The organism is Ruegeria sp. O4 (assembly GCF_056535125.1).
In genome coordinates this window covers 1-57,671 of record NZ_JBQERO010000017.1, presented here as the reverse complement: position 1 = coordinate 57,671, position 57,671 = coordinate 1, and the positions used below count along the sequence as shown (strand labels likewise).

Here is a 57,671-nt window from a genome sequence, read left to right as displayed (position 1 = left end):
TTCCGCAAAGGCACACGAGGTTTTGGGCAAGGAATTGCCCGAAGCAACGCTGGTGGATGCGACGGCACTGGTTAACTGGCAGCGCCTGATCAAGTCGGAAGAAGAGGTTGTTTTTATTCGCAAGGCGGCCCGGATTTCAGAAAAAGTTATCCAAACGGCCATTGATCGCGCCGCAGTGGGCGTGCGCAAGAACAACCTTGTCGCAGATATCTTTCACGCCGGGATTACCGGGGTTGAGGATGATTGGGGGGATTACCCGGCCATTGTCCCTTTGACACCCTCAGGGCTGGATGCCACTGCCGCGCACCTGACATGGAATGGCGCGCCGATGAAAGAAGGTGAGGCAACATTTTTCGAACTATCAGGCTGCTATCGGCGGTACCACGCTCCGCTTTGCCGCACGGTATTTCTTGGCACTCCGCCGCCAGAAATGCGGGACGCGGAACGCGCGCAGATCGAAGGGATAGCGGCGGGTTTAGAGGCTGCACGGGCTGGCAATCGGACAAGCGACATTGCAACCGCTTTTCTTAAGGTTCTTGCCCGTCACGGACTCGAACGGGAGGGGCGCATGGGATACCCTATCGGCCTGAGCTATCCGCCAGATTGGGGCGAACGGACAGCGTCGATCCGCGCCGAAGACGAGACCATTCTGCAACCGGGCATGGTTTTCCATTTCATGCCTGCGCTATGGATGGACAGCTGGGGGCTTGAGACCACGGAAACCATTCTTATCACTGAAAACGGCCCCGCCGAAGCCCTGTGCAATATCGAGCGAAAGCTCTTTGTGAAAGACTAAGCCTTGAGCACCCTCGAAGACGCCAAGACCCTGCTGGGCGAACTGATCAGCTTCCCCACGGTTTCGTCAGACAGCAACCTGGACATGATCAAACACCTCGCGGACCGGTTGAGCGATTGCGGTGCAGAGGTTGAAATATGGCATGATGAAACCGGCACCAAAGCCAATCTTTTTGCCACATTGGGCCCAAAGCGCGACGGTGGTATCGTTCTGTCAGGCCATTCCGATGTAGTGCCTGTCGCCGATCAGGACTGGTCCTCGGACCCGTTCGTGATGGAGGAGCGGGACGGCAAGTGGTTTGGGCGCGGAACCTGCGATATGAAAGGGTTTATCGCGGCGGCAGTCGTCATGGCCCCGTATTACGCAAAGCTGGACCTTCAGCGCCCGGTGCATTTTGCCTTTACCTATGATGAAGAAATCGGCTGTTTTGGCGCGCAGGCTTTGGCCAAGACCCTGCGGGAGAAAGCGATCAAACCCGCTGTGGTCATCATCGGCGAGCCCACCTCGATGCGCATCATCGAAGGCCATAAGGGTTGCTATGAATATACAGCGCATTTTACCGGGTTCGAAGGCCATGGCTCGGCCCCCGAGCGCGGCGTTAACGCAGTCGAATACGCGGTGCAATACGTGTCGAAACTGCTGGCGCTGAAGGCTGATTTGCAAGGGCGAGCACCGGCAAACAGCCCGTTCGACCCGCCATGGACAACAATCAATACCGGTACGTTGGTGGGCGGGGTGGCCCATAATGTGATCCCCGGTAAGGCGCGGGTCGATTGGGAGATGCGACCAGTGCAAAAGGCGGATGCGGATTACGTCAAAGACGAACTGCACCGGTTTTGCGCGCAAACCCTGATCCCGGCAATGCAGACTGTTCATCCCGGTGCCGGTATCAAGACCGAAGTAATCGGTGAGGTCGACGGGCTGGAGCCAATGGACGAGAACGAGGCGCGTGACCTTGTGATGGAACTGACAGGGGCAAATGGCGCCGACGTTGTACCTTTCGGCACCGAGGCCGGGATATTCCAGCAGTTGGGGATGAGCGTCGTTGTCTGCGGCCCCGGATCAATCGATCAGGCGCATAAACCTGATGAATACGTCTCGGTCGACCAGATGGCCCAATGCCTTGATATGCTTGGGCGATTATCTTCGAAGCTGGAATAGATGATGACCTCGGCCCGCGCGGTATCGATATTCTGGTTGGGTGCACCGGTTCTGTTCGTGCTGTTCTGGGCGGGTGGCTACAGCTTTGCCAAGCTGGGGCTGCCCTATGTGGAACCGATGACCATGCTTGCGATCCGTTATGGTCTGGCTGTTCTGTGTCTTCTGCCGCTGCTGGCGGTGTTCCGCCCTGCCCTGCCGCGTGATCCGGCGCACTGGGCCGCGATGGCGGCAAGTGGGTTTCTTATTCAGTGTGTTTACTTCGGTCTGGCCTACCAGGCGATGAAACAGGGGTTGGGTGCCGGCACCACTGCCATCGTGATGGCCTTGCAACCCGCACTTGTCGCCGCCTTCTCTCCGTTGGTCGGAGAAGCGCGTGGACGGCCCGTGATGTGGGTCGGCCTGGCGCTGGGTTTTGCGGGGGTTGCAATCAGCGTCTTTGACAAGACCAGCGCAGTGCCTCTTTCCGCCGGGCTGCTTGCGGTTAGTGCATTGGTCGGCCTGACCGCCGCCACTTTGCTGGAAAAACGTCACGGGCGGCGCAGCGACCCAGTGTTGGGTGGTGCTGTTCAATATGTGATCGGATTTGCCGTGCTGCTTCCCATCGCAATGGCGACCGAAACAATGGAAGTCACCTGGCATCCAAACCTGATCCTTTCCCTTGCGTATCTGGTCATCGCCAATTCCCTGATCTCGATCAGCCTCTATGTCGCACTTGTTCAGCGCGGCGACGCGACCCGCGTGTCCACATTGCTTTACCTTGTCACACCTTTGGCAATAGCACTGGCCTGGATGATCCTGGGCGAGCCGGTCACCTGGCGCATCGCCTTTGGTTTCGCTCTCTGCCTCGCAGGCGTATATATCGTGCGGAAATCCAAAGATTGACGCCTATGGCAGTTTTCGATCGGACAACCGGAAATTCAAAGCCTGCGACCAGTTCTATAATGGAAACCACCTGAACCGAGATCACATCCGTCAGGAAAGCGCATTCAGATAGCTTTTGATCGTCGTCCGGCATCCGTGCTGCCAAATCCGTGGCAACCAGCGTATGAAGGCTTCTGCGAACTGGGCTTCACGACCAGTACTTCCGTACAGGTTTGCTGCCTCAAGCCACTTTTCGGGCTGTTCCCTGGCGGCAAGGGCCGCACTCTGCAAATCGCTCCAGATGGGATCATTGGGCGCAATCTCTGATCCATCCTCACGCAGACCGGCGCACATCCGGCACCAGAAAGCTTCAACCAGCGCCAACCCAGTAACAGATGTACCCGAGGCCAGTGCATCGCGAAGCGACGGGAGCAAGAATCCGGGGTGTCGTGCAGACCCATCAAAGGCCACGCGCCGCGTGGTGTCGTGAATAGCCGTGTTCGAAAACCTGCGATTGACCAGATCCAGATACTGTTCCGGTGTCATCCCGGGAACTGCAATGGCATGAGGAAGAATTTCTTCGGTCTGTACTTTCAGGAAGAATGCCGAAATTTCCCGGTCGTTCATGCAGTCCGCGATTGTGGGGATGTTCAGAACCTCACCCACATTCGCCAGAATCTGGTGCCCGCCGTTCAGAATACGTAGTTTCAGGGTTTCATATGCGTGTACGTCTTTGGTGATCGTAACGCCGACATTCTCCAACATCGGCCGCCCGGCACAGAAATCGTCTTCAATCACCCATTGGCGGAAATTCTCGTGTGACACCGGAACGCAGTCTTCAATTCCCAGGGCGCGGGTCTGGGTTCGGACATGATCAGTGGTTGCGGGAACAATGCAATCCACCATCGAATTCGGGAACGCCCCGTTCTGATCGATCCAATCCGCAAGATCAGGGTCCGTAAGGCGTGCCAGTTCAACAACGCAATTGCGCAGGATGGTTCCGTTTCCCTGAAGGTTGTCACAGCTTAATGCCGTAAAGGGCAGATGCCCGGCGGCACGGCGATTGCCAAGTGCTGCCACTATGGCACCAAAGACCGTGCGAGGCTGTTGCGGGTTTTGCACGTCGTGTCGAATATCACCGTGGTCCACGTCGAAAACACCCGACTTGGCATCCAGAAAATAGCCGCCTTCAGTAACGGTAAGGGACACGATCCGAATGGCGGGATCGGACATCTTCCTGATCAGAGGTGCATTTCGGGGTTCAATGGGCAGATAGTCGATCAACGGGCCGATGATTTCGGCCGAAACACCGGACGGGTCAAGCTCGATCAAAGTTGTCAGACAGTCCTGCCCAATCAGCTTTTCGCGCATGTCCGCGTCATAGGCCCGAACACCGGCCCCGATGATCGCCCAGTCGAGGGCCAACCCTTTTTGCATCAGCCTGTGAATGTACCACGCCTGATGCGCACGGTGAAAATTCCCAAGTCCGATATGAACAATCCCAGGTGCCAAATCTTCTCGCCGGTATCCGGGTTTCTTGATATCTGCCGGAAGCGCCCCAAGGTGGTTAAGGCGCAGCTCTACCGGTGTTATGTCCGCCAAAGGGGTCATCAGCTCATCCAGTTTCCGCCATCGACATTGTAAGTCTGGGCCACGATGTATTCCGCTTCATCAGACGCCAGAAACACAGCCATCCCGGTCAAATCCTCGGCACGTCCCATACGGCCGAACGGTGCCGCTGATGCAACTTCGCGCTTCTTCTGTCCCGGTTGTTTATTTTCATACTTCGCAAAGAAGGCATCGACGCCATCCCAATGTTCTCCATCCACAACACCAGGTGCGATCGCATTCACATTTATCCCGTGAGCGATCAGATTGAGCCCCGCTGACTGCGTCAAAGAGATTACGGCGGCCTTGCTGGCGCAGTAAACGGCGACCAGAGATTCGCCACGCCGACCAGCCTGTGAGGCCAGATTGATGATCCGGCCTTTGACATTGGCGTCGATCATGTGTCGCGCGACGGCCTGCAGTGTAAACAGGGTGCCCGAGACATTGATATCGAAGACGCGCTGGTAATCGGCGCGGTCGATTTCGGTGATTGGCGCTGCTGAAAAGACGGCGGCATTGTTGATCAGAATGTCAATCTGGCCGAACTGATCCACTGTGCGCGCAACAGCATTGTCGATGCTGTCCTGATCAGCGACATTCATTTCGACCGCCATTGCTGCGCCACCTATTTCCGAGGCTGCGGCTTGCGCCCGCGTGATATCAATGTCGGCAATGGCCACACGCGCACCTTCGGCGACGTAAGCTTTTGCAAAGGCCAGCCCGATTCCGCGCGCAGCCCCGGTGATGAGCGCGGTTTTTCCGTCCAGTCGCTTCATTCGATCCGCAGCCCTTGGGCGTCAAAACGATGAAGCACGTCGGCACGTGGCGTCAGGTAGATACGGTCGCCATGCCGAAATCCAACCTCTCCGTCCGCGCGCACCGTGATTGTTTCCGCCAGACCGGTTTCATGTATGTGGAAAAACGTATCTGATCCAAGATGCTCGGACACGCCCACGACACCGCTCCAGGTTCCTGCACTCTCGGACACAGCAATATGTTCGGGGCGAATACCGATTGTATGTGCGCCTTGTTTTGCAGCCTCTTCGCCTTCGATAAAGTTCATCTTGGGCGAACCGATGAACCCGGCGACAAAAAGGTTTCGCGGCGTTCGATATAGGTCCAGCGGGCTTCCGACCTGCTCGATCACACCAGCCTGAAGCACGACGATCTTGTCGGCCATCGTCATCGCTTCGACCTGATCATGGGTCACATAGATCATGGTTGTCGCCAACCGCTCGTGCAACTCGCTGATCTCCAAACGCATGCCAACGCGCAGCGCGGCGTCCAGGTTGGACAGCGGTTCATCGAACAGAAACGCTGCGGGTTCGCGGACAATGGCACGCCCGATGGCCACACGCTGGCGCTGGCCACCAGACAGTTGGCCGGGGCGGCGATCCAGATAGTCGGTCAGGTTCAGAACCTGCGCGGCCCCTTCCACACGTTTGTCGATTTCGGCCTGATCCAGTTTCGCCATGCGCAAGGGAAAGGCGATGTTCTTGCGAACGGACATGTGCGGATATAAGGCATAAGACTGGAAAACCATCGCCAGACCGCGTTTTGCAGGTGGTACGTTTGTTGCATCGGCCCCATCAATGTCGATGGAGCCAGAGGTGATGTCCTCCAACCCTGCAATCAGGCGCAGCAAAGTGGACTTTCCGCAACCCGATGGCCCGACGAACACCGTGAACTCTCCGTCTTCGATGGTCAGATCCAATGGCGGGATAACCTGCACGTCGCCAAAGCTTTTGGTCACGGACTTGAGTTGAATACGTCCCATGAGAAGTTTTCCTTATTTCACAGCGCCAAAAGTCAGGCCGCGGACAAGTTGTTTCTGGCTAAACCAGCCAAGGATCAGGATCGGTGCAATGGCCATTGTCGAAGCCGCGCTGAGCTTGGCAAAGAACAGGCCCTCGGGGCTGGAATAGCTGGCGATAAATGCGGTCAGCGGGGCCGCGTCAACGGCTGTCAGGTTGAGGGTCCAGAATGCCTCGTTCCAGGCAAGAATGAAGTTCAGCAAAACAGTCGAAGCGATGCCCGGTACAGCCATGGGTGTCAGGATGTGCAGGATTTCCTCTTTCAGCGTTGCCCCGTCCATCCGCGCGGCTTCAAGGATTTCACCGGGAATTTCGCGAAAGTAGGTGTAGAGCATCCAGACGATGATCGGCAAGTTGATCAGCATCAACACGACAACCAGTCCACCTCGTGTATCAAGCAGCCCCAGACGGATGAACAGCAGGTAGATCGGGTAAAGGACACCGACTGCGGGCAACATCTTGGTAGAGAGCATCCAAAGCAGAATGTCCTTTGTACGTTTTGAAGGAACAAACGCCATTGCCCATGCTGCCGGTACGGCAATGATCACACCCAACAGGGTTGACCCGCCTGCGATGATGACTGAGTTCCAAAGGAAACGCATGTAGTTCGAGCGTTCCTGCACGACAGCATAGTTCTCGAGCGTCCAGTCGAAGTTCAGGAACAGTGGCGGGCTTGCGATGGCCTGTGCTTCGGTTTTGAAGCTGGTCAGGATGGTCCAGAGGATCGGGAAAAAGATCAGCAGACCGACGGCCCAGGCCAGGGCAGTGTTCAGCGACTTGCGTTGGATTGTAACGGTGCGGGCCATGGTTTTACCTCTTCACGCGTCCAGGTTCTTGCCGACGATGCGCATCAGGAAGACCGCAACGATATTGGCGAGAATGATCGCATAGACACCTCCGGCTGATCCGAGACCGACATTCTGGCTTTCCAAAACGCGCTGGAAGATCAGGTAGGTGAGTGTACGGGTGCCGAACGCGCCACCGGTGGTGACGAAAATCTCGGCAAAGATCGAAAGCAGAAAGATTGTCTGGATCAGGATTACGATTGTGATTGCACGGCTCAGGTGCGGCAGAATGATGTGGTAGAACCGCTTGAGCGGCGGTGCGCCATCCATTTCAGCGGCTTCCAGTTGCTCACTATCCAGCGACTGGATTGCGGTCAAAAGGATCAGTGTCGCAAATGGCAACCATTGCCACGACACGATCATGATAATCGAAGTCATTGAAGCTTCGGACAACCACGAGACCGGTTCAGCCCCGAAAAAGCGCCACAGATGGGCCAGCAACCCGTTGACCGGGTCCATAAACATGTTTTTCCAGACCAGAGCTGACACAGTCGGCATAACAAAGAATGGTGCAATAACGAGGATGCGCACCACCCCCTGGCCCCACATCGGTTGATCCAGAAGCATGGCGAGCAGGATGCCCAGTAGGACCGTAATCGCTAACACGCCGATAACAATGACAAGCGTTGCCTGTACCGCAGGCCAAAACGAACTGGACGAAACAAACCGGATATAGTTGTCGAAACCCACCCATCCGAGATCTCCGCCCCGCAAGGGAAGGTATTTCTTGAAGGAAAAATACAGGGTCATCGTCAGCGGCACGAGCATCCAGCCAAGCAGCAGCACCACTGCGGGTGCCATCATCAGGCGTGCAACTGATCTGGAATGTTGAGTTGCCATTGTGCAAGACCTCTCTGTTCAGGCGTAAGGCAGCCTGCGAGAAAAACACGAATTGTGGAAGTGGGAGCAGGGGACAGAAGGTCTGCCCCCCGCTGGGAAGGTTGCCTCAGTACCCTGCGGCTTCCATCTCTTCTGCTGTGAAGGCCTGCGCTTTGGCAAGCGCCTCATCCACCGTTTGCTGTCCGGCATAGACGGCCGAGAACTCCTGGCTGACTTGCGTGGCGATACCTGCAAATTCCGGAATTGCCGCAAACTGAACGCCAACATAAGGCACCGGCTTCACTGTCGGGTTGCTTGGATCGGCAGACAGGATCGAGTTCAACGTCATCTGAGCGAATGGAACTTCCTGATAGTTAGGGTTTTCGTACAGCGATTTGCGCGCACCCGGCGGCACGTTCGCCCAACCTTCGGCTGCGGCAACCAGTTCAATATAGTCCTTGGACGTGGCCCACTCGATGAATTGTTTGGCTGCATCCTGTTTTTGTGTGCCCGCTGGAATGGCCAGCGCCCAGGCCCAGAGCCAGTTGGACCGCTTGCCCAAACCGGTGTCTGGCGCAAGAGCAAAGCCAACGTGATCCGCCACTGTCGAGTCGTTGGGGTTGGTCACGAAAGAGGCTGCAACTGTCGCATCGATCCACATGCCGCACTTGCCCTGCTGGAACAGCGACAGGTTTTCATTGAAGCCGTTGGTGGCATATCCGGCCGGTCCGGATTCCGACATCATTCCAACGTAGAAATTCAGCGTTTCAGCCCATTCGGGCTGGTCGAATTGCGGCTTCCAGTCTTCGTCAAACCAACGTGCACCAAACGAGTTGGACATGGCCGTAATGAACGCACCACCTTCACCCCAACCTGCCTTGCCACGCAGGCAGATGCCGTTGATGTCGTTGTCACGATCGGTCATGGCAGCCGCAGCTTCACGGATGAATTGCCATGTAGGTGCTTCGGGCATTTCCAGACCGGCCTTTTCCATCAGGTCGGTGCGGTACATGATCATCGAGCTTTCGCCATAAAACGGCGCAGCGTAAAGCGTGCCATCATGGCTCAACCCGCCTGCCATCGCAGGCAGCAGATCACCAACATCATATTCATCGGACAAACCGTCCAGCGGTACCAGCCAGCCGTTCGCGCCCCAGATCGGAGTTTCGTACATGCCGATAGTCATGATATCGAACTGACCGCCCTTGGTCGTGATGTCGGTGGTCACGCGCTGACGCAGTACGTTTTCTTCAAGCGTCACCCACTCGACATCGATGCCGGTCGCTTTAGAGAAATCGTCTGTGTAGCCCTGCATCCGGATCATGTCGCCATTGTTGACGGTCGCGATCGTGATGGTTTCCGCTTGGGCTGCTGCCGTAGCGACGAAAGTCAACGCAGTCGCCGCACGAAGTGCGTTCTTCAAATACATCCCTGTCCTCCCTGAGCTTGGATGCTGTACAGAGACCCTAGTTTATAAATTGTCGCGGCGTCAATAATAACTTTACGCGCGTTAAGTTTTAGTTCACGCGGATTCTCTCAAGACAAGCCGTGCCGGAAACAGAGTTTCCGTCCGATCGTCAAATTTTCCTCCGCTTTCAATGAGTTCAAACAAGGTATCCACACTGCGCCCAGCCACGTTGTCATAATCATGCGCAGCTGTTGTCAGCGATGGGCAGGTAAATTTTGCAAAGGGGTGGTCGTCATTTGATGCGACACGGAGTGAGCAATCTTCCTTTCGCCCAACCCGAATCCCCTGCTCATAACAGGCTGCCAGAAATCCGATCGCAAGACGGTCATTGCTGCACAAAACTGAATTCGTCCTGAGAGCACCTTTCTCCAACACTCTCAAAGCACCCTGATGCCCGATCTCTTCAAACGCCCAGCCTTCACCATCGATTTTTATGACATGGGGCTCGAACCCCAGACGTTCCATAACCTCAATATATGCCTTGCGTCGCTTGTTGGCGTTTGGGTTTGCTGGCGTGCGCATTTCAAAGAAAGACGGAGGTTCACCCGTCCGGGTCATGTATTCCACGGTTTGGGAAACAAAACTGAAATTGTCCGACCCTATAAAGGCTGCACCCAAACCTTCGAGGTTGCTGTCAAACAGAACTGTTGGCACCTCGGCGCAAAATTTCTCGATGTGAGCTCGGTCCGACCCGCGCCCCAAAGGAGCAAACAGTACTCCGGCCGGCTTGAGCGACCGCAGGCTGTCGAGTATTTCGTTCTCGAGTTCCTGCTCACCATGCGAGCTGAAAAGAGATGGACGATACCCGGCCGCAATACAGCTCTGCTCGAGGTATCTGGCCATCTCGGCAAAAAATGGATCGGCAAGATAGGGAACAACGATACCGATATTCTTGGTCAGCTTTCGGTTCTGGTTCACCGCATAGATATTTGGACGGTAATCGAACTTTTCCAATGCTTCTTCGATACGCGCCCGCGTAGAGGAACGAACGCTTTCCGGGTCGTGGAAATATTTGGAAACCGTTGGCCGAGAAATCCCGCTCAGGGCCGCGAACTCCTCCATATTTCTTATTTTTACCATACCTACCCGCTTGCGGAACTCTTTTGCTTTGACCTTACATTTTCTTTACGCGCGACAATAAATCAATAGGCAGCCGTATCCGCGCGAATGGCCAGATGCGTGACACCAACGCCGACAGGCGAAAACCTCCTGATCACGTCGCGAAGTTCTGGACTTGAGCCCAATATACCGACCCCCAGCGCGGCCATCCTGGCGCTCACTTCTGTTCAGACGCATTTTGCTCGTGCGCAGTGCCTGCTGCGACGTCCTTGTAGTCGTCCTGAACGCCGTAAGAAGCGAAACCGGATAGCGTTTCGGAAATCTGTTCATCGGTCAGGATCACCGGACCGAGGGTCAGGGAAAGGTAATATTGACGGGCAATGGTTTCCAGCTCGACTGCGCGCCATATGGCCTTGTCCAGGTCCTCTCCCATGGCAATGGACCCATGATTTCCAAGCAGACAGGCGGTTCGATCTTGCAGCGCTTCGATCGCCAGCTCCGACAGCTCGGGCGTTCCAAAGCGCGCATAGGGTGCGCAGCGAACATTGGGACCGCCGAAGGCCGCGACCATGTAATGCGCTGCCGGGATTTCTTTGTGTGCAATCGCCAGCGCCGTGCAATAGATCGGATGTGCATGGACCACCGCGCCCATATCGGGGCGGGTCTTGAGGATGTCGAAGTGAAACCGCCATTCGGTCGAAGGTTTGAGCGGGCCATACCAGGTCCCAAACTCTCCATCAAATGGCATTGAGACGATCATCTCCGGGGTCAGCTTGTCATATGGCGTCGCCGAAGGTGTGATCAGCATCCGGTTCTCGTATCGGGCCGAGATATTGCCGGATGTGCCCTGGCTAAGACCACTGGAATTCAGAAAAAGGCATTTCTCGATAATCGCCTCACGGATTCTGCGTTCCTTGTCATCCATCTTGTGCTCCTGTCCTAGCGCCACCCGGCGGAATGGACCAGCCTTAGTTATCAGAGGTCGCACCATCAGGCGACAAGCCCAACCTCGCAATTGCATTGTCCAAAGCCAACCCGAAAACCTGCGCCTGAGGTGACAGGACCTGGTCAGGCCGACGCATCAGCCCAACGGGCCCGCGTGTGATTGACGTATCAAACGGCAGCGCCACAAGGTGGCCATCGCTGATTTCATTGGCGACCACCCCCGCCGAGATGATCCAGATCGCATCGGTCTGCCGGGTATACACCCGCCCGAAAGCACCCGAGACAGTTTCCAGACGATCTTCGATTTCACCAATCCCGTGCGCGATCATGAGGCGATCCACCAAGGGCCGAATTGCCGATCCTTCAGGCGGGTAAAGCACTTGCCACTCGGTAATCCGCCTGAGATCGGGGGCTTTCAGCAGCGGGTGATCCGCGCGCACGACAAAGACGACCTTCTCCTCGTAAAGCTGGGTAAAGGAAATGCCCTGCATGGTTTCAGGGCGACCCAAACGCCCGATAACAAGCTCTAGGTCGCCCAGTCGAAGACGCTCCATCAAATGGCCATGTGGACCGTCGAAAACGCTCAGTCGGGCATTGCCCGCAAGTTCGGAAAACTCGGTAGCAACGGCTGGCATCAAACGGGCCGCAACCGAAGGCAGCACCCCGACCCGAAGGCTGGCCCTGCCCCGCGCCTCGATCTGTTCCACACCAGAAAAACCTTGCTGCAAAGCGGCCAGTGACATTTCGGCAAAATGCAGAAACACTTCGCCCTGCCGCGTCAGAGAAACACCGGACCGGTTACGGGACAACAGCACAGTGCCCAGAATATCCTCAAGCTCCTTAAGTGTCTTGGATATCGCCGGTTGCGTGAGAAACAGCTTCTCTGCCGCAACTTTCAGGCTTTTCTCGCGACATATCTCAATAAAACATTGAATATGCCTAACTTTGATGCGGCGATCTATCATTACTTTCCAATTCCGGCAACTAAGTCCAAGCAGAACTCATTTTACATATCGAGATATGGCGTTCAATTATTAGATACGCGAAATCAGGAGAGCCAACATGCGCGTTCAGGTCGCGATCATCGGCGGTGGACCCTCAGGTCTTTTGCTCAGCCAGTTGTTGCACCGCAAGGGCATAGACACCATCGTATTAGAGCGCAAAACCAGGGAATATGTTCTGGGCCGCATTCGCGCCGGCATTCTGGAAACCGGTTTTGTGGAACTGATGCGCGAGGCCGGTGTAGCAGAGCGGATGGACAAGGAATGTTTTGTCCATGACGGCACGGTGATCTCGTATGGTGATATCGAATTCGGCATCAACTTTAAGAAGCTGACAGGCAGTCATGTGGTTGTTTACGGACAAACGGAAGTAACCCGTGATCTGTATGATGCGCGCGAGGCAATGGGCGGTAAGATCGTTTTCAACGCCGATGATGTTCAGATTCACGGGGCTGACAGTGATGCACCCTATGTGACGTATCAAGCGGATGGGACCGGACACCGGATTGATTGCGATTTTGTCGCCGGGTGCGACGGGTTTCATGGGGTGTCGCGTCAAACCATCCCGCTGACCGTGCGCCGGGAATATGAAAAGGTCTATCCGTTTGGCTGGCTGGGCGTTTTGTCCGAAACACCCCCGGTCCATAACGAACTAATATATGCCGGATCGGAACGCGGTTTTGCGCTTTGTTCCATGCGCAATGAGAACCTCAGCCGGTACTACATTCAATGCTCGCTGTCTGACAGTGCCGATGACTGGACTGATCAAGCCTTCTGGCAGGAACTGAAACGCAGGATCCCCGCGCAATATGCTGAGACACTGAATACCGGGCCATCGGTCGAAAAATCAATTGCGGCGCTGCGGTCTTTCGTGACCGAACCAATGCGCTGGGGCCGTTTGTTCCTGTGTGGGGATGCCGCGCATATCGTGCCCCCCACCGGGGCCAAGGGGCTTAACACAGCGGCAAGCGACATCCACTATCTGCACAACGCACTGCTGCAATTCTATGAAGACCACGACAGCGAAGGCATCGACCGCTATTCCGAAAAAGCGCTGGCCCGGATTTGGAAGGCCGAGCGGTTCAGTTGGTCCACGACCAATCTGTTGCACCGTTTTCCGGAACAGAACGGCTTTGACCTGAAAATGCAGAAGGCTGACATTGATTTCCTGCGCGAAAACAAAGAGGCGCAATCGGTGTTTGCACAAAACTATGTCGGGCTGCCCTACTGATGCAGATTGCGGCGCTGGATAACATTCACCTGCATTGGCGTGAAGATGGCGATCCAGATGGCATGCCTGTGGTATTTGCCAACTCGCTGGGAACTGACCTGCGCCTTTGGGACAAAGTTTTGCCCTTACTGCCCAAGGGGCTGCGCCTGATCCGGTTCGATCTGCGTGGTCACGGCCTGTCGGAATGCCCTCAGGCGCTTTACAGCATGGCTGAGCTGGCGGATGACGCCGAGGCTTTGCTTGACCATATCGGGGTTCGCGACACGGTGTTTGTCGGCCTGTCGATTGGCGGGATGATCGGTCAGGCGCTGGCTTCGCGCAGACCGGACCAGATCCGCGCCCTTGTTCTGTCCAACACCGCCACGAAAATGGGGACGGCGCATATGTGGCGTGACCGGATGGGCGCGATCCGGTCGTCCGGCATCGAGCCTGTGGCAGACGCAATTCTGGACCGTTGGTTTGCGGCGGGTTTCAGGGCAACCGATAACGTGCTGCTTTGGCGCAACATGCTGGTACGTACACCTGTTTCTGGGTACTTGGGATGCTGCAACGCGATTGCAGATGCGGATCTTGAACCCATGACCCGGGTGCTGCGATTGCCGGTTCTGGCCATTGCCGGATCAGATGACCGCGCCTGCCCGTCCGAACTGGTCCGGCAGACCTGTGCTATGATCCCCGGGGCGCGCTATGCCGAAATACCCAACACCGGGCACCTGCCATGTGTGGAAGCCCCCGCTACCTATGCTGAACACTTGTCCGCCTTCCTGATGGAGAACCGCAATGAGTGACAAATACGAGTCCGGTATGCGAGTGCGGCGCAGAATTCTGGGCGATGCCCATGTGGATCGCGCCGAAGACGCCAAGTCTGATTTGGACGGTCCATTTCAGACGCTTATCACCGAAGGCGCGTGGGGCACCGTCTGGGCCTCGGACGGGATCAGCGACCGTGAGAGATCCATGCTGACGCTGGCTTTGCTGGCTGCGTTGGGCAATTTCGAAGAAATCCCGATGCACATCCGCGCCACAGCCCGTACCGGCGCCAGCAAGCAGGATGTACTTGAAGCGTTTCAGCACGTCGCAATTTACGCGGGCGTGCCACGCGCCAATCAGGCCCTCAAACTGGCAAAACAGACCTATGATGAAATGGAACAGGACTGAATGGGAAACGCGTAGGAACCCCAGTCAGACAAAAAGGAAGTGTGATCCGACAATGTTGAAACAAGGTGAATTCTACCAGCGTGACCGCGAGTGGCACCCACCTGCGCTGACACCCGACTACAAGACCAGCGTGACCCGTTCACCGCAATATTCACTGATCTCGCTGCAAAATTCGATCAGTGAGGTCACCGGCCCGGTTTTTGGCCACAACGATGTTGACCCTCTGGATAACGACCTGATCTCGAACTATGCGCAACCCGGCGAAAGCCCGATTGGCGAGCGCATCATTCTGCACGGCAGGGTGCTGGATGAAAACGGACGTCCGGTGCCAAACACGCTGGTGGAAATCTGGCAGGCGAATGCGGGTGGGCGCTATCGACACAAGAAAGATACCTATCTGGCACCGATCGATCCCAATTTCGGTGGTTGCGGCCGCACCCTGACAGATGAAAACGGTTATTATTTCTTTCGCACCGTGAAACCCGGTGCCTACCCCTGGCGCAATTGGGTGAACAGCTGGCGTCCCGCCCATATCCACATGTCGATATTCGGAACAGGTTTTGCACAGCGCCTGATCACACAATGCTATTTCGAAGGTGACCCGTTGATCGACAGGTGCCCGATCGTGAAAACTATTCCTGATGCCGATGCGATCAGCCGCCTGATTTCGCGGCTCGATATGAATTCAACGATCCCTCTGGATACCATCGCCTATAAATTTGACGTGGTCTTGCGCGGTCGGCGCTCGACCCTGTTTGAAAACCGTTTGGAGGGGAACTGAAGATGCAACAGCTGAATTATCTGAAGGAAACCCCCTCGCAAACAGCCGGGCCTTACGTCCATATCGGTCTGGCACCCGGGGCTGCCGGATTTGAAATCTACAGGCAGGAATTGGGCTGGGACATAGCCGGACCAAATGCCGAGGGTGAGCGTATCAGGGTCGAAGGACTGGTCGTGGACGGGGCAGGATCTCCCATCAAGGATGTTCTGCTTGAAGCTTGGCAAGCAAATGCCAAGGGCGTCTATGCCCATCCTGAGGGCGGTGGCGATGTCGAAGACGGCTTTCGCGGCTGGGGACGCGTCATTACCAACTTTGAAACCGGCGAATGGGCGTTCGACACTGTCAAACCCGGTCCGACACCGGGGCGAAACGTGGGCCAGCAGGCCCCTCATATCAACCTTTGGGTTGTTGCCCGGGGCATCAATGTCGGCCTGAATACGCGTATCTATTTCGAGGACGAGGAAGAGGCCAATAGCAAGGACCCGGTCCTTAATCTCATCGAATGGGAACGCCGCCGCGCAACGCTGCTGGCCAAACGCACCAATCGGGACGGTCAAGTTGTCTATCGCTTCGATATCAAGATACAAGGCGAAGATGAGACCGTCTTTTTTGATATCTGATTACTTGGTGCTGCCTTGCCAAGGCGGCACTCATTTCAGGAAGTCACCATGACCAAACCCTGCATTATCTGCGTGGCTATCACCGGTTCCCTGCCCACCAAAAAGAACAACCCCGCGGTGCCGATCTCGGTTGCGGAACAGGTCGAAAGCACGCAAGAGGCGTTCGAGGCCGGGGCCAGCATCGTCCACGCCCATGTTCGCAACGATGATCAGACGCCCAGCAGCGACCCCGAGAAATTCGCCCTCCTCAAAGAGGGTTTGCAAAAACACTGCCCCGGAATGATTATCCAGTTCTCTACCGGTGGGCGGTCAGGCGCCGGTCAGGCAAGGGGCGGAATGCTGCCCCTGTCACCTGACATGGCGTCGCTGTCGGTTGGATCGAACAACTTTCCCACCCGGGTTTATGAAAATCCACCCGATCTGGTGGACTGGCTGTCAGCCGAGATGCGAAAATACGAAGTCACACCCGAGATCGAGGCGTTTGACCTGTCCCACATCCTGCAAGCGATCAGATTGCACAAGGAAGGCAAGCTTTATGGCAAGCTGTATGTTCAGTTTGTCATGGGTGTCAAAAACGCGATGCCGGTCGACAGGGCCGTATTCGACTTTTACGTGAAGTCCATGCAGGATCGCGTACCGGATGCCGAATGGTGTGCCGCCGGGATCGGTCCAAACCAGATTGTGGTAAATGATTGGGCCATTGCTGCGGGCGGACACACGCGGACAGGTTTGGAAGACAATGTCCGGCTGGATCGGAATACACTAGCGCCTTCGAACGCTGCGCTGGTCAATCGCGTGACCGAGCTATGCGCAAAGCACGAACGTCCGGTCGCCACCTGGCAACAGGCCCGCGAGATTTTGGCTCTTTGAGCGCAGGGAGGAATGATGCCATGACGATTGATATCCGCTCGCTTCATTTCAAAGGCCACACATAAGATGGAACAGCTTTCCACTCATCCCTGGCTCAGCGGGCTGTTTGAGGACCCACAGACCTCAGAGTTGCTGGGTGCAGAGGCTCAGCTGAGACACATGCTGGCCGTCGAGGCCGCATATTCAGAGGCTTTGGCGGCGGTCGGCACCGTACCACCAGAGGTGGCGGAAACCGCGGCAAAACTTATCCGACAACACCGTCCCGACATGCAGGCGCTGCGCGACGGGACGGCATTGGATGGCGTTGTGGTGCCCGCGCTGGTGCGGTCGCTCAAAGCGGCATTGCCTGAACATTGCCACGTCGCGCTGCATAAGGGGATGACGTCGCAGGATGTTGTCGACACCGCTCTGGTTTTGTCAATCAAGGACATTCTGGAGGTGTTTTCGGCCCGTCTTTCTGACCTGATGGATGCGCTTGTGGCGTTGGAACAGGCATATGGCGAACACGTGATGATGGGGCGAACCCGAATGCAGGCGGCATTGCAGATTTCTGTTGCCACGCGCCTGCGAAACTGGCGGTTGCCATTGGCCGATCACCAGAAACGCCTGACCGAATTGCAACCCAGATTGCTTGTGCTGCAACTTGGCGGCGCCGTTGGCGACCGCGCCGGGATGCACGGGTCCGGACAGGTAATCGCAGATCATGTGGCCCGTGGGCTTGGCCTGGCCAGCTGCGATGCAAACTGGCATACCCGCCGGGACAATCTTGCAGAGTTTGCCTCATGGCTTTCATTGATAACCGGATCGCTGGGAAAGATCGGTCAGGACGTGTCGCTCATGGCCCAGCAGGGGGTGGACGAGGTTTCGCTGGCAGGTGGCGGCGGATCTTCGGCGATGCCTCACAAGCGCAACCCGGTCCGCGCGGAACTGCTGGTCGCACTTGCTCGTTTCAACGCAACCCAACTTTCGGGCATGCATCAGGCGCTGGTGCACGAGCAGGAACGTTCCGGCGTTGCCTGGACGCTGGAATGGATGATCCTGCCCCAGATGATCCTGGCAACGGGGCAGGCTCTGATCAGCTGTGGTACGTTAGTGCAACAGATCGAACGGATAGGCATGGTGGAGTGACTGCACTGGCCTCTGAGCCCGACGTTATTCAGGCGCGACACTGACTTGGCGTCGCAGGTTGTGTCACTTGTTTCCCATCGTGTTTCCTCCGTTTTCCCAATCCCAACGACGGGCCACTTCAGTAGCGAAGGATCAGTGACGGTGCGGGCAACCTAAAGTCGCCGAAGAACCGAGAACAGGCGGCGTTCCTGATCAAGGTGATGGCCGAGGATCGCCCTGACGATCTGTCGCTGGCCTATTTCACGGCCAAGGAAGTCAGCCTACGTTGGACGGAACATATCGGAATTTCGTTGACGCGGATATCAGGACAGCTGCCATTTTGGAGTGCCGGAGTATGTCAGATGTCGCCGACAATATTGATGCGGCCCACGCGTTATGCAAGCGACGCAATCCCGCCACTCCACACAGCTTTGTGGTAAATAATAGGAAAAAACGTCCGTTCCCAAAGGCCAATCACTCATCAAAAGCTTGAAACTGATCTGCGGCGATTACTGTCTTTGCCCGACCTATGACGCCTTCAAATTTTGGCGCAGGCTTCCGCTCGGTTATCAGGAAGTCACTTGCCGAAAGAGCCGGAAGACGCAAGGCCGGTTTGGGTTCGGATGCCTGGAACTTGGTCGAGTCCACTGCCATGAAACATCGTTCGCTGATCGCCTTCATTGCGACCGCAATATCGACTTCGCATTGTTCGAACACCAAAAAACCCTGTTTCGGATCCACACGTGACGCCGACAGGATTGAGTACTCCACCGACATATTTGCAATAACGTCAAAGGCCGCGCGGTCGAACGCTGCCCCGTCATGATTTCGAAGCTGTGTGCCCGCCATAAAGACCCGGTTGCCGTTCCCCATGGCCAAAGTTGTTGCGATGAACGCTGAATTCGTCACCACGGTAAGATCTCTGCGCGCCTTGAGGGCTTGGGCCACAAAACCCGACGTAGATCCCGTATCGATAGCAATGGACGCGTTATCTGGCACAAGGTTCAATATTGACTTGGCAATGGCGACTTTCGCTGCGCGGTTGGTTGTCATACGCGCGATGAAAGGGGGATCCAGAACCTTTTGGGTGCTGATCAACGCGCCGTGAACCTTGTCGATTTGCCCCGCATCCACCAACGGCTTTACAATTCGACGAATTGTCTGATCGGAAACGTTAAGCCTCTGCGCCAGGTCCATGACCGAGATTCGGCCATGCATGTTAACCGCGCTCAGGATGTCCTTTTCGTATTTTGACATTCAGTCACTCGGATGTTGGACTTTAACAGGATAAATTGTAGTTACCCCCTTAAATCAACAGATTTCAACACTATTGTTTAATTTTTGTTGATTTATATTGGCCGATACGGTGATCTGGCACCCAATTTGTCGACAGGGGCGAGGCCATGACAACCCATTCTGCAAAACACCTTATTATTGGCGGCGGCATCATCGGATGCTCAATCGCTTATCATCTGGCCCAGGCAGGTGAGATGGATGTCGTCCTTCTGGAAAAGGCATCTCTGACAGAGGGGGCAACATGGCACGCTGCCGGGCTGGTTGGGCAATTGCGATCTTCCCGCAATACAACCCGGATGCTGAAACGTTCGGTCGCGCTCTATGACCGGCTGGCCGACGAGACTGGTATGGAATTCGACTGGAAGAAAGTCGGCAGCTTGCGGCTGGCGGCAACCAAGGAACGGTTGCTGGAGGCAAAACGCTTGGCAACGATGGCACGCAGTTTTGACCTGGAGATGGAAATCATCTCACCAGCCGAAGCGACGGCCCTGTTTCCCTATATCGATGCCGACGGGTTAGAGGGGGCCGCCTTTATTCCCTCGGACGGTCATGTCGACCCCGCTGGCCTGTGTCTGGCGATTGCAGCCGGTGCGCGTAACCACGGCGCACAGATCAGGCAGGGGGTGAAGGTTGAGGATTTCGAAATCCGCAATGGTCGCATAACCAAAGTGATGACAACCAACGACGACTATGAGGCGGAAACCGTTGTGCTGGCCTCGGGCATGTGGAGCCGTGAACTGGCGGCAAAACTGGGCGTCGTGGTGCCAGCCTGCGCTGTCGAGCACCAATATGTCGTAACAGAACCGTTGCCAGAGCCGGAATTGGTCAAGGGCCTGCCCACACTGCGCGACCCCGAGCGTCTGGTCTATTACAAGCCCGATGCTGGCGGGCGTCTGGTCATCGGAGGTTACGAAGACGACACATTGCCATTTGGAGAACAGGGTATTCCCGGAGAGTTTGTGCGCCAGTTGCTGCCTGACAATCTTGACCGTTTCGCGCCGCTGGCTGAACTTGCCGGTGTCGCCACCCCTGTCGTGAACCAGGTCGGAATCCGGCAAATCATCAATGGACCGATCCCCTATTCCGCCGATGGTGATTTTGTCATGGGCTGGGCCCCTGAGATCAAGAACCTGATGCTTTCGACCGGGTTCCTCTACGGCATTGCGGCTGGCGGGGGCGCGGGGGAAATGATCGCCGAATGGATTCTGAACGGGCGCCCAAGCCTGGATCTTTGGCCATTGGACGTGCGGCGGTTCAGCCCACATCATGCGACCAAGGCCTTTATGTATCCCCGAGCCGTCGAACATTACGCACATCACTACAAGATGCGCTATCCGGGCCAGGAGGCCGAGACCGCACGTAATTTGCGCTTGTCTCCACTATATAACCGATTGAAAGAACACGGGGCGGTTTATGGATCGAAGAACGGGTGGGAACGGCCTTTGTGGTTTGCCCCAGCTGGGGTCGCCCCAGTGGATCAACTCGATTTCCTCAATCCCGGTTGGCATGTCTTCGCGGCCGAAGAACACCGCGCTGCCCGCGAAAGTGTCGTTCTGATCGACCAGTCGAGCTTTTCCAAGTTCGAGCTGATCGGCTCTGGCGCGTTGGATGTGTTGCAACACCTGGCGGTCTCAAACATGGACAAGCCGGATGGCAGCGTAATCTATACCCAACTTTGTAACGACAAAGGCGGCGTCGAGGCGGATGTCACCATCACCCGCCTGGGGCGCGACCATTTCTATATCGTGACCGGCGCTGGATTCGGGGTTCACGATTCCGACTGGATCCGACGTCATCTGCCGGAAGACGGATCAGCACATTTAATCGAGGTTACCTCTTCCCGGGCCGTGATCAACATCTGCGGACCAAAAGCGCGCGACGTCCTGCAGGCGGTAACCGAAGAGGATATCTCAAACGCTGCGTTTCCCTTTGCAACAGCGCGCGACATTACAGTCGGAGCAGCAAGAGTGCGTGCGGTGCGCATAGGCTATACCGGCGAGTTGGGCTGGGAACTGCACATCCCAACCGAATTTGCACTTCATGTCTATGATCAGCTTTGGAAGGTCGGGCAGGCCCATGGCATCCGCGATATCGGCTACCGGGCCATTGACTCGCTGCGCCTGGAGAAGGGGTATCTTTATTGGAGCACCGACATCACTCCGGACTATACACCTGTAGAAGCGGGCCTGGGCTCTCGCGTCCACCTGAAATCGAAGGAAAGTTTCATAGGGCGCGATGTGCTGGAGGACCAGAAATCCAATGGCACGGCACAGATACTCTGTACCTTCGTGACCGAAGAAAAACTGCCGATGACCGGGGGGGAAACCATCCTGCACAATGGCGTAACCGTTTCGCGCGCCAGCAGCGGTGGTTATGGGTACCATGTCGGGAAAACGATCATCTACGGCTATCTTCCGGTGGCGATGACGGACCAGACGGAATTCGAACTCGAACTGTTCGGTGACCGCAAACAAATCTGCCGGGTGGACGGGCCTCTGTTCGACCCGGCCAATGAACGGCTAAAAGCCTGAGGGGGAAGGCAGAAAATGACTGACGGAAACACTGACCGTGTCCTGAGTGAACTTCGCAACCTGAAAGGCTTTGAAGACACCTCAGCACAAAACAGCGAAATCAAGCGGCTGGGTGGGTTGACCAACCTGGTCTACAGAGTGGAAACCTGCGGACACACCATGATCGTTCGCATCCCCGGAGACGGCACCGCGGATTATATCGATCGTGGCGTTGAGATTCACAATGCCAAGGTCGCAGCCGAAGCTGGTATCGGTCCCGCTGTGCTTTGGGCGGATGCAGATACCGGTGTGATGATCAGTGACTGCATCGACGATATCGTCACCATGACACCCGAGCTTTTCGCAACGCGCACCGGAGCGGCTGCGCGTGCCGGGCATGCCCTGCGGCAACTACACGAGTCACCCCGCCCTTTCGAATTCCGGTTCGAACTTTTTTCGATGATCGATGAATATCTTAAAGTCCTGGCAACAAAGGATATTTCCCTGCCCGAAGGCTATACTGAAATCGTCGCCGAAGCGGCGCCGATCAAACAGCTGCTGCAAGACAAGCCGGGCGCGCTGGTTCCCAGCCATTGCGATCCGCTTTGCGAGAACTTTCTCGACAACGGTGACCGTATGTGGATCGTGGATTTCGAATATTCCGGGATGAATGATGCTCTTTGGGACCTCGGCGATTTATCAGTCGAAGCCGGGCTGACCGAGAAGCAGGAAATCGAGATGCTGACGTCCTATTTTGGCGCGGCACCAACAGCGGCTCAATTCGGGCGAATGGTGATCTACAAGGCGATGTGCGATCTTCTGTGGACACTCTGGGGCTTGATCCAACATGCCGATGATAACCCGGCCGAAGATTTCTGGGCCTATGCTACGGGTCGCTTCGACAGGTGCAAGGCACTGATGTTCAATCCTGCTTTCGCAGCCCATGTTCAGGCAGTTGCGAACGAATAGTGCAGATGGATAAGTTGCAATCTCTTGATGAATGACTGGCATGTGGAAATGAAAAATGGTTCGGACAAATGGGATTCGAACTGGTTTCACGGTAGGCTCTTTGAGGGGCCGCAACGTCCCCAAAACGGCGGTTAAAATGCTGTGCTGTTCTACCTGAGGCACAGTTTCCTGTCGTGATCGAACAGATATCATAGCTGAATGCGGTCCGAGAGTTGATTTGGCGACCTCAACACACGGGTTGCGATTATTCACCGTTGGTCTTCGCACGGGGCACATTTGAAGGAACGCTAAGTGCAGAATTCCTGGCGCTTGGGCGAAACGTATATCAACACAACAGGTACTCGGGCGTTTCTACGCCCATTCTTGAATGAAGGCGTCAAAATCACTGATTTCCTTCTGTGCGCGCAGTGAAGTAAGTCGACTGCAACAAGGTCCCTTGAGCCTCCCCAACTGAGCTGGTCCACCGCTATGTTTAGGAAACGGAGGACCACGAATGGCAAACAAGCGACCGAAGCCCGAAGAGATTGTCTCGAAGTTACGGCAGGTTGAAGTTCTGATGGGGCAAGGCATGTCCCGTCTTGATGCGATCAGGCAGATCGGCGTTGTTGAACAAACCTATTACCGCTGGCGCAAGAAGTACGGCGGAATGGGCGTAGATCAGTTGAAAGAACTGAAACGGCTTCAGAAAGAGAATGAGCGACTGCGACGTGCGGTATCCGATCTGACGTTGGACAAGCTGATCCTGACGGAAGCCGCGAAGGGAAACTACTGAGCCCCGCTCGTCGTCGTGCTTGTATTGACCATGTTCGCAACCAACTGAACGTTTCCGAGAGACGCGCCTGCCGCGTGCTTGGACAACACCGGTCCACGCAACGGCGTGTCCCACAAGGTCGCGCAGACGAAGACCGATTGGTGGCCGACATGATCGAGCTGACCCGTCAATACGGCCGATATGGCTATCGCAGGATCGCTGCATTGCTGAGAGAGGCTGGATGGTCTGTCAGCGATGGGCGAATTGAACGGCTTTGGCGACGAGAGGGGCTGAAAGTGCCAGTGAAACAACCGAAGAAAGGACGGCTTTGGCTGAACGATGGCTCGTGTGTTCGGCTGAGGCCGGAGTATCGCAATCATGTATGGAGCTATGATTTCGTCCATTGTCGAACCGACGATGGCAAAGCCTTCCGGACGCTGAACATCCTTGATGAGCACAGCCGGGAGTGCCTGGCGATTAGAGTGAAGCGCAAGCTGAACTCGGTCGACGTGATCGACGCCCTGACGGATCTGTTCATACTTCGGGGGCACCCTGTTTCATACGTTCAGACAATGGGCCAGAATTTGTCGCCCAGGCTGTCCGAGACTGGACCGCCGCAGTTGGCGCCCAGACGGCTTACATTGAACCTGGGAGCCCGTGGGAGAACGGATACTGCGAAAGCTTCAATGGCCGGTTCAGGGACGAACTACTCAACGGCGAAATCTTCTACAGCCTGCGCGAAGCACAAATCCTGATCGAACAATGGAGGAGACACTACAATACAAAACGCCCCCACAGTGCACTGGGCTATCGCCCGCCGGCACCTGAAACCATCATCCCGATGGATCACATGCCGATGATGCACTAACAATCAACTTGGACCAGTCAGATGAGGCTGCTCATGGCAGAGGGGGTTGAACTGCAAAAGTTCATTTCGATGTTTCCTGATAGTGCACGCATTCAGCATCATGTCGGAACAATCCGAGATGGAACTTACGATCAAAGAACGGCCACGTTGTCCGTTTGGCAGGCATCTTTGGAACTGTTGAAGCAGCAAGCCATTGACGCTGGCATGGATGCTGGGTTTCCAAGCCACGTTGGAGGTCTTTTTGAGAAAGCAGTCAAAGCCGGCTACGGCGATGAACATGTTATGGCCTTGTTCAAAGTTCTGAGAGACGATGGGCGGGCTGCCGATTGAAAACTTGGCTCACAAAGGTCAGCTGAATGTACCGCCATGTTTTGTGGCTGCTAAGGTGGATCAACATCCGCAGGTTGGGATAGAGCTGCCGCCAACTTGATTTGCCAGCTTCTTCCTGAAAAGATGGCACCCTGTTCACAAGTCGGGAGTGCAATTTTGTGCGTTTTCTTTGTGCCGTTCTGATTCTGAATTTGGCGACTGGTTTTTCTGCCGCAGCTCAGGAAGCAGTTTATCTGATCCGACATGGTGAAAAAGAGCTGTCTGGAACTGACCCTGTCCTCACCCCGGAGGGCAGACAGCGCGCAGCAGATTGGGCTGAGATGCTTAGGAATGTTGGCCTTGATGCCATCATCACGTCGGATGCGCTGCGAACTCAAGAAAACGGCGGCATAATTGCCAACGCCCTTGGCCTTGAAATCAATGCCTTGCCAAAAGGCGATGTCGCAGGGTTGGTCGATTCATTGGAATTCGACCATGAAAAAGAGACAGTTCTAATTGTCACCCATGCTGAAACCATTCCACAAATTCTGGAATACATGGGCGTGCTTGAAGACGTCACGATCGACCAAAGCGAATTCGGCAATCTTTATGTTGTTCTTAGATCCTCTTCGGATAGTCCAACCTACATTCATTTGTTGATGCCTTGACGCATTCTGACAGGCCCGCTTCGGGCTCTTCCGACGCCTTCGCCGCATGATCCACGAACGGCAGATCTAGGATGAACCGCCTTTCGCTGCACCGCGCATGAACAGATAAACAGCGGGACTTTGCCGTCATTCGATCTGGAGCCTTCGCTGAAGCAGCATTTGCTCGCGGTCGCGGCATACTTATTGTTGCGGCGCGGCGAGTGTCACCAATCAGGTCATTCGCAGGCGTTGTATTTGCGTTAACGGAAACTGTACCCTCGCCGCAGCTCGGTCGGACAATCAGGACGCAGGATATGGCAGGCATTGAAACATTGATTCTCGTTTCGTGTTTGAATTGATCAGGAACGAGGCACCAAAAGTGTTTCTGTTTGCAATTTTGCTTTTTTTGACGAGCATAATCTTGTTTTTCCGATGCGGGACTTAACGCTACTGCCGAACCCGATAGCCGGAAGCAATGATCTGGTTTATCAGAGCAGCGGCGGCTTGGTGCATTACCTTTTCATCACTGTTGCCGACCGCTGCTTCGTGGGCAGCGGCTGCGTCACGCAGAACTCCCACAATCTCATGTTCGGGCAGGAGCTCACGATCTTTAATTGCAAGCAAAAGCGCTTCACAGATTGAGAGTGCGGCCATTCCTGAGTGGTCTTGCCGGTCGGTCATGGTAGACGTCCTTTTGTAACAGGCGTCCAAGCAAGGAAGCGCCACGATGAATTGCATCATTCTGGCATAGATTGCAGTATACTCAACTGATCGAAAGCAGTCTTTGCGTCGGATAGTTTCGCGGGCGGCTCATTGATGAAGGAAGAACATTTGCCCGCTATCAAGAACAGTCCGCTCACCCGAAAGCTTTCAAACTTCGTCGCTCTGACTGAGGTTGAACTTGCGGTATTGGCACGCTTGCACAAACGCCGCAGAACCTTTGAAGCCGGACGTGACCTTGTGCATCAAGGGCAATCAGAGCAGGCTGCCTACATTCTGGCCTCGGGCTGGGTTTGTTCTTACAAAACCCAGACTGACGGGTCGCGTCAGATCGTCGATTTCCAAATACCCGGTGACTTTCTGGGTTTGCGAAGCGTCCTGCTGCACACCTCGGATCACAGCATAGAACCAATCATGGAAATCCAAGCTATCGAGGTAGTAGTGGATGATCTCCTGGAAGCATTTGCGCAAACGCCCCGGCTGGCGACAGCAATTCTTTGGGCGGTATCTCGAGATGAAGCGATGGTGGTTGAGCACCTGGTCAACATAGGACGGCGAGATGCGGGTGAGCGCATGGCGCATTTTCTTTTGGAACTTGGTGTGAGGCTGACTCAGGTCGGGATGGCAAACAAGACGGGATACACTTGCCCCCTGACACAATACCACCTTGCCGATGCGCTGGGACTGAGTGCCGTGCATGTTAATCGTGTCCTACGGCAACTGCGGGAGAAGGGGTTGGTTACTTTTCAATCCGGGCAAGTGGCATTTGATGATTATGACGGACTGGTGACGTTGGCCGGTTTTGACCCCACTTATCTGGATCAGGCCGGGCCACTGTTGAAGCAATAGGTTCACCCCTCGAGCGATGCCGGGGTTTTGATGATGGTTGCCTGGTTAGAGACGCCATTCTCTTCGGCAGATTTGGGATTTCACTGAAAAAGAAGCGCAAGATAAATACAGTCCGATTGCGGTACTGGATTTCCTGCGCTTCTCAATTACTCGTTAAGAACACGCCAGCAAATATCCCGCCAACACAAATCAGGTTGCCGGAAACCAAACATCGTTGCACTGACTCAGGTTAGTCAATTTTCTGGCAGTATCTGATCCTCAGATGCCAAATGCATTTGAGATTCCAATAGAATCTCAAGTCATTGGCCGCCGACTAACATCGATCAGCGCACGTCTGCCATTTGCACATTATTCTAATTTACAACGCCAGTACTTCCGCGGCGCTTAAGAGCGTGTTCAGCGGCAGACTGTGCGGGGAAGATCCAACAAACTATTTGGAGGGCTAAGGTGAGCACGAGATCGTCCAGTTCTTTGGTGACGTTTTCAAATCCGTTCTCTTTGTGCGGCTACCCGGATGAACTTCCTGCAGGCGAGTATGAAGTAATTGTTGAAGAAGAACTATTACAGGGCCTGAGTTTCGAAGCATATCGAAGAACCGGAACCTACCTGACGGTTCAGAGCAAAGGCAGCAAGCCAGGCCGCACAGAAATGCGCCCCATCGACCCAAAAGATCTCGAACTGGCACTTAAGCACGACCAGACCTTGGCCACATCTAACAATGACAGCGATGCGGCGCTTTCCCCGCAGGAGGAATAGATTATGAACACGCCCGAATGGCTTAAACCCGGAATCTACGGCGCCCTGATCGGAGGGGTTTTCGTCGGCGTCGTTGGATTTTCTTGGGGTGGATGGATGACCGGCAGTAACGCGGACAAGATGGCCAACGCCATGTCCCGCGACAATGTAATCGCTGCGTTGGTTCCGATCTGCATCGACATGGCTAGAACTGACGCCCAACGCGCCGAAAAAATAACGACGATCAAAGAAGCTTCTTCTTTCAAGCGAAAGGATGCCGTTATGGCAGCCGGCTGGGCAACGGTACCGGGATCCCAAACCCCCAACAAAGATCTGGCACAGGCCTGCATTGAGGGGCTGAACCTGGATGGATCGTAACTCAATCACTCAACATTCGGACAACGCCGTTTGCACCAGGACAGTTCGAAAAAATCTGTACTGGTTTTACTCTCACTTCATGACGGCGCTGTTTGTTGGCGTTTTCAGCTGCTTGACGGGCTCCTTTATCTCATCAAGTCCCGCATCGGCCGAAACAAACTCTATCCCGGACAACGCGCATCCCAAAAAGTATGGCGACGGTTGGGAATGCGATTTGTCCTATCGGTTGGAAGGCGAAGAATGCGTGGCCATTGCCGTCCCAGAAAATGCCTACCCGACAAACAGAACCTATGGTTCGGGCTGGGCATGTACACATGGCTTTGTTGAAGTTGGTGGCACCTCATGCGTTGAAGTAATTGTGCCTGAGGGCGGATATCTCGATCCATCAGGTGAGAGGTGGCGGTGCCTGCGTGGGTACACAAGGGTAGACGATAGCTGCCAAAAAATCGTGGTGCCGGACAACGCCTACCTGACGAACAGTACCTACGGATCTGTATGGCTTTGCAATCGTGGCTACGAGACAGATGGTGAAGCGTGCGTTGCAATAGCAGTGCCGGATAATGCCTTCCTGAACGCATCAACCCACGGGCGTCCCTGGACATGCGAGCGCGGATATTTTGAGCGAGACGGAAGGTGCGATGCAGTCATCGTGCCTGAAAACGCTTTCTACGATGACGCGATCCACGGAGTTGGATGGAAATGCGAACGTGGCTACGAGGCGTCCGGTGATCACTGCGATGCAATCGATCTACCCGCAAATGCCCATATCGACCGATCCGGCAATGGGTGGCAATGCCACAGAAATTTTCATCGGTCGGAAGGGCTGTGTGTTCTGAACGAATGAGGTTTCAGTCAGAGAGCCCACTTTTCCAAACTTCACATTTTGTGCCCGTTCTTACCTAGGACGGCGTGTTTCAAACTCCAAAAAGGAACAGATATGAAACCCGTACCCATTGCGTCGGATGCCAAGCAGTTCATTGCCAGCGATGCGCAAGAGCTGCCGCCTGAACAAGCCGTTTTTCCGGAGCTTCACCGCAAGACACTTGTGACAGACATACCGACTGCAATTGTGTATTGCGAAGGAAACTTCGCAAAGATCGATGGCAAGACGGCTAATGGTCTCGTTCGACATTCACAGGCCTATCGCGTTCTTTCGGTGATCGACAGCACGTATGGCGGTTGTGACAGTGGCAAAGTGCTTGATAATATCGCAAATCAGGTTCCCATCTTCGATGATCTTGATGCCGCCGTCGCTAATGAAGCTACGATCCCCGACACTTTTATTTACGGAATGGCGCCGGCCAGCGGCAGAATGTCCCTTGAGGATCGCGAAGTTGTTGTGGATGCGATAACGCTCGGAATGAACATCGTCAGTGGGCTGCATGAATTTCTTAGCGATGACAAAGAGCTCGCCGGAATTGCCAAAATTCACGATGTCACGATACGCGACATTCGCAAGCCGCGGCCCAATCCCGACCTGCGCCTGTTAGATGGCAGTATTGGAGACGTCCAGGCGATCCGCATCGCGGTGTTCGGCACCGATTGTGCAATTGGAAAGCGTACAACCGCGACAATCCTGACAGGCGCACTTAACGCGCATGGGATCAAAACAGTTTTGGTCGGCACCGGCCAGACAGGTTTGATGCAGGGCGCCAAGTATGGCGTTGCGATGGATTCGGTGCCGCCGCAATTTTGTTGTGGCGAACTTGAGCGTGCTGTTGTTGCAGCATCTGAAGGTGAGCGCCCCGATGTCATAGTGATCGAGGGCCAGGGCGCGCTCAGCCATCCGGCCTTTTGTATATCAGCCTTTATTCTGCGAGGCAGTCAGCCACATGCAGTTATTCTTCAACACGCGCCTAAACGAAAACGTCGATGTGATTTCCCCAACATGACTATGCCCGACCCTTGCGATGAAATCACACTGATCGAGGCTTTTGCGAACACAGAGGTAATTGGCATGACGATCAACCATGAAGGAATGAATGATATTGAGATTTCAAAGGCCATCACAGACTATAACCGCAAATTGTATCTCCCGGTCACTGACGCATTGAACCGTCCTCCAAAAAACTTGGTGAATATGGTTCTATCGGCCTTTCCGCGCTTGCAACCCGTACGTGCTACGACGATTGAATGAGCAAGCTGCGTATTGACGTTGATCTGGACAAAATTCGGTACAACACACGGTTCCTGGTCGACCACCTTAGACCCCGCGGAATTACGGTGACAGGTGTGACAAAAGCCGTTTGCGGTCATCCTGAGATTGCGAATGCTATGCTTGAAGGTGGCGCGACAGGGCTGGCGGACGCGCGGATCAGCAATATCATACGTATGCGCGATGCTGGGATCTCGTGCTCCATATCCTTGATCCGAACGCCCATGCTGAGCCAGGTCGCGCAAGTTGTTGATAACTGCAATGTCAGCTTCAACACAGAAATGGACATTATCGCAAGCCTGGCCGTGAGTGCGCTGGGAAAGAACATTACTCACAGTATTATCCTGATGGTGGAAATGGGGGATATGCGGGATGGCATCTTGCCTGAACACCTTGAGCGCACTGTGTCTCAAATTCTTAGAATGGAAGGGATTTCTCTGAAGGGGATTGGTGCAAATTTTGCCTGTCTGGGTCATGTGGCACCCTCTGCAGGAGCAATGGAATTGCTTTCGTCGCTTGCCGTCGATACCGAACTTGCAAGTGGACCCGCTCTGGAAACAGTGTCAGGCGGCGGTTCTGCCAGTTTGCCATGGTCGCTTGGCAAGGGGGCGACCGGAAAGATCAACAACCTGCGTCTGGGTGAGGCCATCCTGTTAGGTACCGATCCCGTTTCGGGATACGCGATCGACGGGCTTTACACAGATGTTTTTACGCTTTGGGCGGAAGTGATCGAAACGAAGACCAAATCAAATCCAAATCCCTTGCAATTGAATTATCCCATACCTTCAATGCAGTGTGTGACTTTAGACAGTCCTTCGAACACTCGGTCGATCCTTGCCATTGGACTCCAGGACACCGATGCGGCGGGTCTAATTTTCCCTGCTGGCGTCACGTTCGTCGGAGCCACCAGTGATCATATCGTTGTTGAAAACACCAATTGTCTGCTTCGCCCTGGTGGCGAGGTGAAGCTGAAATTGAACTATAGCGCGCTCTCGCGCGGCATGGCTGCACCCGATGTAGCAAAAGTCTTCCATGGTGATGGCGCATTGGTTGACTGCACCGCAGCGAACACTGATCGCCCATATTCGAAGCGAAAGTAGCGCGCCAGGGTTGCCGCCGCCTCGGTTCTGCTTCATCCACCCGTCTTATTCTACGGCTTTACGTAGTAAATTGGGCCACCAATACCTATATTGGTGGTACCCGCATTCACTTTTCACACCCTATCTGGGCTCGTGAGTGTTGCGGACAATCAAAGGATCAAAATGATGTCTTTCAAAGACCTTACGACCAGAGCGGCTGCCGCACTGAAGGAAAACGATGCGGACGCGTCAAAAAAAGAAGTGACGTCGAAAGGGCAGGACGCCGTCCCCGAAAAATCAAAGCCTAAACCTCAAAACTGATAATACCCTGCCGGGAGCGGGTGGCTTGTTCTTGTTTACATCTCCGAGCGAGCGGTATCAGCAAAGGAGAACTACCCAAATGAACCAACTAATCAGCAAGACAATCGCAGTCTTTTCCAGGCCGTTTACTTTCCCTGGCTTTGACGAATTACTCCCGGCGGGCGAATACGACATAGAAACTGAGCTTTCCGCACCACCAGATTATTTGGATCCAGAAGCCTGGAAAGCATCAGTGCTAATCTTTCTGCTTCCACGGAAATCTCACCCCGGTCTGGCGCGAACGTTGACCGTTTCTCTTACTGATTTGGAGAGAGCCCGCGCAAGGGATAAATTGTCTGCGAAGGAGTTGTCGCAATTCCTGCTCGACCAACTCTTGGCCGATCCGATGGTGCAACTGATCATGGAAGCTGACGGTATGTCTGAGACTCAACTTCGGCACCTCTACTCGGAGTCGCTCATTTCTGAGGCAGACGACGGATCATCAGATCAACGAGCCATACCACGAGGATGCGCAAGCGGTTCTCGGTATGCTTTCGCTGTCCAAGCTGCTGAGAACGAAGGAATGCCAGTTCGTCCTATTAAAACCCCTCGGATTACAGGCCGTTCCATCGGACAGTCTGAACCAGGCAGCTCCTTCAATCTCAAGGCTTAGGGCTCGGAACTTTCTTTTCCAGTCGCTGTATAAACCAAAACAGAAATCGAGGCTAAGAACTGATGGAAGACTTCGACAACGACGCAGATACGATCATGGCTCGCGCCCACAATGACGTGCCGCAAGAACGCCCGTGTCTTCGTTGCAGAACGCCATTCTGGAGCGAAGGGTTCGGAGAGCGGATTTGTCGACGCTGCAAGGGGTTGAGCGCGTGGCGAAATGGCGTATCAGTAAGCCCTGGGTTAGCTCGGCGTCGCTGATAACCTGACGCCGGTCTTTCCAGCTTTTCTGATCATATCTCATTTTATCTTATTGGTGCTGACCCGGGCCTTTTAACGTGGAACCCGATCGGTAATCGGTGCTGAAGACGAAGCGTACGCGCGGTTTGGACTCGAACCGTTCTTATGTGTAGTGATATGGGCTCAAGCCGCCTAATGCACACACTAAACCATGCCAGTATTCATAATCGGACAGCAGGCATTCACGCCGCTTGTACTATTCGGTGGTCAGCGCGGTGCTGTTGCTTGGGTGCGGAGGGTGGATCGGAGTGCAAAATATGCCAAGAGTCCAACTACCTGCAGTCACCCCAAAACCCAGAGCTTGGAACAAGGGGCGGATCATCGGTCAGAAACGACCGCTACTCCCAAAACAGGTCTGGGCGATCCGTGCCCGGCTCGAACTTTCTGGAAATCTGCGTGATCTCACAATGTTCAACGTCGCGATTGATAGCAAGCTACGCGGCTGCGATCTGGTCAAACTCGCTGTGACCGATCTTGTCAAAGACGATCGCGTCCGTGAGCGTGTTTCGGTGATCCAGAGCAAAACCAAGCGATCTGTTCAATTCGAACTGACGGAAAACACGCGAGAAACTGTATTGGTATGGGTAAAATCACCGGAAATGTTTGCTAGCCGGTTCATGTTTCCAAGCCGATTCCATGATCGACCACACATCTCGACGCGCCAGTATGGCAGGCTGGTTCGAGACTGGGTGACCGCAATCGGATTGGAACCGAGCGGATATGGCACGCATTCGCTTCGCCGAACCAAAGTAGCTGAGATCTACCGCAAGACAGGAAATCTCCGCGCGGTCCAACTTCTGCTTGGGCACACAAAGGTCGATAGCACCGTGCGATACCTGGGCGTTGAATTGGAAGACGCGCTAAGCATTGCAGAGCGCATAGACATCTGAGACAGTTTGGCGAGCGGCGCTGTCGGTCGCCAATCCATAGTGGTTCTAGTTCTTTTACGCAGGAGTGGGACGTAGCGTGCCCTGAGCGGAAGTGTCAAAATCTTGTTGCGTACGCTCGCAGTACAGTTTTCTCGGCTCAGGCGCAATTTACAGGGTGCGGGACCGAGCGGCCATTTGATCGCGCCGCGGGTACTTGTGCAGAAGCGGCGCGAACATCCCCGCCTGACAGCCAATGTCGTCCGGCCAGTCATTCCTAGTTACGAGGAAGCCTTGATCACATACTCCTCTTTCGCCGCACTCAGGCCCGGCAACTGAAACGCCGACTTAAACTGCCACCCGCTGATAGCCTGGCCCCAAATCGACACAACGAAAAACTAATACCAGACAATTTCTTTCGGTAGTTCACCAGGAACCTTGGTCACCGGCAGTTTCAAATACTACTAGCCGTAGCGGTGCTCCCATTGCGACGAGGGAAACTTCCTTGACTCTATGCTGGCTAAGAACCACAAAAGTGTATTGGTGAAATTTACTCGTCGCCGCGATGCTGCCGGCTTCGATGATCCAATGGCCTTCAGAATAACTGTAGCATATGCCCCAGCATAGGAACGGGTTTCGCTGGGGTCTTCGCTATGAGCTCGTTCCTCACATGCATTCGCAACTGTCACCTGACATGCGCCAGCCATCGCGTGACCCATGAAAGAAAGCGCCGTATGAACAACACATGGCTCATAAATTGCGTGCATGATGCCCGATAGATCAGGTCTCAGGCTCCGTTTCAATCAGTCATTCATCCTGTTTGCGCGCTGCATTCTTTGTTTGATCCCGACACTCTTGGTGTTGTTCTCAGGGACGCAGCTTCCTGCCCAAGTCGCAGGCAATGCCGATGGATCGGTTTGTGACCAAGGTTTCGAAAACAAGAACGGATCGTGCCAAAGAATAGACTTACCGGAAAACGCATATTTGACGGGTAGCTCCTATGGCATTGGCTGGGAATGCAATCACGGTTTTCAGAATGTCGGAGATCTCTGTGAGGAAATAAGAGTTCCTGAAAATGCCTATCTTGCATCAACCGGAGATCAGTGGGAGTGCAATCGGCTGTTCCAGCGTGTCGAAGAAAAATGCGAAGAACTGATTGCACCTCAAAATGGATACGTCGAAACCAGGTTTGGCGCACAGGAAATACACTGCAACTGGGGATTTCGTAAGGAGAACCAGGATTGTGTTGCAATAGAAGTCCCAAAAAACGGTCGTCTGAGCGATAAAAAAAGCTCGGATGGTTGGGTTTGCCTCAGAGGTTACAACGCGGCGGAGAGCGGCTGTGAGCCTGTGGCTGTTCCACAGCATGCGTATCTTGAACCAGATTCCCACTCTGGATGGAAATGCGAACGTGGTTTTCGCGCAAACCGGGACAGGTGCGATGCGATCCTTGTTCCTTCAAACGCTCATTTGAATCGAAGAGGTGATGGTTGGGAATGCAATCGGCCGTTCACACGACAGAACGATAAGTGCGCCGAAAATATTCCACGAAAATAGGTTCGTGGAAATCAATATCGCCTGACAAATCCGGAAGGACCAAGCCGTGAACCATAACTCGATTGACGAAAATCTTGGCAAAAGGATCAAAGCCGAAAAGGCGCGTCGCCGGTCCCACGGGATTAAGATATCTATGGCGTTAGCAGTGTTTGTTGCAGCGGTAATTGTAGTGGTGTTTCTCTGATGCGTAAAAATGCCCCTCAAGTGACCCTTTCTGACTCAAAGATGTCAGTGCGTGGTCTGGAACAAAGAGCATTTCAGGACCGCAGTGTTCGCAAGACGCGGAACGCCGACGTATCAGAAGTGATCGAAGTAGAATTTGGAAAGTACTTGATTAAGGCTGGCATTCTGAGCGGTAACAGCGTTGCGCGCGCATTCCCCAAGCCACCAGCGAAAACGCAAGGTTTGATTGCTGATGCAGTTGGCGAAACACCGTCATTGGCCATTGAAGCCTTAAAAGAAATTCTCGAAGAGCGAGACAGGAAACGCAGCGCTCGACGTCGTTTGGAGGCGAACTCCGGCAACTTCATTCCCAGTGAAGGAGAATATGTCGAAGCATTGCGTCAGATCAGGCTCTCCACTGCGCAGGTCACCATGCTCAAAGCACTTACAATCGCAGGCAAGGAAGGACTGAGCATTGGTCAGTTAACCAAGGCAGCTGGTTACAAATCGCGTGAGGCGTCCGTCAAGGTCTTCAAGAAAATCGGGCTATCGATTGCAGAATATCTGGAACTCGAGCTTCCCGAAGCCGGATCGGCTCAAAATGATGGCGCCGCTCAGGTATTGGCATCTTCTCACGTCAAAAGTGACGATGAACCAGCGACTTGGATCATGCATCAGGAGCTGCGCGATGCTGTTCGTTCGGTTCTATGACGCACGTTCCAGCGCCAGCCTTTGAAGCGAACTTCGAACCGGAATAAATGCACGAAAGGCGCACGCGTAGCTTATGTTGGAGAAAAAACCATATCCGCTCGACCTGATCTATGTACCTGTGAAACGGGCCAAAACACTTGATCAACAAAAGGTTCTGGCACTGGCCGAAGATATCCTGAAGAATGGCCAGAAGACGCCGATCCAGATACGTGCGGACAACAAGCGGTTCGTGCTGATTGAAGGCCTTCACCGACTAGAGGCCATTCGCGCCCTTGGCGGTGATACTGTCGAAGCCTTTTTGGTGCGCGCCCGATTACACTAGACTCTTGTTGGGATTGGCGTTCGACAAAGCCTGAGAAAACGTCAGCAGGCGCTGACTTTCTTCATCCCAAAGATGCAATCGTGCGCAATGAAGGCTCTCATATAGAGTAATACGCTGGCAATTTTCCAACTCGGAATGGTCACGCAAAACCTCGTTTAGCCGATAAAACGGTATGCGGCTGGCAAGGTGGTGAACATGGTGTACACCGATATTGGCAGAGAACCACCGCAGGATGCCTGGCAGGGCATAGTGAGAACTTCCATAGAATGCGGCGTTCTGAAGGTTCCACCCCTCTTCCCGTTCCCAGGTCGTGTGTTCAAACTGGTGTTGAATATAGAAAAGCCAAATACCAATCGATGATGCGACAATCATGGTTGGTAGGAAAACATACGCTAAAACCTCAATGCCTCCGGCCCAAAAAACTAGGGCCAATACCCCTGCAATTGCAGCGTTTGTTCCCATCGCACTTGCCCAATACAGCCAGCCTGACCGCATGAAACCAAAGGGCAAGCGATTTTGAAAAAAGAACGTGTACACCGGTACGATACAGAACAGGAAGAAGGGGTTCCGGATTAACCTGTAAGCGGCACGCCCGAACCAATTCCGTTTCAGGTATTCCTCAATGGTCAATGTAGGAATGTCACCCATACCACGCCGATCAAGGTTACCGGTTGAAGCGTGGTGAATCGCATGGCTTTGCCGCCAAACGTCATAGGGTGTCAGGGCAAGAACACCCAGAACCCGGCCGGTCCAATTGCAAACAGTGCGACTTCTAAAGAAAGATCCATGACCGCAATCATGCATAATGATGAAGATACGGACCAGAAATGCGGCATTCAGGACGGCCAGTAAAAATGCGATCCAGACACTAAAATATAAAGCCATCCACGCTAGAGCCCATAGCGCGAATAAGGGGACAACGGTGATCGCAATTTCATAAATACTGCGCTTTGCATCGGCAACACGGTATTGCGCGAGCACCCGCGTCCAGTCTTTAGGTTGCAACTGACTTTTTCTCCAAGGGCTTTTAGCAGCCCATTGTGCAAACGGGCACCCCATAAGGGTGCCCGTAAAAGGTCAGGCCAGTGCCAGATTGGCGGCGCTGTCGCGTCCGTCACGGCCAGCTTCGACGTCAAAAGTGACCTTCTGGCCGTCTTTCAATTCGCTGATGCCGGAACGTTCAAGTGCTGAGATATGCACGAACACATCGCGCTTACCATCTTCAGGCTCGATAAAGCCAAAACCTTTGGTCGAGTTGAACCATTTTACTGTGCCATTTGCCATGGTCGAAGTCTCCTAATACTTGCCGCCCGCATTATTGCGGCGACTCGGCGTGGTCGGTCTGAATCGAAAGACTGAGCGCCGAATTTGGGAGACAGCAGGTCGAAAAAGAAAAACGTTAGCCTTGTGTATATGGACTTCGAGTACGCACGATACAAGCCTTGATACAATAGAAAGCAACAGAAGATCTGAGTCTGCCTAGCCCAATTTAGGACAAGGATAAGCAGAACCATTGCTCTGCGATTCGGAAATCAGAGGTCGGCTTCATGATAAAACCTGCCGAGTGCGTATGCAGCAAATTGATTGCTCAGGCACGGTAGGTAGGGCTCACTGTCCGAAATCGCAGTGTGCTTCAAGAACACCGCGGCGACGCCCGAATGTTCATTGATTGATGGAAACAGTACTGGATCAACGAGTTGGCTTCTCTAACGAACGGTAGATTCTGCGCGGCCCGAATCTTGGGTCATGCTGCGTTGGCATAGGGCGACTGCGAGCCTCAAAGTGCCATTAGTAGGTCCGTATCTGCGCAAGCATCGGGCAAGAAACGTTCCCGATGTTACAGTTGGCCGTAAGTTCATTCAGGGCGGCCTCCAATCGCTTAAGTTCGATTATCTTCATACGCACATTGGAGATATGAAGCTCGGCCAGTTCCTTAACGGATTGGCAATCCTCGCTATCACCTTCGGATAGGTTGAGAAGCACCTTTGCATCGGCAAGCGAAAAACCCATGTCTCGGCACTTCCTTAGAAAACGAAGCCGTCCAACATCGTGCGCGGAGTACATGCGTCGATTATTCGATGCCCTTTCTGGTTTCGGCACGATCCCTTCGCGTTCGTAGTAGCGGATAGTATCAATTCCGACACCGCTTTGCCGGGATGCCTCCCCAATCGCAAACATGTGAGATTTCCTGTCTTGATCCTGTAGTGGCTACAGAAGTTAAACGAGAGGTTGTTGTCTCTACAACTCCGCGCGACGTAGTCCATCAGGGAAACAGAATGCAGAAGTACCTTAGCCTCAGCTATTTGGGATCGCTATCAGCGCTTGGCGTCGCGACTTGCTGCGTTTTGCCCATGACGATGATGTTACTGGGGCTGGGTGGCAGTTGGTTGGCAATCTTTGGGAAGGTTGCCGCAGCGAGTTACTATGTGCTGACGATGTCAACGGCGCTCGTCGTGATATCATGGATGGTATCTTATCGGCGCGGTTCCTTGCCGACGTTGAAATGGTGGCTTGCAGGAACGACTCTAATCACCGGCGTGGGTTGGGTCGTTGTGTTTAACGAGGCATGGATTAACGATTACCTGATCATGCAGATGTGAGACTATGACAAAACAAACTGTAGTCCTAGAAAGCACCCTGATTTGCCCGAAGTGCGGCCACAGTGAAACCGAGCAAATGCCAACGGATGCTTGCCAGTGGTTCTATGAATGCAAGTCGTGCAAAACAGTTTTGAAGCCGTTGGAAGGCGACTGTTGTGTTTACTGTTCATATGCCACGGTCCCGTGTCCACCAATTCAGCTAGGCGATAGCTGTTGCGGATGAAGTGAAGGACGGTTTTGTTGAGCGAACTGTGAGCCGCCGCCGCGAGCATCGCTGCTATTTGCATGAATGACAGTTTTTTCCGCTGCTTGGCCGCACAAGGTATTCGGCAGTTGCAGTGTCGTTACTGCTGCAAGCGCATGCAGCAATAAAATCCAGGGTACAGGTTGGGCTCATTGACGACTTCGGGACAGCCGCAGCAATGCCCCTTCCTGGCTAAATATTAACTAAGCAGACGGCCCATTCCGGTCGTTCATCCACTAAACACGACGCTGCAATGCGGCCCGACAAAGCTGCCGTTCGCAGCAAGTGGTCTAGTGGCGCAAACCGACCTTTCACTCATGGGTAAGAAAGCAACGATACAACTTGTCGAAGCAGTTGTTGGCTTCAAGCACAAACAAATGAGTCCTTCGAATGCACAGTCCGCGTCCCACAGGAGACTCTGGAACCGCAATCGAATTGCTGCCGCTGCGTTGCCGAAAATAGAGGTTGGTGCCGTGTAACAAACAATGCTCTCCCCCACGGCAAATCCTGCCAAAACAATGAGGGTTGACGATCACAAATCACGGTTATCCAACTCTAAACCATTGCCGGTGTCAAAATGCTCACAAAATCAGTCAAATAGCCCGCTGCACCTAAGTTCCTATCCCCCAACCGACAAAAAACAAATTCCTTACAAAAATTTAAGCTTTCTGAAAAGCCGGTTAAAACCTCCAGTATTTTACGAACCGCTTAGTTGATTGGTAACGAGGCGAGGGGCCTATGCTAAGTTCTGTTTTTTTATCAGTTTTGGCCGGCGTCCTTTCTGAACTTGGGTATCTGTGGTCTTCATTCCTTCTGGGTCCGGAAGGTGTTTTGACCATTTCAGCCAACAATGCCCAATACTTGGCCACTGCCTGTATTGCTGCACTAAGGTTTTTGCACAGAGGCCCCAAGAGCTCTCAGGGACCAATCGCACCGGTTTTGAACGTCAGGGCAGATCCCGAATGTCATGTACAGCATAGGAAGGACACTCTCCCTGGGTTGGATGACACTTTGGTTGATCGGCTCTTCCTTCGCACCCAAGCCGCTCGCAGTGGCGGACACATAGTTCGACAATCCACTTCCACCATCACAGCGAGAATTGGATAGAAAATGTCGAATTCCAAGAGTGATACATCGTCTGTTCTGGCCAGATTTAGCGAAAGGTTTGGCCTGGTTCAAAAACACGTCATTACCATCCCACCTGCAAACAAAGAAACTCGTCCAATCCATCAAACGCCCGGAGCGAGTCAGATCAGCAATTCCAAAGCCAAAAAGGAGCTAAACATGTCGTTGGACATTTCTAAACTAAGCGAAATCAAGGGTCTTTTGGGGGCGTGCCTCGTGGACAGCGACACAGGCCTAGTACTAGGCTCTGAGGGTGGCTCAAAATTTGATCTTGAAACTGCAGGCGCTGCGAATGTTGAAGTCGTCCGCGCCAAACTTCAGGCAATCGAAGCGCTGAAACTTAACGATACCATCGAAGACATTCTGATAACGCTTGGCAAACAGTATCATCTGGTCCGCCCGTTGGACAAAAACCCAAACATCTTTGTGTATGTCGCACTAGACAAGAAAACCGCCAATCTTGGTCTCGCCCGGCTTCAGGTGAAAGCCGTCGAAGAAACGTTGAGTCTCTAGTCTGCAACGATTTGCCAAATGGACTTAGCCATCACGTTATGGCTGGGTTCACTTACAGCGCATTCCAAACTGAAACAAGCAGGTCCAGTGGCAAAATCGGAGGGCTTAAAGTGAAGATACTCGTCGCAGAAGACGACAAAAAAACCGCCGACTTTGTCAATTCAGGACTCAGATCAAACGGTTTTAGTGTGGAGTGGTATGAAGATGGTCGGGATGCCCTGTCATATTGTCTATACAATGAATGTGACGCCATAGTCCTGGACCGCATGCTACCAGGAATGGATGGTCTTTCCGTTCTCAAAGCACTTAGGGCCGCGAAAAAACAGACCCCGGTTCTGTTTCTTACGTCAATAGGAGACGTTCAGGACAGAGTAGAAGGTTTGACCGAAGGTGCAGATGACTACCTAGTAAAGCCTTTTCATTTTTCAGAGCTGCTAGCGCGTTTAAATAGCATAATCAGGCGACAACCGTCCGATTTCTCGACAACTGAGCTTCATGTTCACGATCTATCAATGGACCTACTCAGCAGAGTTGTGAAACGGCAAGATGTGACAATAGAGTTGTTGCCACGTGAATTTGCGTTGTTAGAAGTCTTGATGCGCAATTCAGGTCGCGTGGTGACACGCACCATGCTTCTGGAGCAAGTTTGGGACTATAATTTTGACCCGAGTTCGACCGTGATTGAAACATACATCAGTCGTCTGAGGTCGAAGATAGACAAGCCCTTCGAGATGCCGCTTTTGCACACGTCTCGAAACGTTGGATACAGCCTTCATGGGCCGCGCTAGCATTGCCTCGAGCGCTCCAGCTTGTTTCGCCGCATTGATTGTCTGGATCATCACCGCTGTTTTCGGATATGCAGCCTATCTGGCGCTGGAAGACAAGCTCCGCTCTGACCTCGAACAACAAATCCTCGATGAAGAGCTTTTGCTTCATGAGATATTGCAGGAAGGCGGCGCTGACGCAGTTCAGCGAGCAATCGAACATTTGAATAACCCTAATCGAACCCAACTTCACGTAATCGCGCTGTTTGACCAAAACGGTTCAGCACTTGCCAGTTCAATCGCGAAAGTGCCTGATACGAACGGATGGCACGAGGTAGATCCGGATTTTGTTCAATTCGGCGGGACCGCGCCCGTCTATATGCTTCATGCGTCCGAGTATCTTGGGTATCGCACAGTAGTCGCCCGTAGCATGACATCACTTAGTCAAGCGTTGACAACACTTTGGGAAGGGTTATTGCTACTGACGCTTGCAACAACCATGACTGTTTTAGGTCTTGGCTACTACTTCAGCTCTCAAAACTATCGGAAACTAAAGTCGGTTGAGCGAGCCCTGGAACCTCCTGTTCAAGCGAATGGTTCTATTCGTCTTCCGGTTTCGGGAAAGGGCGATCAATTCGATCGGATTTTCCAGTTGGTTAACCGACGTCTCGACTGGATTTCGAGTTTACTGAATAGCACACATGCTACTGCGGTCACAGTTGCCCGCGACTTAAAGACACCATTAACCAGTGGTTTTATCGCTTTGCAACAGGTTTACAGCGAAGTTGAGTATGGTGGCGACCCGCGATCCGGCCTCAATGAATTAGAGAGCAACCTAAAGCGCATTAGAGTTGTTTTCGACACGATCCTCAAGGTCTCGCAAATTGAGGAAGGAACGCATCAAAAGAGCTTTAAAACAGTGAACCTGAGCGCGCTCGTTGAGGGTGTTGCTGAGGCGCTGTATCCAGTTGCCGTCGATGCAGGTAAGCACATCTCGGCGGACTACAACGCCGACACGATATTGATCCGAGGCGACGAAAACATGCTGAAGCAGCTGCTCGTCAATCTTGTGAACAACTCGCTCCGGTATTGCCCTTCCGGTTCTTGGATCAGGATTTCCCTGACAGCCAAGCCCGATGTGATTGAGCTGGTTGTGACAGATAACGGTCCAGGGGTTCCGGAACCCCAAATCAACAAGATTTTTGACGCGTTTTTCCGAGCAGACGGCACAAAGTATGAAGATGGCAATGGGCTTGGCCTGTCGCTTGTAAAGGCCGTTGCCACACGCCACGGCGCAATAGTCACTGCGGAAAACAATGAACCGGGCCTGCGGGTGTGTGTGAGCTTTGGAAAGCCTCGCGTCGCGGCCTGAACCTATGCGGAAGAACGGTCCACTCATAATTCGAACCACCACTTGGACAACTCAAACTAGAAAGCCCAACCTTTTGAACGGAAAAACAATGACGATGAAAGCAATACTCCTAATGGCACTTTTGCCTGCGTCTGCAGCGATCGCAGACGAAACAGAATACCTGTGCACGTCAGAAACCAATGGTGAAATCATCCAGGTCTTTCAGGGTGCTGACCGCTCAGAAGCGCGCCTGATTGTGCAAAACACAGAAGGCGTAGCCTCCGTCGCACACGGGCTGGACGGAGTAACATTCATCCACATCAAGACCGACGAAGTCTGGACCTTGGCGCTTCATTTCCCAACCATGACCTATGAGCTGTCCACGCACGGTGCCACATCTGTCGAAGATCACGGACAGTGCACAAAAGGTGGGTGAACAACATCGAAAACTCAATGATCCAGGGGGAAGATCGCACTATTTTTCAAAAACGTAAGGTTGATGAAAGCCGGATGGCAAGGAAACGTTGCAGAAGATGCCGTCAAGGTTGGAACTGAAACCGAATACTCGACTGAGGAAGCACTCGTTACCCTCCTGAAGGGTGCCACCGGAACCGTGAGGACACGGACCACTCACTCGCACGCTTGCTTCCCTCAGTCAAAGCAGCGCTCCCCTCCACCCCCTCGGAAGGGAGCGCTGCAAGTTCTCGGAAATCAAGGCTCCATCGGCCGCCGTATCAGGCGAGCAACACCGCACATAGTTTTTTGAAAGTGTTCGGGTGTGCTCAATCAAACGGAGCTGGGAGTTGAGAGCATTGACATTCGTGTGCTTTATTGGTCTCGCATCTCCAATGGTGCGACAAATTTAGCTAATTTCCCCATTTTCCCGCTAGTTTTTCAGCTAAAACCCTCGGATCACTCGCTTGACTGGCCAGAAAGGGTTTGCCGTTAGCCAAATCACATGCGGTCGCCACTATAATCGGATGAAAAACAAATGAAGCGCTCAAACATTGTCTCTGGAGCAGCGTTTACGACAGCGTTGTATGCAGCTGTAGTAATACTACTTTCAGTTACAGCGTTGGCTTTTTTAACGTTCGAAAGAATTCGTGGCGATTTGCAACGGGAAATGGACTCGTTGTTGATCGACGAAATGCGTTTCATTCAGGAAATTCTGGACGATAACGACAACGATTCAGATGTTGTACAAGCGATTGATGACGCGACCCTCTGGTTGCCATTCGACACCAGTTTGATTGGCCTGTTCGACAGCCAGGGGAAGCGTCTGGCGGGAAATATCGACGAATACCCGTCCTTTAGAGGATGGGGAGAAATCGAAGACGATGGTATAGATCTGGGTGGGGAAAAACGTATCCACCGTGTCAACGTGCAAACCTACCGTGGATTTGTAGTTGTGGTTGGCCGCGATCTTGCCTTTGTGAAAAGCACGCTTCGTTCGCTGGCGTGGTCTTTGGTTGCAATCGGATTTGGAGCAACGGTGTGCACTTTGTTGGTTGGGTACATCTCCAGCATAAGAACATATCGCAAACTCGATCAAATGGCGAAGACGCTAAACAAAGTCTCAAGAGGTGATGTTAAAGCGAGGCTTTCAGTCAGTAAGAACAACGATCAGATAGACCGGATTGCCCGGTTGATGAACCGACATCTCGACAACCTGACAGCTTTGATGTCCACGACTCGATCGACGGCTGCATCAATTGCACATGATTTGAAGAACCCGCTCACTCATGCTTACATCGCGCTTCAGGAAGCGAGAGACACGCTTCAATCCGAAGGTCAGCCACTAGAGGTGATCAACAATATTCAGTCTGAACTTGACCGTCTAAAATGGACCTTTGAAACTGTTTTGCGGATCAACCGTATCGAAGAAGGTAACAGTCCAAAAGCGTTCAGCTATCTAGATTTGAATAGGCTGGGTCGAGAAGCAGTCGAAACGATGATTCCACTTGCGGAGGCTAAGGGTCAAAGCCTGAATTTTGTTGAGAACCAATCAGCGCGTTCCCTGATCGAAGGCGATGAAGGTATGCTGAAACAGCTTTGCGTAAACCTTTTGCAGAACTCTATCGATCACTGCCCAAAGCATTCCAGAGTTCGCCTGCTTATTGAAAAAGAAGACGGCATCGTTACGCTCTCGGTGGTTGATGATGGTCCCGGCGTTCCCGAAAACACTCTGGGAAAGCTCTTTGTTCCTTTCTATAAGCTTAAAAGCGAACGAAATAGTGTTGGGAATGGTTTAGGACTGGCACTGGTGAAGGCTATCGCAGATCATCATTCGGCGCTCTTAATGGCTACAAACAGCTCACCCGGATTGACGGTCTCGGTTCGATTCGACGTAGCGTAGCAACGGAACAAGTATCGCTTCTGCGTCGGGTTTTGATGGCTCACCCCACACGTCTAACGGACCTTGCGCAAGCATAGCTGATTTACTCGAACCGGTTCGGTCGCTTTGCGGCCATTCACCCACTGGTCAGAATGCTGCGGTCGCAGCCCGCATTGCCGCCATTCGCTGCGACTGCGAAATCTGGTCGTCGACGAACTCACAGTCCGCGGACTATTTCTGCCGCTCGTTGCAAGAGAATTAACGTCAGCTTTGAACAACGTCGCTGTACCAACCCGACGTTCCTAAACCGCTTTCGCCGCGGTTACCACCGCAGGTATTGGCACTTCCCATTCGGGACCTGAACCATGTCTTTCTAAGACTTGGGATACAACCGCCTTTCTGATCGCTGCCGCATTGTCCGGCGGCTGAGGGCGCAATAATGCGCCGCCCCGTGCCGTGCCCTCCAAGAAGAAATCAAACGGTGCTGAGCCTCCCCAACTGAGCTGGTCCACCGCTATGTTTAGGAAACGGAGGACCACGAATGGCAAACAAGCGACCGAAGCCCGAAGAGATTGTCTCGAAGTTACGGCAGGTTGAAGTTCTGATGGGGCAAGGCATGTCCCGTCTTGATGCGATCAGGCAGATCGGCGTTGTTGAACAAACCTATTACCGCTGGCGCAAGAAGTACGGCGGAATGGGCGTAGATCAGTTGAAAGAACTGAAACGGCTTCAGAAAGAGAATGAGCGACTGCGACGTGCGGTATCCGATCTGACGTTGGACAAGCTGATCCTGACGGAAGCCGCGAAGGGAAACTACTGAGCCCCGCTCGTCGTCGTGCTTGTATTGACCATGTTCGCAACCAACTGAACGTTTCCGAGAGACGCGCCTGCCGCGTGCTTGGACAACACCGGTCCACGCAACGGCGTGTCCCACAAGGTCGCGCAGACGAAGACCGATTGGTGGCCGACATGATCGAGCTGACCCGTCAATACGGCCGATATGGCTATCGCAGGATCGCTGCATTGCTGAGAGAGGCTGGATGGTCTGTCAGCGATGGGCGAATTGAACGGCTTTGGCGACGAGAGGGGCTGAAAGTGCCAGTGAAACAACCGAAGAAAGGACGGCTTTGGCTGAACGATGGCTCGTGTGTTCGGCTGAGGCCGGAGTATCGCAATCATGTATGGAGCTATGATTTCGTCCATTGTCGAACCGACGATGGCAAAGCCTTCCGGACGCTGAACATCCTTGATGAGCACAGCCGGGAGTGCCTGGCGATTAGAGTGAAGCGCAAGCTGAACTCGGTCGACGTGATCGACGCCCTGACGGATCTGTTCATACTTCGGGGGCACCCTGTTTCATACGTTCAGACAATGGGCCAGAATTTGTCGCCCAGGCTGTCCGAGACTGGACCGCCGCAGTTGGCGCCCAGACGGCTTACATTGAACCTGGGAGCCCGTGGGAGAACGGATACTGCGAAAGCTTCAATGGCCGGTTCAGGGACGAACTACTCAACGGCGAAATCTTCTACAGCCTGCGCGAAGCACAAATCCTGATCGAACAATGGAGGAGACACTACAATACAAAACGCCCCCACAGTGCACTGGGCTATCGCCCGCCGGCACCTGAAACCATCATCCCGATGGATCACAGGCCGATGATGCACTAACAATCAACTTGGACCAGTCAGATGAGGCTGCTCAGGTGGCTGACAAAAGTGACGACTGCAATCTGAAACACGAACCGAACTATTGGCCGGGCTGTATACTGCTGTGCGGCGAAACGATTGGCAACGTTTCCAACTGTCAGAATACCAAACCAATGACGGTTCGCGTGTGGCGTAAGAAAAATAAGATTTGCCGAGATCGCCGAAGCGGGTGGTTTTGGTCACAATAAGGGTTGGTAAGGATGCCAGATTTATCAGAATATCGCCGGTTGGCCCGTGAAATCTCTGTCGATGCCGTGGCATTGGTGCCGGGTCCGAATTTCGACCGAGCCATGGGCAAGTCTTTCATGACTAACGAACGCCCCATCGTGGTTGTGATCCCCGCATCAGGAGAACCCGCTGCCATTGTTCCAAATCTGGAACTTGGCTCGTGGGATCAATTAAGGTTCGAAGGAGCGGTATTCGATTGGCGGGATGAGGCGGGTTACAAAGGGGCTTTCACCGCTTTGGCGAACCACCTGAGCATCGCGTCCCTTGCAGTTGAAGGACAGGTCATGCGTGTTTTTGTCTCTGACGCGCTGACCGAAGCTATGCCTGGGTTACAAATTACTGATGCGGAACACCAAATCTCGAACCTGCGACTGATCAAGTCCAGCAAGGATGTGGCCTCCATGCAAGCTGCGATCACCATCTCGGAACGTGCGCTTGAGCGGGTTATCGGAACGGTACACGCAGGTCAGACCGAGAAACAGATCGAACAGGATTTGATCCAGGCAATGTTTGCCGAAGGTGCCGATTCACTGGCCTTTACACCGATTGTGGTCGCTGCCGACAACTCGGCCCGACCGCACGGGAAAGCGCGTATGGATTATCGGATTCAAACCGGCGACGCGCTGCTCTTTGACTTTGGCGCGCGCAAGGATGGATTTGTCGCGGATATCACGCGAACCTTTTTCGTTGGCGAAGTCTCAGATGAGGGCAAGGCTGTCTACGAAACTGTATTACGAGCAAATCAGATGGGTCTGAACGTGTGTCGCCCCGGTGTGACGGCCCATGATATCGATGATGCAGTCATCGGCGTTCTTGAAGCATCCCCTTTCGCCAATCGCATCCGCACCAAGACAGGCCACGGATTGGGTCGGGATGTGCACGAGGCTCCATATATCATGCGCGGAAACAACCAGGTAATGCGCGCAGGCATGGTCTGGACCAACGAACCGGGTCTGTATGACCTGGGCAATTTCGGTGTCCGTATTGAAGATGACGTCTTGGTCACAGAAGATGGATGCCAATCACTGACCAGTTTCCCGAAAGAGCTTATTGTCCTGGGGGCGGGACGTCGATAACCGGGCTGTCCCATCCACACGGTTGGGGTCAGTGGATAGCAGCCAACATGATGCGGGTTGGATATGTCGCAAAGCACTGATTGTGAGGCATTGTCTTGGCAATCGCAGGGCACGGGTTCCCCTTCTGCCATGTCTTATCAAGTACAGGAAGTTGGGCTATTGTACCTGGCATTGCGCCTACACATGACGCGTATAAAGCGCTGGCAACCTGTTTCATATGGATGTTGCGAATTACAGGCAAAAAGACGCGTTGACCACAAACCTGAAAGGTGACCCATGTCTTTCTCAAGCCGTTCTTCAATTTCACGACGCCGCTTCCTTGCCACGACAACCGCTGGTGCGGCGGCAATTACCCTGCATCCGTTTTCGGTGGCGGCGGCCAATAATCAGGCGCATCTGCGCATCATGGAAACCACCGATATCCATGTCCATGTGTTTCCTTATGATTACTATGCGGACAAACCCCGCGACACGGTGGGCCTGTCCCGCACAGCGTCGATCATCAACGAAATCCGATCTGAGGCGACAAACTCGCTCTTGGTGGACAACGGCGATTTTCTGCAAGGTAACCCGATGGGCGACTACATCGCTTACGAGCGCGGCATGAAGGACGGCGACAGCCATCCCATCATCACGGCCTTCAATACGGTCGGGTATGATGCCGCGACGCTGGGCAATCACGAGTTCAACTACGGTCTGGATTTCCTGAACAAGGCTTTGGCCGGTGCCGAGTTCCCTGTTGTTCTGGCCAACGTCGCCAAGGAAAAAGGTGCAAACCCGCGTGACGACAAGACCCTTGTTCAGGCCTATGCCATCCTCGACCGTGAAATCGAGATGGGCGACGGCACCAAACATCCGATCAGGATCGGTGTCATCGGTTTTACCCCGCCACAAATCGTGAACTGGGACCGCAGGCACCTGGAGGGCAATGTTCAGGCCCGCGATATCGTCGAGACGGCTCAGGCCTATGTACCCGAGATGAAGGAACAGGGATGTGACCTGATCATCGCCCTGTCGCATTCGGGGATCGGGGGGGCCGATCATGAGGACGGCATGGAAAACGCATCGGTGGTTCTGGCAGGGGTCGACGGGATCGACGCGCTGGTCACCGGCCACAATCACCTGGTTTTCCCGTCACCGACATTTGCTGACCGCCCCGGGATCGACGTGGAAAAAGGCACGCTGATGGGCAAACCTGCCGTCATGGGCGGTTTCTGGGGGTCGCATCTTGGCCTGCTGGACCTGCTTTTGGAACGGGACGGCAATGAATGGCGCGTCGTTACCACAACCTCCGAGGCGCGCCCGATATCCAAACGTAACGAAGATCGATCAATCACCGCTCTGGTCGAAGATGATCAGAAGGTTCTGGAATCGGTTGCGAAAGCTCATGACGAAACGCTGGCCTATGTTCGACGCGCGGTCGGCAAGACCTCGGCCCCACTGCACAGCTATTTTGCGTTGGTCGCGGATGATCCGTCTGTGCAGATCGTCTCGATCGCGCAGAAATGGTATGTCGAAGACATGCTGAAAGGCACCGAGCATGAAGGGCTGCCGATCCTGTCTGCGGCAGCACCGTTCAAGGCTGGTGGCCGCGGCGGTCCGGAGTATTACACCGATGTCCCGGTCGGGGACGTTGCCATCAAGAACGTGGCCGATCTGTACCTCTACCCGAATACCGTCCGTGCGGTTCGCGTGAACGGGGCGCAGGTGCGTGGCTGGCTGGAACGCTCGGCCGGTATGTTCAATCAGGTTGAAGCTGGGTCCAAGGATGCGATCCTTCTGAACCCCGAGTTCCCGTCGTACAATTTCGACGTGATGGACGGTGTGACCTATCAGATCGACCTGTCGCAACCGTCGCGCTTTGGACCAAAGGGCGAAGAGGTGAACCCCGACGCAGCACGGATCGTGAACCTTGCCTTCAATGGCGCGCCTGTTACGGATGACATGGAGTTCATCATTGCCACCAACAATTACCGTGCATCCGGTGGTGGCGCGTTCCCGGGCGCAATGGGCGACACGATCGTGTTCGAAGCACCGGACACCAACCGCGACGTCATTGTTCGCTACATTGTCGAACAGGGCACAATCGATCCCAAAGCGGATGCCAACTGGTCGTTTTCACCGTTGGAGGACACCACGGTGTTGTTCGAGACGGGTCCAAAAGCCCGCGACTATATGGGCGACGTCAAAGGTGTGGCAATCGAGGACGCCGGGGAAGGCGCCGACGGTTTCGCAGCCTTCCGCATTAAGCTCTGATCCGAAAGAAATGTCGCAACGATAACCTGCCCCGCCACCTTGGTAACTCGGTGGCGGGTTTGCGCTGAACACCCGTACAGCTCGAAGGCATCTGCCCCTGCAGAGTCAGATGCCACATTTTCAATTCGCGTTCCCGACAAGCGTCGTGGCGGCAGGTCATAGAACTTAGCGAACCGTTGGATCACCAACAGAGCTTCTGCGCTCCCAGTTCTGTCAAAGAAGCTGAATGGATGAAGGCAGGGGCAAGTTGGTGAAATTTGTATTCAAAGATCTCGCGGCAAAGGGAGATTGAATACCCTATGGCAGGTAAAAAGTAGTCGCCTGCTGAACGGCATCTTGTTTCTCAGTTTTTTGCAAAGGCGACGGGCTGCGATCTGTAAAGCACAGCAACAAAAGGTCTTTCAGCTTCTGAACTACATTCGATACCATGAAAGACTCCGCTCTGTTGATTTTGAGTTCCTGTAATCCCGTCAGTTTGTTCAGTCTCATTTGTACCAGAGGCCGAATTGAAGATTTTGCCTTTCCCGTTACTTTCGTCAGCGTTTTAAGCCTGAGTGCAGTTGGATATTACAACGCCATCGGCCAATTCCAAATTCTATTGTACGCCGTGCGCCATCGGACTCGTTGTCTTACGTCGCACTTTGGGGTCTTCATCGCTGTCTCGGCTAGCCTCTTTTTACTTACTGCCGAGTTTTGACTGATCCGACGTGTCAACTCTCGGCCTTGATAGCAGCGATCACAATGTCGATTGCGTGGTCCAGATCCGATTGTGAGATGGTCAGCGGCGGCGACAATGTCAGAACGCATCCCTGACTGATCTTATAGCTCAAACCGGCCTCCAGACAGGCGTAGTAAATCCGTTCGGCACGCGCATTGCCCGGTATCTTTTCAACGCGATCATCAACGATTTCGACCCCGAACATCAAACCCCTTCCCCGGATGTCTCCGACGGTGGGTACGTTCTGAAGTTCGTCCATCAGACGACCAATTGCGTGCTCACCCAGCGTGGCCGACCGATGAACCAACCCCTCATCTTCGATGATCTGAAGTGTTGTCAAAGCGGCCCGCGCGGTGACCGGGTTCTTTTCGTGTGTGTAATGACCGATGGCAAAATCTCCGCAGACGTCCAATTGTTTGCGGGCAACACAAGCGGCAATGGGCAGGATACCACCGCCAAGCGCTTTTCCAAGCGTCACAATGTCGGGAATGATCTCGTCATGTTCAAAGGCGAACATCCTGCCGGTTTTGCCAAGGCCGGTCGGGATTTCATCCATGATCAAAAGCGCGCCGTGACGATTGCACGCCTCTCGCACGGATTTCCAAAACCCCGGCGGTGGTACATAGGGCACCGCGCGCATCGGTTCGGCTATGACTGCGGCCACATCTCCTTCACGCTCCAGAACATATTCGACCATTTTCGCGCAGGCCAACCCGCAGGTTTCCGGTCCCGCGTGATTGTATGGGCAACGGTAGCAGGCGAAGGGCGCGACATGTTCAGTGCCCGACAAGAGGGGGCCCGCGATATGACTGCGGAACGTCGCCTCGCCACCGACGCTTGCGGCGCCAAAGCCCGCGCCATGGAAGGCATCCCAGAAGCTGATTGTTTTGAACCGACCGGTCGCGGCACGCGCGATTTTGAGGGCAACCTCGTTGGCGTCAGAGCCGCCAGTGGTAAAGAGCATCTTCCCCAGATCGCCAGGCACGATATCTGCCAGTTTTTCTGCCAAATCCACTGCCGGGTCATTGGTAAAGCGGCGGGGTGCAAAAGGAAGATCATCAAGTTGCGCTTTGATGGCGGCTATCAGACGCGGGTGCCCATAGCCTATGTGATGCACCGAGTTGCCATGGAAATCCATGTACCGGCGACCCTCCATATCCTCGATCCAGATTCCCTCGGCCTTTGCAATAGTGCTGACGCAGGGTGATGACAGAGATTGATGCAGGAACACATCCGCATCGCGTTTGAGCAGAGGTGCCGACTTCGGTCCCATGGACTTTTGCAACCATGCCTTGCGCGCTTCGGATGTGTTTGATTCCCCTTCCGTGTGGACAATCTGTGGCATGTCCGCTCCTCATTTCTGTCATCAAAAGATGCGGGCCCCAAAAGGCCCGCCAGTATCAGGGAGGATTTGAAGCGTCCTTCCCGTCTGTGGGGAAAGGACGCAAGGTTTAGTTGGGCCAGGGCAGCGAATAGGTTTTGACGTTGGTGAAGAACTTCATCGCCTCGATAACGCCCTCTTTCACCCCGTTTCCGCTGTCCTTGATGCCGCCAAAGGGTGACATTTCAATGCGGTAACCCGGCTGTTCCCAGATGTTGCAGGTGCCGACATTCAATCCGTTGATAAAGGCGATGGCCCTGTTCAGGTCATTGGTGCATACCCCCGAAGACAGGCCGAACTCGGTCGAATTCGAGATCGCCATCACCTCTTCGTCGTTGTCTGGTACGCGCACGATCGGCACGATAGGACCGAAAGTTTCTTCCATCACCAGCTCGCTGTCATGGGGAACCTTGTCGACAACGATAGGCGGCAGCAATGCGCCCTGACGGCCCGGGTGATACAAGATTTCTGCACCCTCTTTCTCAGCCTGCAGAACGCGGTTCTCGAATATCTCCGCGGCTTTGTCGTGGATCACACACCCCAGCTCGGTTTCGGGGTCTTGCGGATCGCCGAATTTGATCTTCTTGGCCTTCTCCAGAACCAGCGGCACAAACTTGTCGGCCACACTTTCCTGCACGAGGATGCGCTTGACTGCCGTACACCGCTGACCGGAGTTTCCGGTCGCACCCGCCACTGCAATTGTTGCGGCTTTGTCCAAATCCGCATCGCTGAGGTCATTCAGAACGATCAGAGGATCGTTACCCCCAAGTTCCAGCGCCTGCCGCTTGTAGACGCCTTTCTCAGCGATCAACTTGCCCACCGGCACACCCCCGGTGAAGGTGATGATGTCGATATGTTCATTGGTGATCATCTCATCGCCAATGTCAGCCGGCCAGCCGGTCACCACTTGGAACATCTCATGCGGCAGGCCTGCTTCATAAAGTATGTCGGCCAATGTCAGCGCAGTCAGCGGCGTCAGTTCCGTGGGCTTGCAAACCATGCAATTATTGGTCGCAATCGACGGCGCGATTTTGTGGCTAACCATATTCAAAGGGTGATTGAACGGGGTGATCGCACTGATTGCTTTCACCGGCTCTCGGGTGGTGAAAATCTTGCGGGCTTTGCCATTGTGGGTCAGATCGCAGGAAAAGATCTCGCCATCGTCCTTTAGCGCCTCAGCCGCCGCAAACTGATAAACATCCTGTGCGCGTTTGGTTTCGTAGATCGCATGCTGGTGGCAGATGCCCAGCTCCAACGTCAGCCATTTCGCAAGGTAATCGCGTTTCTCGCCGATCAGCTCGCCTGCGCGCTGCAAAATCTGGCTGCGCTCGTACCGGGTCAGTTTAGGTTTGTAATTCGCCGCGATTTCGAATGCCCTGCGTGCGTGTTCTGCGGTGCCAGCGGGAACATGGCCCACGACCTCGTTGGTGTACGGGTAAAGAACAGGAATGGTTTCATCGGTAAAGACGATTTCGCCACCGATCCGCATTCCTTCGTTACGTACTTCGATTTTCGACATGGTCTGGTCTTTCATGGCTTACTGTGCCGCCGCTGTAGTTGCGTAGAAAAAGGCATCAAAGTTGCGCAGCACGGGTTGGTTTGGCAGGTCGATGACACGGTTCACGATGAAGGGAACTTCTTGTTCCGTCAAACCACCATGGCTGCGCAGGGGCTCTTTGAGCGCTGCCAGATCGTGGCGATGCTCGGACGTTCCGATGCAAATGTTTTCGCCAGAAACCATCACAATGTCGCCAATCCGATCACCGGGCAATTCGAACCGTTCAATGGCCTGAGCCTTGGTCAGCACATGGGTGATCCCTTCGGTCGCCTTGAGTTTGGCAATGATGTCACTCTGATCCGCGCCATCCGGCAGGTAAGCGGTCGCGAACGAACCCAGTGCACCATGATGCACGACATAGGGGTCAGTGATCGGAAGGATGACCCGCGCCGCATCCTTGCCCAGCCATTCGTCCATCAGGTCCTGCACATAGACGACCGAAGGGGATCCATCTGCCAGGTGCTTAGGCTTCATGCCATGATCAGCCGTCACCACGATGGCGGCCCCCAATGCGTCCAACTCGCCCAGATAGCGGTCGAACATGGCGTAGAAATCAAGTGCGCCCTTTTGATCGGGTGCAAACTTGTGCTGGATATAGTCGGTAGTCGACAAATACATGACGTCGGGCTTGAACTCTTTCAGCAGCTTGACGCCAGCAGCAAAAACGAATTCCGACAGCTCGGCCGAGTATACCTCGGGCACGTCCATGCCCAACCATTTGCTGGCATTGTCGATGCCATGTTCCTCAAGCGTCGTTTCGCCCGAACGCTCAGAAGAGAATGCAACCGCCCTGCCCTCGTCAAACTTCAGCCCGGCACCAAGCAGCGCGCGAAGCTTGTCCTTGGCGGTTACCATCGCCACGCGGAAACCTGCATCATAGAACTGTGAGAAGATGGTCGGCGCGCGCAGGAAGCGGACATCGTTCATCATAACCTCTTCACCGGTGTCGGGATCAATAAGGTAGTTGCCGCAGATTCCATGCACGATCGGCGGACGCCCGGTGGCAATCGAAAGATTGTTGGGGTTGGTGAACGACGGAATAACAGAATGCGCCAGACGGTCTGTACCTTCCTCCCGCATCCGTTTGAGGTTGGGCATCAGCCCTTTCGCAATCGCCACGTCGAGGTATTCAGGTTCACATCCATCAAGGCAGATGGCAATTGCGGGCACCTTCGGCGTTGGGTAGACGCGCTCATTTGCTTCGACAGGGGTTTGAATGGTCATCTGTGTTTTCCTTGATTTTTATGCGGCCAACTTGGCGCGTTCTTCCAGTGCCCGGAGAGGAGGCGCAGCGCTTGTCACGCCCATTTCTTCCAGAGATTCTTTTGCAGCGATCACAACTTTACGCATGACATCTTCGTCCATCTGGCCGATGCAACCGACGCGGAAACTGTCGACGACAGTCAGCTTGCCCGGGTAGATAATGAACCCTTTTTCTTTCATCCGGTTATAGAACTGATCAAAAACGAAATTCTCATCAGCCGGGCAGAAGAAGGTAACGATGATCGGGCTCAACCAACGATTATCCAGCAGTGTTTCGAAACCCAGTTCCCGCATGCCCGCGACCATGACGTCCCGGTTGCGGGTATAGCGGGCGCCTCGACCTGCAACACCGCCTTCGGCAGTGTGCGCCCGAAGTGCCTCGATGAAGGCCGCAACCACATGCGTCGGCGGGGTAAACCGCCACTGTCCCGTTTTGTTCATATGCGCCCACTGCGCATACACATCCAGAGACAGCGATTGACTGTTGCCTTTTGCGGCTTCCAGCTCGGTCTTGCGCGCCACGATGAACCCGAAACCCGGAACGCCCTCGATGCATTTGTTCGCCGAAGACACCATGGCCTCGTAACGAATTTCAGTTGGTTTGAGCTCAATCGCTCCAAAGGCGGACATCGAGTCAATCAAGAGCTTGCGCCCGGCGGCATATGTGACCTCCGAAATCTCTTCGACCGGGTTCAGAATGCCCGAGCTGGTTTCGCAGTGAATGGCGACGACATGCGTGATGTCCGGGTCATCCGCGAGAATGCGCGCAACCTCATCACCCCTCGGCGGCAGGTAATCGCCTTTGTCCAACACAACATGATCACGACCCAGGTACTGCAACGTTTGTGCTGAACGCTGCCCGTAGGCACCATTTGCCAATACCAACGCCTTTCCGTCTCGCGGAATAAAGGATGCCAGCATCGCCTCGACGGAAAACGATCCGCTGCCTTGCATCGGTACGCAATCGAACGCGTCGGCACCCTCGCCAAGCAGGTTCAGCAGGCTTGACCGCACCTCCCGCGTCATGGCGCGGAAATCATCGTCCCAGCTACCCCAGTCACGTAACATTGCCTCTTTGACCGCGTAGGACGTTGTCAAAGGACCGGGCGTCAAAAGGTAGGGTTCACCAAGGCGCGGTTGCTCTAATTTTGGTTTGGATGGCGTCATTACCAGGCTCCAGAACAGCGTTTTCAGGAACACAATTGCAGCAACGCTTGCTATATGTGAAATTGCAATTATCAATCTAATCATAAGCGCAGCCTATGAACGCATCTACAGGGAACTGCCATGCGACACAGCCAGTTGAAAGCCTTTCATTACGTGGCCAAACATGGGGGATTCTCCCGTGCGGCAGAGGCTTTGTATCTGACCCAGCCAGCGATTTCCGAGCAGGTCCGAAAACTGGAACAGGATCACGACCTGCTGCTGTTCCAGCGTGAACGAAAACGCGTGAACCTGACGCCCGAAGGCGAACAGCTTTACAGATTCACAAAACAATATTTCGAGATCGAAGATCAGATTGAGGACTACCTCTCTGAAACCAAAGCCGCGATCGATGGTGAATTAAGGATTATTGCCGATTCAGCGCATCACATGACGTCTTTTCTGGGTTCGTTCCAAAAGAAATATCCGAAAATCACGATCACTGTGCGATCCGGCAACACCGAAGAAATCCTGGAAGAGCTTCGGTCTTACAATGCGGAAATCGGCGTTGTTGGCAGCCTGTCTCCTGGCAAGGACATGGACGTATTGAATTTGGGGTCCACTGAAATTGTGGCCTTTGCTGCCCGGGGCGTGCTGTTGGCATCCAAACCCACCCTGACCCTGGAGGAGCTTGCCGAGTTGCCCCTGATTTTCAGAGAGCACGGGTCAAAAACACGCGAGAAACTGGAAGAAGCCGCCGAGAAACAAGGTATCAGGTTAAACCCGGCGATTGTTGCTGAAGGCCGAGAGGCCGTTCGCGAACTTGTTGCCTCGGGTGCAGGTATCGGTTTTGTTTCTCAGGCGGAATATGGGCACGATGATCGATTGCGGCAAATCAAATTGAAGGGCGTGAATCTGCAAATGGGTGAGAGCATGATTTCCCTTTCCCAGCGTCGTGACGTCAAGATCATACGTGCGTTTATGGATTTTGCGGAGCGGGTGCATAAGGAGAAGGAAACCCCCGCAGATATGTGATCTGCGGGGGTATTGAGTTTTTTGTGTGGATTACCTGCTGCGCCAGGCCTGTGTGCGGGCCAGGATGCCTTTTGA

At 54.0% G+C, this 57,671-nt stretch carries 55 protein-coding genes and 2 pseudogenes (1 of these 57 running past the window's edge); 38 read left to right on the top strand and 19 right to left on the bottom strand.

Annotated features, from left to right (window positions below; all coding sequences use genetic code 11):
- The 3 genes in view from ACR0J7_RS16460 to ACR0J7_RS16450 are tightly spaced (at most 3 nt apart) and all read left to right on the top strand, a layout consistent with a single transcriptional unit that may run on beyond the window.
- Positions 1-796, top strand: the 3' portion of a protein-coding gene (locus ACR0J7_RS16460; protein ID WP_480914944.1) for a M24 family metallopeptidase. It extends 416 nt beyond the left edge of the window; only the last 796 of its 1,212 coding nucleotides appear in the window; its start codon lies beyond the left edge, outside the window; its stop codon occupies positions 794-796.
- Positions 797-799: 3 nt separating this feature from the next.
- Positions 800-1,957: an acetylornithine deacetylase gene (gene argE, locus ACR0J7_RS16455; protein WP_480488823.1), complete on the top strand. Its 1,158-nt coding sequence runs from the start codon at positions 800-802 to the stop codon at positions 1,955-1,957.
- The gene (locus ACR0J7_RS16450) at positions 1,958-2,839 is read left to right on the top strand and encodes a DMT family transporter (protein WP_480484641.1); all 882 of its coding nucleotides are present in this window, start codon (positions 1,958-1,960) and stop codon (positions 2,837-2,839) included.
- Between the two features lie 90 nt (positions 2,840-2,929).
- Here ACR0J7_RS16450 and ACR0J7_RS16445 read toward each other — a convergent pair whose 3' ends face one another.
- The 10 genes from ACR0J7_RS16445 to pcaQ form a co-directional block, all read right to left on the bottom strand.
- Entirely contained in the window at positions 2,930-4,429 is a 1,500-nt protein-coding gene (locus ACR0J7_RS16445) for a mannitol dehydrogenase family protein (RefSeq protein ID WP_480914942.1), read from the bottom strand.
- Positions 4,429-5,202, bottom strand: coding sequence for an L-iditol 2-dehydrogenase (locus ACR0J7_RS16440; protein ID WP_480900987.1), 774 nt, complete (start codon positions 5,200-5,202; stop codon positions 4,429-4,431). Before ACR0J7_RS16440 ends, ACR0J7_RS16445 begins: the two co-directional genes overlap by 1 nt.
- Positions 5,199-6,203, bottom strand: coding sequence for an ABC transporter ATP-binding protein (locus tag ACR0J7_RS16435; RefSeq protein WP_480900989.1), 1,005 nt, complete (start codon positions 6,201-6,203; stop codon positions 5,199-5,201). The genes ACR0J7_RS16440 and ACR0J7_RS16435 overlap by 4 nt, the downstream gene beginning before the upstream one ends.
- A gap of 12 nt (positions 6,204-6,215) precedes the next feature.
- Entirely contained in the window at positions 6,216-7,046 is an 831-nt protein-coding gene (locus ACR0J7_RS16430) for a carbohydrate ABC transporter permease (protein ID WP_209506825.1), read from the bottom strand.
- Positions 7,047-7,058: 12 nt separating this feature from the next.
- Positions 7,059-7,925 (bottom strand): carbohydrate ABC transporter permease, encoded by an 867-nt coding sequence (locus tag ACR0J7_RS16425; protein ID WP_480488815.1) that lies wholly within the window; start codon positions 7,923-7,925, stop codon positions 7,059-7,061.
- Positions 7,926-8,031: 106 nt separating this feature from the next.
- Positions 8,032-9,333 (bottom strand): ABC transporter substrate-binding protein, encoded by a 1,302-nt coding sequence (locus ACR0J7_RS16420; RefSeq protein ID WP_480484636.1) that lies wholly within the window; start codon positions 9,331-9,333, stop codon positions 8,032-8,034.
- A 93-nt stretch (positions 9,334-9,426) separates the two neighbouring features.
- Positions 9,427-10,452 carry a LacI family DNA-binding transcriptional regulator gene (locus ACR0J7_RS16415; protein ID WP_480774344.1) on the bottom strand — a complete coding sequence of 342 codons (1,026 nt, stop codon included), beginning with the start codon at positions 10,450-10,452 and terminating at the stop codon, positions 9,427-9,429.
- Between the two features lie 62 nt (positions 10,453-10,514).
- The gene (locus ACR0J7_RS16410; protein WP_480900992.1) at positions 10,515-10,652 is read right to left on the bottom strand and encodes a hypothetical protein; all 138 of its coding nucleotides are present in this window, start codon (positions 10,650-10,652) and stop codon (positions 10,515-10,517) included.
- Positions 10,649-11,356: a class II aldolase/adducin family protein gene (locus ACR0J7_RS16405; protein ID WP_480774346.1), complete on the bottom strand. Its 708-nt coding sequence runs from the start codon at positions 11,354-11,356 to the stop codon at positions 10,649-10,651. Before ACR0J7_RS16405 ends, ACR0J7_RS16410 begins: the two co-directional genes overlap by 4 nt.
- Positions 11,357-11,399: 43 nt before the next feature.
- Complete coding sequence (gene pcaQ, locus ACR0J7_RS16400; RefSeq protein WP_480488809.1) at positions 11,400-12,341, bottom strand: pca operon transcription factor PcaQ; 942 nt, start codon at positions 12,339-12,341, stop codon at positions 11,400-11,402.
- A gap of 97 nt (positions 12,342-12,438) precedes the next feature.
- On the opposite strand from pcaQ, the gene pobA reads away from it, so the two are divergent.
- The 7 genes from pobA to ACR0J7_RS16365 all read left to right on the top strand — a co-directional run bounded on the left by pobA (position 12,439) and on the right by ACR0J7_RS16365 (position 18,165).
- Positions 12,439-13,608: a 4-hydroxybenzoate 3-monooxygenase gene (gene pobA / locus ACR0J7_RS16395; RefSeq protein ID WP_480914939.1), complete on the top strand. Its 1,170-nt coding sequence runs from the start codon at positions 12,439-12,441 to the stop codon at positions 13,606-13,608.
- Complete coding sequence (gene pcaD, locus ACR0J7_RS16390; RefSeq protein WP_480914938.1) at positions 13,608-14,396, top strand: 3-oxoadipate enol-lactonase; 789 nt, start codon at positions 13,608-13,610, stop codon at positions 14,394-14,396. The genes pobA and pcaD overlap by 1 nt, the downstream gene beginning before the upstream one ends.
- Positions 14,389-14,766, top strand: a complete 378-nt coding sequence (gene pcaC, locus ACR0J7_RS16385) for a 4-carboxymuconolactone decarboxylase (RefSeq protein ID WP_480488803.1) — start codon at positions 14,389-14,391, stop codon at positions 14,764-14,766. The genes pcaD and pcaC overlap by 8 nt, the downstream gene beginning before the upstream one ends.
- Positions 14,767-14,818: 52 nt before the next feature.
- Entirely contained in the window at positions 14,819-15,547 is a 729-nt protein-coding gene (gene pcaH / locus ACR0J7_RS16380; protein ID WP_480560454.1) for a protocatechuate 3,4-dioxygenase subunit beta, read from the top strand.
- Between the two features lie 2 nt (positions 15,548-15,549).
- Entirely contained in the window at positions 15,550-16,167 is a 618-nt protein-coding gene (gene pcaG / locus ACR0J7_RS16375) for a protocatechuate 3,4-dioxygenase subunit alpha (protein WP_480488799.1), read from the top strand.
- A gap of 48 nt (positions 16,168-16,215) precedes the next feature.
- Positions 16,216-17,037, top strand: a complete 822-nt coding sequence (locus ACR0J7_RS16370) for a 3-oxoadipate:acetyl-CoA acetyltransferase (protein WP_480774349.1) — start codon at positions 16,216-16,218, stop codon at positions 17,035-17,037.
- 66 nt (positions 17,038-17,103) lie between these two features.
- Entirely contained in the window at positions 17,104-18,165 is a 1,062-nt protein-coding gene (locus ACR0J7_RS16365; protein WP_480547480.1) for a 3-carboxy-cis,cis-muconate cycloisomerase, read from the top strand.
- A gap of 453 nt (positions 18,166-18,618) precedes the next feature.
- On the opposite strand, the gene ACR0J7_RS16360 is transcribed toward ACR0J7_RS16365, so the two are convergent.
- Positions 18,619-19,401, bottom strand: a complete 783-nt coding sequence (locus tag ACR0J7_RS16360) for a DeoR/GlpR family DNA-binding transcription regulator (RefSeq protein ID WP_480488793.1) — start codon at positions 19,399-19,401, stop codon at positions 18,619-18,621.
- 146 nt (positions 19,402-19,547) lie between these two features.
- Between ACR0J7_RS16360 and ACR0J7_RS16355 the strand changes: the two genes are divergently transcribed.
- From ACR0J7_RS16355 to ACR0J7_RS16335, 5 genes and pseudogenes are all read left to right on the top strand, one after another.
- Entirely contained in the window at positions 19,548-21,971 is a 2,424-nt protein-coding gene (locus tag ACR0J7_RS16355) for a GcvT family protein (RefSeq protein ID WP_480914936.1), read from the top strand.
- A 15-nt stretch (positions 21,972-21,986) separates the two neighbouring features.
- Positions 21,987-22,919 (top strand): phosphotransferase, encoded by a 933-nt coding sequence (locus tag ACR0J7_RS16350; RefSeq protein WP_480484624.1) that lies wholly within the window; start codon positions 21,987-21,989, stop codon positions 22,917-22,919.
- 493 nt (positions 22,920-23,412) lie between these two features.
- Positions 23,413-24,538: pseudogene (locus ACR0J7_RS16345) on the top strand (IS3 family transposase).
- 33 nt (positions 24,539-24,571) lie between these two features.
- Positions 24,572-24,868 (top strand): imine reductase family protein, encoded by a 297-nt coding sequence (locus ACR0J7_RS16340; RefSeq protein ID WP_480774560.1) that lies wholly within the window; start codon positions 24,572-24,574, stop codon positions 24,866-24,868.
- Between the two features lie 158 nt (positions 24,869-25,026).
- Positions 25,027-25,515, top strand: a complete 489-nt coding sequence (locus tag ACR0J7_RS16335) for a phosphoglycerate mutase family protein (RefSeq protein WP_480901133.1) — start codon at positions 25,027-25,029, stop codon at positions 25,513-25,515.
- A 426-nt stretch (positions 25,516-25,941) separates the two neighbouring features.
- Here the strand turns inward: ACR0J7_RS16335 and ACR0J7_RS16330 are convergent, their stop codons facing one another.
- Complete coding sequence (locus ACR0J7_RS16330; protein ID WP_480901131.1) at positions 25,942-26,175, bottom strand: hypothetical protein; 234 nt, start codon at positions 26,173-26,175, stop codon at positions 25,942-25,944.
- A 135-nt stretch (positions 26,176-26,310) separates the two neighbouring features.
- Between ACR0J7_RS16330 and ACR0J7_RS16325 the strand changes: the two genes are divergently transcribed.
- The 12 genes from ACR0J7_RS16325 (at position 26,311) to ACR0J7_RS16270 (ending at position 36,300) form a co-directional block, all read left to right on the top strand.
- Entirely contained in the window at positions 26,311-27,063 is a 753-nt protein-coding gene (locus ACR0J7_RS16325) for a Crp/Fnr family transcriptional regulator (RefSeq protein ID WP_480914934.1), read from the top strand.
- A gap of 447 nt (positions 27,064-27,510) precedes the next feature.
- Complete coding sequence (locus tag ACR0J7_RS16320) at positions 27,511-27,819, top strand: hypothetical protein (protein ID WP_171722472.1); 309 nt, start codon at positions 27,511-27,513, stop codon at positions 27,817-27,819.
- 3 nt (positions 27,820-27,822) lie between these two features.
- A complete protein-coding gene (locus ACR0J7_RS16315; protein WP_171722471.1) occupies positions 27,823-28,176 on the top strand; it encodes a hypothetical protein in 354 nt (117 codons plus the stop codon).
- The gene (locus ACR0J7_RS16310; RefSeq protein WP_480914932.1) at positions 28,166-29,020 is read left to right on the top strand and encodes a hypothetical protein; all 855 of its coding nucleotides are present in this window, start codon (positions 28,166-28,168) and stop codon (positions 29,018-29,020) included. The genes ACR0J7_RS16315 and ACR0J7_RS16310 overlap by 11 nt, the downstream gene beginning before the upstream one ends.
- A 93-nt stretch (positions 29,021-29,113) precedes the next feature.
- Positions 29,114-30,313, top strand: coding sequence for an N-acetyltransferase DgcN family protein (locus ACR0J7_RS16305; RefSeq protein WP_480914929.1), 1,200 nt, complete (start codon positions 29,114-29,116; stop codon positions 30,311-30,313).
- Positions 30,310-31,431 carry an alanine/ornithine racemase family PLP-dependent enzyme gene (locus ACR0J7_RS16300; RefSeq protein ID WP_480914928.1) on the top strand — a complete coding sequence of 374 codons (1,122 nt, stop codon included), beginning with the start codon at positions 30,310-30,312 and terminating at the stop codon, positions 31,429-31,431. The genes ACR0J7_RS16305 and ACR0J7_RS16300 overlap by 4 nt, the downstream gene beginning before the upstream one ends.
- Positions 31,432-31,596: 165 nt before the next feature.
- Complete coding sequence (locus ACR0J7_RS16295) at positions 31,597-31,731, top strand: hypothetical protein (protein ID WP_269149748.1); 135 nt, start codon at positions 31,597-31,599, stop codon at positions 31,729-31,731.
- 79 nt (positions 31,732-31,810) lie between these two features.
- Complete coding sequence (locus ACR0J7_RS16290) at positions 31,811-32,383, top strand: hypothetical protein (protein ID WP_480914926.1); 573 nt, start codon at positions 31,811-31,813, stop codon at positions 32,381-32,383.
- A gap of 556 nt (positions 32,384-32,939) precedes the next feature.
- Positions 32,940-33,572 carry a tyrosine-type recombinase/integrase gene (locus tag ACR0J7_RS16285; protein WP_170403722.1) on the top strand — a complete coding sequence of 211 codons (633 nt, stop codon included), beginning with the start codon at positions 32,940-32,942 and terminating at the stop codon, positions 33,570-33,572.
- Positions 33,573-34,316: 744 nt separating this feature from the next.
- Positions 34,317-35,105 (top strand): hypothetical protein, encoded by a 789-nt coding sequence (locus ACR0J7_RS16280; protein ID WP_480616729.1) that lies wholly within the window; start codon positions 34,317-34,319, stop codon positions 35,103-35,105.
- Between the two features lie 183 nt (positions 35,106-35,288).
- Complete coding sequence (locus tag ACR0J7_RS16275; protein WP_480774552.1) at positions 35,289-35,978, top strand: hypothetical protein; 690 nt, start codon at positions 35,289-35,291, stop codon at positions 35,976-35,978.
- 73 nt (positions 35,979-36,051) lie between these two features.
- Positions 36,052-36,300 carry a ParB N-terminal domain-containing protein gene (locus ACR0J7_RS16270; protein WP_480484944.1) on the top strand — a complete coding sequence of 83 codons (249 nt, stop codon included), beginning with the start codon at positions 36,052-36,054 and terminating at the stop codon, positions 36,298-36,300.
- Here the strand turns inward: ACR0J7_RS16270 and ACR0J7_RS16265 are convergent.
- The 3 genes from ACR0J7_RS16265 to ACR0J7_RS16255 form a co-directional block, all read right to left on the bottom strand.
- Entirely contained in the window at positions 36,292-37,305 is a 1,014-nt protein-coding gene (locus ACR0J7_RS16265) for a fatty acid desaturase (RefSeq protein ID WP_480485576.1), read from the bottom strand. The two genes, ACR0J7_RS16270 and ACR0J7_RS16265, sit on opposite strands and share 9 nt — an antisense overlap.
- Positions 37,306-37,377: 72 nt before the next feature.
- Positions 37,378-37,584: a cold-shock protein gene (locus ACR0J7_RS16260; protein ID WP_170430361.1), complete on the bottom strand. Its 207-nt coding sequence runs from the start codon at positions 37,582-37,584 to the stop codon at positions 37,378-37,380.
- A gap of 504 nt (positions 37,585-38,088) precedes the next feature.
- Positions 38,089-38,478: a MerR family transcriptional regulator gene (locus tag ACR0J7_RS16255; RefSeq protein ID WP_170637988.1), complete on the bottom strand. Its 390-nt coding sequence runs from the start codon at positions 38,476-38,478 to the stop codon at positions 38,089-38,091.
- A gap of 98 nt (positions 38,479-38,576) precedes the next feature.
- Between ACR0J7_RS16255 and ACR0J7_RS16250 the strand changes: the two genes are divergently transcribed.
- From ACR0J7_RS16250 to ACR0J7_RS16205, 10 genes and pseudogenes are all read left to right on the top strand, one after another.
- Positions 38,577-38,900: a hypothetical protein gene (locus tag ACR0J7_RS16250; protein WP_170447553.1), complete on the top strand. Its 324-nt coding sequence runs from the start codon at positions 38,577-38,579 to the stop codon at positions 38,898-38,900.
- A gap of 4 nt (positions 38,901-38,904) precedes the next feature.
- The gene (locus ACR0J7_RS16245) at positions 38,905-39,123 is read left to right on the top strand and encodes a GDCCVxC domain-containing (seleno)protein (RefSeq protein WP_237217120.1); all 219 of its coding nucleotides are present in this window, start codon (positions 38,905-38,907) and stop codon (positions 39,121-39,123) included.
- 1,131 nt (positions 39,124-40,254) lie between these two features.
- Entirely contained in the window at positions 40,255-40,782 is a 528-nt protein-coding gene (locus tag ACR0J7_RS16240; protein WP_480774575.1) for a roadblock/LC7 domain-containing protein, read from the top strand.
- Between the two features lie 110 nt (positions 40,783-40,892).
- Entirely contained in the window at positions 40,893-41,570 is a 678-nt protein-coding gene (locus tag ACR0J7_RS16235) for a response regulator (protein ID WP_480901135.1), read from the top strand.
- Entirely contained in the window at positions 41,557-42,918 is a 1,362-nt protein-coding gene (locus ACR0J7_RS16230; protein WP_480508205.1) for a sensor histidine kinase, read from the top strand. The genes ACR0J7_RS16235 and ACR0J7_RS16230 overlap by 14 nt, the downstream gene beginning before the upstream one ends.
- Before the next feature lie 88 nt (positions 42,919-43,006).
- Positions 43,007-43,333 (top strand): hypothetical protein, encoded by a 327-nt coding sequence (locus tag ACR0J7_RS16225; protein WP_480774574.1) that lies wholly within the window; start codon positions 43,007-43,009, stop codon positions 43,331-43,333.
- A gap of 555 nt (positions 43,334-43,888) precedes the next feature.
- Entirely contained in the window at positions 43,889-45,253 is a 1,365-nt protein-coding gene (locus tag ACR0J7_RS16220; protein ID WP_480508209.1) for a sensor histidine kinase, read from the top strand.
- 520 nt (positions 45,254-45,773) lie between these two features.
- Positions 45,774-46,899 (top strand): annotated as a pseudogene (locus ACR0J7_RS16215) (IS3 family transposase).
- 239 nt (positions 46,900-47,138) lie between these two features.
- Positions 47,139-48,242, top strand: coding sequence for a M24 family metallopeptidase (locus ACR0J7_RS16210; RefSeq protein ID WP_480774566.1), 1,104 nt, complete (start codon positions 47,139-47,141; stop codon positions 48,240-48,242).
- Positions 48,243-48,518: 276 nt separating this feature from the next.
- On the top strand, positions 48,519-50,498 hold the full coding sequence (locus ACR0J7_RS16205; RefSeq protein ID WP_480901155.1) for a bifunctional 2',3'-cyclic-nucleotide 2'-phosphodiesterase/3'-nucleotidase: 1,980 nt from the start codon (positions 48,519-48,521) through the stop codon (positions 50,496-50,498).
- Positions 50,499-51,208: 710 nt separating this feature from the next.
- Here the strand turns inward: ACR0J7_RS16205 and pbfA are convergent.
- From pbfA to ACR0J7_RS16185, 4 genes are all read right to left on the bottom strand, one after another.
- Positions 51,209-52,561 carry a (R)-1-hydroxy-2-aminoethylphosphonate ammonia-lyase gene (pbfA, locus tag ACR0J7_RS16200; protein ID WP_480901152.1) on the bottom strand — a complete coding sequence of 451 codons (1,353 nt, stop codon included), beginning with the start codon at positions 52,559-52,561 and terminating at the stop codon, positions 51,209-51,211.
- 106 nt (positions 52,562-52,667) lie between these two features.
- Positions 52,668-54,131, bottom strand: coding sequence for a phosphonoacetaldehyde dehydrogenase (gene phnY / locus ACR0J7_RS16195; RefSeq protein WP_480477695.1), 1,464 nt, complete (start codon positions 54,129-54,131; stop codon positions 52,668-52,670).
- A 3-nt stretch (positions 54,132-54,134) separates the two neighbouring features.
- Complete coding sequence (phnA, locus tag ACR0J7_RS16190) at positions 54,135-55,379, bottom strand: phosphonoacetate hydrolase (protein WP_480484613.1); 1,245 nt, start codon at positions 55,377-55,379, stop codon at positions 54,135-54,137.
- A gap of 18 nt (positions 55,380-55,397) precedes the next feature.
- Positions 55,398-56,585 (bottom strand): 2-aminoethylphosphonate--pyruvate transaminase, encoded by a 1,188-nt coding sequence (locus ACR0J7_RS16185; RefSeq protein WP_480914924.1) that lies wholly within the window; start codon positions 56,583-56,585, stop codon positions 55,398-55,400.
- 120 nt (positions 56,586-56,705) lie between these two features.
- Here ACR0J7_RS16185 and ACR0J7_RS16180 point away from each other — a divergent pair, with 120 nt between their 5' ends.
- Entirely contained in the window at positions 56,706-57,596 is an 891-nt protein-coding gene (locus ACR0J7_RS16180; RefSeq protein ID WP_480484611.1) for a LysR substrate-binding domain-containing protein, read from the top strand.
- Positions 57,597-57,671: the final 75 nt, after the last annotated feature.

Bases quoted from the DNA above. Each gene is read 5' to 3' on its own strand.
- ACR0J7_RS16450 (WP_480484641.1), top strand. From the start codon at position 1,958: ATGATGACCTCGGCCCGCGCGGTATCGATATTCTGGTTGGGTGCACCG.
- ACR0J7_RS16445 (WP_480914942.1), bottom strand. From the start codon at position 4,429: ATGACCCCTTTGGCGGACATAACACCGGTAGAGCTGCGCCTTAACCAC.
- ACR0J7_RS16440 (WP_480900987.1), bottom strand. From the start codon at position 5,202: ATGAAGCGACTGGACGGAAAAACCGCGCTCATCACCGGGGCTGCGCGC.
- ACR0J7_RS16435 (WP_480900989.1), bottom strand. From the start codon at position 6,203: ATGGGACGTATTCAACTCAAGTCCGTGACCAAAAGCTTTGGCGACGTG.
- ACR0J7_RS16430 (WP_209506825.1), bottom strand. From the start codon at position 7,046: ATGGCCCGCACCGTTACAATCCAACGCAAGTCGCTGAACACTGCCCTG.
- ACR0J7_RS16425 (WP_480488815.1), bottom strand. From the start codon at position 7,925: ATGGCAACTCAACATTCCAGATCAGTTGCACGCCTGATGATGGCACCC.
- ACR0J7_RS16420 (WP_480484636.1), bottom strand. From the start codon at position 9,333: ATGTATTTGAAGAACGCACTTCGTGCGGCGACTGCGTTGACTTTCGTC.
- ACR0J7_RS16415 (WP_480774344.1), bottom strand. From the start codon at position 10,452: ATGGTAAAAATAAGAAATATGGAGGAGTTCGCGGCCCTGAGCGGGATT.
- ACR0J7_RS16405 (WP_480774346.1), bottom strand. From the start codon at position 11,356: ATGGATGACAAGGAACGCAGAATCCGTGAGGCGATTATCGAGAAATGC.
- pcaQ (WP_480488809.1), bottom strand. From the start codon at position 12,341: ATGATAGATCGCCGCATCAAAGTTAGGCATATTCAATGTTTTATTGAG.
- pobA (WP_480914939.1), top strand. From the start codon at position 12,439: ATGCGCGTTCAGGTCGCGATCATCGGCGGTGGACCCTCAGGTCTTTTG.
- pcaD (WP_480914938.1), top strand. From the start codon at position 13,608: ATGCAGATTGCGGCGCTGGATAACATTCACCTGCATTGGCGTGAAGAT.
- pcaC (WP_480488803.1), top strand. From the start codon at position 14,389: ATGAGTGACAAATACGAGTCCGGTATGCGAGTGCGGCGCAGAATTCTG.
- pcaH (WP_480560454.1), top strand. From the start codon at position 14,819: ATGTTGAAACAAGGTGAATTCTACCAGCGTGACCGCGAGTGGCACCCA.
- pcaG (WP_480488799.1), top strand. From the start codon at position 15,550: ATGCAACAGCTGAATTATCTGAAGGAAACCCCCTCGCAAACAGCCGGG.
- ACR0J7_RS16370 (WP_480774349.1), top strand. From the start codon at position 16,216: ATGACCAAACCCTGCATTATCTGCGTGGCTATCACCGGTTCCCTGCCC.
- ACR0J7_RS16365 (WP_480547480.1), top strand. From the start codon at position 17,104: ATGGAACAGCTTTCCACTCATCCCTGGCTCAGCGGGCTGTTTGAGGAC.
- ACR0J7_RS16360 (WP_480488793.1), bottom strand. From the start codon at position 19,401: ATGTCAAAATACGAAAAGGACATCCTGAGCGCGGTTAACATGCATGGC.
- ACR0J7_RS16355 (WP_480914936.1), top strand. From the start codon at position 19,548: ATGACAACCCATTCTGCAAAACACCTTATTATTGGCGGCGGCATCATC.
- ACR0J7_RS16350 (WP_480484624.1), top strand. From the start codon at position 21,987: ATGACTGACGGAAACACTGACCGTGTCCTGAGTGAACTTCGCAACCTG.
- ACR0J7_RS16340 (WP_480774560.1), top strand. From the start codon at position 24,572: ATGGCAGAGGGGGTTGAACTGCAAAAGTTCATTTCGATGTTTCCTGAT.
- ACR0J7_RS16330 (WP_480901131.1), bottom strand. From the start codon at position 26,175: ATGACCGACCGGCAAGACCACTCAGGAATGGCCGCACTCTCAATCTGT.
- ACR0J7_RS16325 (WP_480914934.1), top strand. From the start codon at position 26,311: ATGAAGGAAGAACATTTGCCCGCTATCAAGAACAGTCCGCTCACCCGA.
- ACR0J7_RS16315 (WP_171722471.1), top strand. From the start codon at position 27,823: ATGAACACGCCCGAATGGCTTAAACCCGGAATCTACGGCGCCCTGATC.
- ACR0J7_RS16310 (WP_480914932.1), top strand. From the start codon at position 28,166: ATGGATCGTAACTCAATCACTCAACATTCGGACAACGCCGTTTGCACC.
- ACR0J7_RS16305 (WP_480914929.1), top strand. From the start codon at position 29,114: ATGAAACCCGTACCCATTGCGTCGGATGCCAAGCAGTTCATTGCCAGC.
- ACR0J7_RS16300 (WP_480914928.1), top strand. From the start codon at position 30,310: ATGAGCAAGCTGCGTATTGACGTTGATCTGGACAAAATTCGGTACAAC.
- ACR0J7_RS16295 (WP_269149748.1), top strand. From the start codon at position 31,597: ATGTCTTTCAAAGACCTTACGACCAGAGCGGCTGCCGCACTGAAGGAA.
- ACR0J7_RS16290 (WP_480914926.1), top strand. From the start codon at position 31,811: ATGAACCAACTAATCAGCAAGACAATCGCAGTCTTTTCCAGGCCGTTT.
- ACR0J7_RS16285 (WP_170403722.1), top strand. From the start codon at position 32,940: ATGCCAAGAGTCCAACTACCTGCAGTCACCCCAAAACCCAGAGCTTGG.
- ACR0J7_RS16280 (WP_480616729.1), top strand. From the start codon at position 34,317: ATGCCCGATAGATCAGGTCTCAGGCTCCGTTTCAATCAGTCATTCATC.
- ACR0J7_RS16275 (WP_480774552.1), top strand. From the start codon at position 35,289: ATGCGTAAAAATGCCCCTCAAGTGACCCTTTCTGACTCAAAGATGTCA.
- ACR0J7_RS16270 (WP_480484944.1), top strand. From the start codon at position 36,052: ATGTTGGAGAAAAAACCATATCCGCTCGACCTGATCTATGTACCTGTG.
- ACR0J7_RS16260 (WP_170430361.1), bottom strand. From the start codon at position 37,584: ATGGCAAATGGCACAGTAAAATGGTTCAACTCGACCAAAGGTTTTGGC.
- ACR0J7_RS16255 (WP_170637988.1), bottom strand. From the start codon at position 38,478: ATGTTTGCGATTGGGGAGGCATCCCGGCAAAGCGGTGTCGGAATTGAT.
- ACR0J7_RS16250 (WP_170447553.1), top strand. From the start codon at position 38,577: ATGCAGAAGTACCTTAGCCTCAGCTATTTGGGATCGCTATCAGCGCTT.
- ACR0J7_RS16245 (WP_237217120.1), top strand. From the start codon at position 38,905: ATGACAAAACAAACTGTAGTCCTAGAAAGCACCCTGATTTGCCCGAAG.
- ACR0J7_RS16240 (WP_480774575.1), top strand. From the start codon at position 40,255: ATGTCGAATTCCAAGAGTGATACATCGTCTGTTCTGGCCAGATTTAGC.
- ACR0J7_RS16230 (WP_480508205.1), top strand. From the start codon at position 41,557: ATGGGCCGCGCTAGCATTGCCTCGAGCGCTCCAGCTTGTTTCGCCGCA.
- ACR0J7_RS16225 (WP_480774574.1), top strand. From the start codon at position 43,007: ATGACGATGAAAGCAATACTCCTAATGGCACTTTTGCCTGCGTCTGCA.
- ACR0J7_RS16220 (WP_480508209.1), top strand. From the start codon at position 43,889: ATGAAGCGCTCAAACATTGTCTCTGGAGCAGCGTTTACGACAGCGTTG.
- ACR0J7_RS16210 (WP_480774566.1), top strand. From the start codon at position 47,139: ATGCCAGATTTATCAGAATATCGCCGGTTGGCCCGTGAAATCTCTGTC.
- ACR0J7_RS16205 (WP_480901155.1), top strand. From the start codon at position 48,519: ATGTCTTTCTCAAGCCGTTCTTCAATTTCACGACGCCGCTTCCTTGCC.
- pbfA (WP_480901152.1), bottom strand. From the start codon at position 52,561: ATGCCACAGATTGTCCACACGGAAGGGGAATCAAACACATCCGAAGCG.
- phnY (WP_480477695.1), bottom strand. From the start codon at position 54,131: ATGAAAGACCAGACCATGTCGAAAATCGAAGTACGTAACGAAGGAATG.
- phnA (WP_480484613.1), bottom strand. From the start codon at position 55,379: ATGACCATTCAAACCCCTGTCGAAGCAAATGAGCGCGTCTACCCAACG.
- ACR0J7_RS16185 (WP_480914924.1), bottom strand. From the start codon at position 56,585: ATGACGCCATCCAAACCAAAATTAGAGCAACCGCGCCTTGGTGAACCC.
- ACR0J7_RS16180 (WP_480484611.1), top strand. From the start codon at position 56,706: ATGCGACACAGCCAGTTGAAAGCCTTTCATTACGTGGCCAAACATGGG.